The organism is Pseudomonas sp. IT-196MI5, from assembly GCF_949767415.1.
GTDB lineage: Bacteria > Pseudomonadota > Gammaproteobacteria > Pseudomonadales > Pseudomonadaceae > Aquipseudomonas.
Genome location: NZ_CATKPZ010000021.1, coordinates 1 through 44,226, shown reverse-complemented (window position 1 = coordinate 44,226; position 44,226 = coordinate 1). Strand labels below are relative to the sequence as shown.

36 protein-coding genes and 2 pseudogenes are annotated in these 44,226 nt (G+C 56.6%); 25 read left to right on the top strand and 13 right to left on the bottom strand.

Going from position 1 to position 44,226, the window contains the following annotated elements; translation table 11 throughout:
* The first annotated feature begins 222 nt into the window (after window positions 1–222).
* Window positions 223–1,335, top strand: coding sequence for a CapA family protein (locus tag ACM6IK_RS14355; protein WP_414874865.1), 1,113 nt, complete (start codon window positions 223–225; stop codon window positions 1,333–1,335).
* 166 nt (window positions 1,336–1,501) lie between these two features.
* On the opposite strand, the gene alr is transcribed toward ACM6IK_RS14355, so the two are convergent.
* Window positions 1,502–2,740 (bottom strand): alanine racemase, encoded by a 1,239-nt coding sequence (alr, locus tag ACM6IK_RS14350; RefSeq protein WP_414874864.1) that lies wholly within the window; start codon window positions 2,738–2,740, stop codon window positions 1,502–1,504.
* Window positions 2,741–2,988: 248 nt separating this feature from the next.
* Window positions 2,989–4,035 carry an ornithine cyclodeaminase gene (locus ACM6IK_RS14345; protein WP_414874863.1) on the bottom strand — a complete coding sequence of 349 codons (1,047 nt, stop codon included), beginning with the start codon at window positions 4,033–4,035 and terminating at the stop codon, window positions 2,989–2,991.
* A gap of 532 nt (window positions 4,036–4,567) precedes the next feature.
* Here ACM6IK_RS14345 and ACM6IK_RS14340 point away from each other — a divergent pair.
* The 9 genes from ACM6IK_RS14340 to ACM6IK_RS14300 all read left to right on the top strand — a co-directional run bounded on the left by ACM6IK_RS14340 (window position 4,568) and on the right by ACM6IK_RS14300 (window position 13,401).
* Entirely contained in the window at window positions 4,568–5,347 is a 780-nt protein-coding gene (locus tag ACM6IK_RS14340; RefSeq protein WP_414874862.1) for a transporter substrate-binding domain-containing protein, read from the top strand.
* Between the two features lie 59 nt (window positions 5,348–5,406).
* Window positions 5,407–6,132, top strand: coding sequence for an ABC transporter permease (locus ACM6IK_RS14335; RefSeq protein WP_414874861.1), 726 nt, complete (start codon window positions 5,407–5,409; stop codon window positions 6,130–6,132).
* Window positions 6,129–6,839, top strand: a complete 711-nt coding sequence (locus tag ACM6IK_RS14330) for an ABC transporter permease (protein ID WP_414874860.1) — start codon at window positions 6,129–6,131, stop codon at window positions 6,837–6,839. The genes ACM6IK_RS14335 and ACM6IK_RS14330 overlap by 4 nt, the downstream gene beginning before the upstream one ends.
* A 56-nt stretch (window positions 6,840–6,895) precedes the next feature.
* A complete protein-coding gene (locus ACM6IK_RS14325) occupies window positions 6,896–7,657 on the top strand; it encodes an ABC transporter ATP-binding protein (RefSeq protein WP_414874859.1) in 762 nt (253 codons plus the stop codon).
* 12 nt (window positions 7,658–7,669) lie between these two features.
* Window positions 7,670–8,149, top strand: a complete 480-nt coding sequence (locus ACM6IK_RS14320) for an Lrp/AsnC family transcriptional regulator (RefSeq protein ID WP_008026500.1) — start codon at window positions 7,670–7,672, stop codon at window positions 8,147–8,149.
* 265 nt (window positions 8,150–8,414) lie between these two features.
* A complete protein-coding gene (gene ctlX, locus ACM6IK_RS14315) occupies window positions 8,415–9,386 on the top strand; it encodes a citrulline utilization hydrolase CtlX (RefSeq protein WP_414874858.1) in 972 nt (323 codons plus the stop codon).
* 525 nt (window positions 9,387–9,911) lie between these two features.
* Window positions 9,912–12,473 carry a nitrite reductase large subunit NirB gene (gene nirB / locus ACM6IK_RS14310; protein WP_414874857.1) on the top strand — a complete coding sequence of 854 codons (2,562 nt, stop codon included), beginning with the start codon at window positions 9,912–9,914 and terminating at the stop codon, window positions 12,471–12,473.
* The gene (nirD, locus tag ACM6IK_RS14305; protein WP_414874856.1) at window positions 12,473–12,859 is read left to right on the top strand and encodes a nitrite reductase small subunit NirD; all 387 of its coding nucleotides are present in this window, start codon (window positions 12,473–12,475) and stop codon (window positions 12,857–12,859) included. The genes nirB and nirD overlap by 1 nt, the downstream gene beginning before the upstream one ends.
* Window positions 12,860–12,960: 101 nt before the next feature.
* A complete protein-coding gene (locus tag ACM6IK_RS14300) occupies window positions 12,961–13,401 on the top strand; it encodes a CBS domain-containing protein (RefSeq protein ID WP_414874855.1) in 441 nt (146 codons plus the stop codon).
* 70 nt (window positions 13,402–13,471) lie between these two features.
* On the opposite strand, the gene ACM6IK_RS14295 is transcribed toward ACM6IK_RS14300, so the two are convergent.
* The 7 genes from ACM6IK_RS14295 to ACM6IK_RS14265 all read right to left on the bottom strand — a co-directional run bounded on the left by ACM6IK_RS14295 (window position 13,472) and on the right by ACM6IK_RS14265 (window position 21,183).
* Window positions 13,472–14,095 carry a dimethylsulfonioproprionate lyase family protein gene (locus tag ACM6IK_RS14295; RefSeq protein WP_414874854.1) on the bottom strand — a complete coding sequence of 208 codons (624 nt, stop codon included), beginning with the start codon at window positions 14,093–14,095 and terminating at the stop codon, window positions 13,472–13,474.
* Between the two features lie 156 nt (window positions 14,096–14,251).
* Window positions 14,252–15,403, bottom strand: a complete 1,152-nt coding sequence (locus ACM6IK_RS14290; RefSeq protein ID WP_414874853.1) for an MFS transporter — start codon at window positions 15,401–15,403, stop codon at window positions 14,252–14,254.
* 96 nt (window positions 15,404–15,499) lie between these two features.
* Window positions 15,500–16,534, bottom strand: a complete 1,035-nt coding sequence (locus ACM6IK_RS14285; protein ID WP_414874852.1) for a GlxA family transcriptional regulator — start codon at window positions 16,532–16,534, stop codon at window positions 15,500–15,502.
* 48 nt (window positions 16,535–16,582) lie between these two features.
* Window positions 16,583–17,932, bottom strand: a complete 1,350-nt coding sequence (locus ACM6IK_RS14280; protein ID WP_414874851.1) for an MmgE/PrpD family protein — start codon at window positions 17,930–17,932, stop codon at window positions 16,583–16,585.
* An 87-nt stretch (window positions 17,933–18,019) separates the two neighbouring features.
* A complete protein-coding gene (gene proX, locus ACM6IK_RS14275; protein ID WP_218427986.1) occupies window positions 18,020–19,063 on the bottom strand; it encodes a glycine betaine/L-proline ABC transporter substrate-binding protein ProX in 1,044 nt (347 codons plus the stop codon).
* A 69-nt stretch (window positions 19,064–19,132) separates the two neighbouring features.
* The gene (gene proW / locus ACM6IK_RS14270; protein WP_218427988.1) at window positions 19,133–20,098 is read right to left on the bottom strand and encodes a glycine betaine/L-proline ABC transporter permease ProW; all 966 of its coding nucleotides are present in this window, start codon (window positions 20,096–20,098) and stop codon (window positions 19,133–19,135) included.
* A gap of 47 nt (window positions 20,099–20,145) precedes the next feature.
* Window positions 20,146–21,183: a quaternary amine ABC transporter ATP-binding protein gene (locus tag ACM6IK_RS14265; RefSeq protein WP_414874850.1), complete on the bottom strand. Its 1,038-nt coding sequence runs from the start codon at window positions 21,181–21,183 to the stop codon at window positions 20,146–20,148.
* Between the two features lie 449 nt (window positions 21,184–21,632).
* On the opposite strand from ACM6IK_RS14265, the gene ACM6IK_RS14260 reads away from it, so the two are divergent.
* Window positions 21,633–22,586, top strand: a complete 954-nt coding sequence (locus ACM6IK_RS14260; protein WP_056724831.1) for a LysR family transcriptional regulator — start codon at window positions 21,633–21,635, stop codon at window positions 22,584–22,586.
* A 114-nt stretch (window positions 22,587–22,700) separates the two neighbouring features.
* On the opposite strand, the gene ACM6IK_RS14255 is transcribed toward ACM6IK_RS14260, so the two are convergent.
* Window positions 22,701–23,936, bottom strand: a complete 1,236-nt coding sequence (locus ACM6IK_RS14255; protein ID WP_414874866.1) for an aromatic ring-hydroxylating oxygenase subunit alpha — start codon at window positions 23,934–23,936, stop codon at window positions 22,701–22,703.
* A gap of 330 nt (window positions 23,937–24,266) precedes the next feature.
* Between ACM6IK_RS14255 and ACM6IK_RS14250 the strand changes: the two are divergent.
* The 11 genes and pseudogenes from ACM6IK_RS14250 to ACM6IK_RS14200 all read left to right on the top strand — a co-directional run.
* Window positions 24,267–24,410: pseudogene (locus tag ACM6IK_RS14250) on the top strand (GntR family transcriptional regulator); the annotation flags it as partial.
* Window positions 24,407–25,318, top strand: coding sequence for a dihydrodipicolinate synthase family protein (locus ACM6IK_RS14245; RefSeq protein ID WP_414874849.1), 912 nt, complete (start codon window positions 24,407–24,409; stop codon window positions 25,316–25,318). The pseudogene ACM6IK_RS14250 and the gene ACM6IK_RS14245, both read left to right, overlap by 4 nt.
* Window positions 25,311–26,825 (top strand): aldehyde dehydrogenase, encoded by a 1,515-nt coding sequence (locus ACM6IK_RS14240; RefSeq protein ID WP_414874848.1) that lies wholly within the window; start codon window positions 25,311–25,313, stop codon window positions 26,823–26,825. Before ACM6IK_RS14245 ends, ACM6IK_RS14240 begins: the two co-directional genes overlap by 8 nt.
* A complete protein-coding gene (locus ACM6IK_RS14235) occupies window positions 26,822–28,168 on the top strand; it encodes an NAD(P)/FAD-dependent oxidoreductase (protein WP_414874847.1) in 1,347 nt (448 codons plus the stop codon). Before ACM6IK_RS14240 ends, ACM6IK_RS14235 begins: the two co-directional genes overlap by 4 nt.
* Window positions 28,169–28,234: 66 nt before the next feature.
* Window positions 28,235–29,086, top strand: a complete 852-nt coding sequence (locus tag ACM6IK_RS14230) for a glycine betaine ABC transporter substrate-binding protein (protein ID WP_414874846.1) — start codon at window positions 28,235–28,237, stop codon at window positions 29,084–29,086.
* Between the two features lie 74 nt (window positions 29,087–29,160).
* Complete coding sequence (locus ACM6IK_RS14225) at window positions 29,161–30,279, top strand: quaternary amine ABC transporter ATP-binding protein (RefSeq protein WP_414874845.1); 1,119 nt, start codon at window positions 29,161–29,163, stop codon at window positions 30,277–30,279.
* A complete protein-coding gene (locus ACM6IK_RS14220) occupies window positions 30,276–31,124 on the top strand; it encodes an ABC transporter permease (protein ID WP_414874844.1) in 849 nt (282 codons plus the stop codon). The genes ACM6IK_RS14225 and ACM6IK_RS14220 overlap by 4 nt, the downstream gene beginning before the upstream one ends.
* Complete coding sequence (locus tag ACM6IK_RS14215) at window positions 31,121–31,969, top strand: ABC transporter permease (protein WP_414874843.1); 849 nt, start codon at window positions 31,121–31,123, stop codon at window positions 31,967–31,969. Before ACM6IK_RS14220 ends, ACM6IK_RS14215 begins: the two co-directional genes overlap by 4 nt.
* A gap of 12 nt (window positions 31,970–31,981) precedes the next feature.
* On the top strand, window positions 31,982–32,980 hold the full coding sequence (locus ACM6IK_RS14210; RefSeq protein ID WP_414874842.1) for a 4-hydroxyproline epimerase: 999 nt from the start codon (window positions 31,982–31,984) through the stop codon (window positions 32,978–32,980).
* 101 nt (window positions 32,981–33,081) lie between these two features.
* A complete protein-coding gene (locus tag ACM6IK_RS14205) occupies window positions 33,082–34,095 on the top strand; it encodes a GlxA family transcriptional regulator (protein WP_414874841.1) in 1,014 nt (337 codons plus the stop codon).
* Between the two features lie 36 nt (window positions 34,096–34,131).
* A complete protein-coding gene (locus ACM6IK_RS14200; RefSeq protein ID WP_414874840.1) occupies window positions 34,132–35,064 on the top strand; it encodes a DMT family transporter in 933 nt (310 codons plus the stop codon).
* 706 nt (window positions 35,065–35,770) lie between these two features.
* Here ACM6IK_RS14200 and fdhA read toward each other — a convergent pair.
* The gene (gene fdhA / locus ACM6IK_RS14195; protein WP_414874839.1) at window positions 35,771–36,970 is read right to left on the bottom strand and encodes a formaldehyde dehydrogenase, glutathione-independent; all 1,200 of its coding nucleotides are present in this window, start codon (window positions 36,968–36,970) and stop codon (window positions 35,771–35,773) included.
* Window positions 36,971–37,424: 454 nt separating this feature from the next.
* Between fdhA and ACM6IK_RS14190 the strand changes: the two genes are divergently transcribed.
* Complete coding sequence (locus ACM6IK_RS14190; RefSeq protein WP_414874838.1) at window positions 37,425–38,210, top strand: SDR family NAD(P)-dependent oxidoreductase; 786 nt, start codon at window positions 37,425–37,427, stop codon at window positions 38,208–38,210.
* A gap of 29 nt (window positions 38,211–38,239) precedes the next feature.
* On the opposite strand, the pseudogene ACM6IK_RS14185 reads toward ACM6IK_RS14190, so the two are convergent.
* Window positions 38,240–38,629: pseudogene (locus ACM6IK_RS14185) on the bottom strand (N-methylproline demethylase); the annotation flags it as partial.
* A 349-nt stretch (window positions 38,630–38,978) separates the two neighbouring features.
* Between ACM6IK_RS14185 and ACM6IK_RS14180 the strand changes: the two are divergent.
* Window positions 38,979–39,959, top strand: a complete 981-nt coding sequence (locus tag ACM6IK_RS14180) for an isopenicillin N synthase family dioxygenase (protein ID WP_414874837.1) — start codon at window positions 38,979–38,981, stop codon at window positions 39,957–39,959.
* Between the two features lie 436 nt (window positions 39,960–40,395).
* Here ACM6IK_RS14180 and ACM6IK_RS14175 read toward each other — a convergent pair whose 3' ends face one another.
* A complete protein-coding gene (locus ACM6IK_RS14175; protein WP_414874836.1) occupies window positions 40,396–42,882 on the bottom strand; it encodes an arylsulfatase in 2,487 nt (828 codons plus the stop codon).
* A gap of 181 nt (window positions 42,883–43,063) precedes the next feature.
* On the opposite strand from ACM6IK_RS14175, the gene ACM6IK_RS14170 reads away from it, so the two are divergent.
* Window positions 43,064–44,179, top strand: coding sequence for a formylglycine-generating enzyme family protein (locus tag ACM6IK_RS14170; RefSeq protein WP_414874835.1), 1,116 nt, complete (start codon window positions 43,064–43,066; stop codon window positions 44,177–44,179).
* Window positions 44,180–44,226 lie beyond the last annotated feature (47 nt).

Below are 44,226 nucleotides of genomic sequence, written 5' to 3'. Positions count from 1 at the left end.
ACGTTCCCCTGTAGGAGCTGCCGAAGGTTCGGGCCGCGTTCGGACGATCTTTTGATCTTGCTTTTGCGATCTGGAGATTGCTGAAGATTAAGATCAAAAAGATCGCAGCCTCCGGCAGCCCCTACAGATATTTTGTTATATGTGCTCCCCGGGATTGCGTGAAGAACCAATAATAAGCCGGGGGATGGAAACATCCCCCCGACTTATATTCGGGAGGGTGCCATGGCAGCTGTTACCGATACGCTTAAGCTGTTTCTCTGCGGCGACGTCATGACTGCCCGCGGCATCGACGCAGTACTGCCGCATCCTGGCGATCCGCGGCTTTACGAAGCTTACGTCAAGAATGCCGGCGATTACGTCCGGCTGGCAGAACGAGTCAATGGCTCGATTCCCCGCCCAGTCGATTTCACCTATGTCTGGGGCGTTGCGCTGGATGAGTTCGAACTTCGCCAGCCACACGCACGCATCATCAATCTGGAAACGGCGGTGTCCCGCCACGGACGACCTGAGCCAAAAGGCATCAATTACCGCATGAGCCCGGAGAACTTCCCGCTCATCAGCGCAGCCGGCATCGACTGCTGCGTGCTGGCCAACAACCATGTGCTGGACTGGGGGGCAGCCGGCCTGGCCGATACGCTGGAAACCCTGGCGAGCAATGGTGTGTGCAGCGCCGGCGCCGGGCACAACCGGCAATCTGCCGAAGCACCGGCCGTGTTGCTGCTGCCTGGCGGGCGGCGCTTGCTGGTGTTTGGCCTCGGCGCACCCGACAGCGGCATAGCGTCGGACTGGGCCGCCACGGATAAAGGCGCGGGCGTCGCGCGGCTGGAGGATCTGTCGATGCAAAGCCTGCGCCCTGTGGCCAAACGGATTCTGGAGGGCAAACAACCGCGGGATCTGGTGGTCGCCTCCATTCATTGGGGCGGCAACTGGGGGTTCGATATCCCGCGCGAGCACGTCCAGTTCGCCCATGCCTTGATCGACGAGGCCGGAGTTGACGTGGTGCACGGGCATTCGTCGCACCACGTCAAAGGCATCGAGGTGTACCGCGAGCGCCTGATTCTCTATGGCTGCGGTGATCTTCTGAACGATTACGAAGGCATCGAGGGCTACACAGCCTTTCGCGGCGACCTGGGGCTTTTATACTTTGCCTCGCTGGACCCGGGCGGGCACCTGCAGTCGCTGGACTTGATACCCACCCGCCTGCGGCGCTTTCGCCTCTGTCGTGCCGAAGGAGATGACCGTCAATGGCTGCACGACACCCTTTCTCGCGAGTGCGCACGCTTGGGCAGCAGCATCCAGGCGACCGCGAAAAATGCCTTTGAGTTGCGTTGGTGAGCCCCTTTGGCGACTCGACACTCGATTGCTTCGGGCGGCGTTCCGACGATGGACTGAAGGACGGCGCGTTTATTCAGAAAACACGCGTTATCGTTAACGTCCATCGCGAGCAGGCTCGCTCCCACAGGGGCGCAGTGTTCAGTCTGCGCACCTTCTTTTTTTCTCCTTATCTGGACTTCAAGACTTTCGGATTGGAGTTGCCCCAGATCGTGTACAAGTCCGCCAACAATGCGCCGTTGATGGTCTCAAGCTCCGTCTGGGTAATCTCGTCATCACCTTGCTTGCCGTACAGAACGACCTCATCTCCCGCCTGTACGCCCTTGATACCGCTGACGTCAACCATCAGCGTGTTCATGGTGACCTTGCCGATCACCGGCGCACGTTGGCCGCGGATCAGCACTGAGGCTTTGTTGGAGAACGCTCTTCGATAACCGTCGGAGTAGCCGGCCGGGATGTTGGCGATCAATGAATCTTTGCTCAGGGTAAAGGTGCGGTCGTAGCTGATCGTACTGCCCGCCGGGTAGGCGTTGACTGCCGCGACCCGCGATTTGAACTGCATCACCCGTTGAAATTCGTTATGCCCACCCACTGGGTAGCCATAGAGCGCAGCCCCCGGGCGGACCATGTCCAGCCAACCTTCCGGCACCTCAAGGGTGGTGAAGGTATTGGCGCAGTGCAGGGTGATCCGGCTGCGGTCCAGTTTGGCGTGCTCGATCAGCCAGCCGGACTGCTCCTTGTACCTGGCCAGCCCCTGAAGGACATCCTCTCGTTCCTCGACCGGGAAGTGGGTCATGATTCCGACAATATTCAGGTGATCCAGCCGGGTCAGATCCACCGCCTGTTGTTGTCCCTGCGCCGTGCTCATTTCCAGACCGTTGCGGCTCATGCCCGCCGAATTCAGCGCCAGGTGAACAGGCAGCTTCACGCCCTTGCGGGTGGCCAGCTCATTGAGTTGACGTGCAACCTCCAGGTTACCGACCAGTTCTTCGATGTTGTAGCGCAGTGCATTCTCGACTTCTTCAACGGTAGCGCTGCGCAAACGCATCAGGCGTCCCTCGAAGCCTTTTTCCCGTGCGACACGCGCCTCCTCGTTGCTCGCCACGCCGATACAGGTGATGCCCATCCGGATGGCGGAAGGGATCAGCAATCCAATGCCATTTCCATAGGCGTCGGCTTTCATCACGGCACACATCTGGCTTTTACCCGCCAGCCGTTGCTGAAGTTTGGTGATGTTTGCTTCGAAGGCGGCCTGATCAATCTCCAGCCAGGTATTGGCCTGGCCTGATTGATTGTCGGCGCGGGGATGTTCAGGTGTGGGATCGAGTAAAGGGGCGGCATTGACCACCGGCATCATTGCCGTCAAAGCCAGGGCGAGCGTCAGCGTGCTGAGCATGAAACGTGGCATATCGAGTCTTCCATACTGGATGAGGAAAGGCCCCATGCTGGCGTGGATTTGGCATCAGCCAGGTCCATCAGGCATTGAGCGAACAGCCATGGAATTCTTATGCAAAGGCGTCGTTTGTTTATGTGGAACCAGACGGCTCACGCAGCAGATGGCGCTGTAAAAAAGGCTCAAACGACCGAGGGATTATTCAGGGTTGCACCTGGCAGCCGAAGGGGCCGCCAGGTGAATGCTTTGAAGTGTCGAGTCGTTTAAGCCCGAAGCCTTACATCGTCGGTTGCCGAAGGCTGCAGCAGCGAGAACAGGTTCTTGGGATCTTGCAGCTCTGGCACCAGTTGGATGTCGCTGCCAATGTCGAGCGTTCGTGCAACATCCAGCACATAGCGCAAGGCAGAGTAGTCCTCGATGGCGAAGCCGACCGAGTCGAACAAGGTGACTTCCTCGGCATGCTGGCGGCCCTGGGTCTGACCGTTGACGACTTTCCAGAATTCGATAATTGGTGAGTCGGCGGGCATCTGCTGAATTTCGCCTTCAATGCGGCTTTGCGGCTCGTACTCAACCATGACTCGCGCACGCTCGACGATGTCCCGGTGCAGTTCAGTCTTGCCGGGACAGTCGCCGCCCACTGCGTTGAGGTGCATCCCGGGCTCGATCATTTCCGGGGTTAAAATCGTTGCGTAGGCCTTGTCGGCCGTGACCGTGGTCACGATATCGGCACCGCGTACCGCTTCTGCGACGGTTCTGGCAACCGTCACCTGGATGGCGGGGTAGGCCCGCAGGTTGGCAACCAGCTTCGCCGTCGCGGCAGGATCGATGTCGTAGAGACTGATTTCAGTGATGCCCAGCAATGTATGAAAAGCCAGGGCCTGGAATTCGCTCTGTGAGCCGTTGCCAATGAGTGCCATTCGGCGACTCTCCGGTCGGGCGAGGTAGCGGGCCGCGAGTGCAGACGTGGCAGCGGTGCGAATGGCGGTCGTCAGGGTCATTTCACTCAGCAAGACAGGCTTGCCGGTATCGACGTCTCCCAGTGCACCAAAGGCCATGACCGTCAGCATGCCATTGTGGGTGTTCTTCGGATGCCCATTGACATACTTGAAGGCGTAGAGCGCTGCATCAGACACGGGCATCAGCTCGATGACGCCCTCGGGTGAGTGGTTCGCCAGGCGCGCGCATTTTTCGAAATCCGGCCAGCGCACGTAGTCTTGGCGGATGTACTCGGCCATTTCGATCAGGCAACGGGGCAAGCCTTTTTCCTGGACGAGGCGGCTCAGATCGTTGACGTCAATGTAACGGGTCATATCGGGTTCCTTTGGGCGATTTTTTTTGGTGTGCCGGTCTGGACTATTGTCGAGGCAATGCAGAGAAGGTTTCGGCCAATACCGACCCGGGATACAGCAAGAAAAGTCGAATAACAGCGAGCGCACAGCGCAATCGGCGAAGTGACAGTTACCGCAATCTCGTCATGCAGATGAAGACAGCCGCAAAGACAGGCACATGCCTGTGCCGCTTCCTTCAAGCGCAGACACAGTGACTGGCTGCGACAACAGAATCGGCTGTGAAAGCTTTTCGTTCAGCACAGGCACGCTGTTTGAGCCCGGGGTTACGACACCCGAAGCCTCCCGGCAATTGGCATTCTGGCGGTCCGTTTCAAGCGCTTGTTACTCACTGCCTGAAACGGAAAGCAATTGCGACGACTGGCAAGTTCCAGTCGAAAACAACAACAAAAACGGCTGCGGTGAAGACCGCATCGACTCTCTGCCCCTGTCAAAAAGTGTGGTCCGACGCAGGCGCCGGATCGCGATAAATTCAAATAATCCGGGACTCAAGAAGATGAACATCAAATGGCTGACTTTGCCGGCACTCGCGTTGCTGTGCTGCACCACAGGCGCCAATGCCAAGGAATGGAAGGAGCTGCGATTTGGCGTCAACCCAAGCTACCCACCCTTTGAATCCACCACGGCCGATGGTGGAGTCCAGGGCTTCGGCGTGGATCTGGGCAATGCAATATGTGCCGAGTTGAAGTTGACCTGCGTGTGGGTCAGCAATGACTTCGACGGGCTGATTCCGGGGCTCAAGGCCGGTAAGTTCGATGCCATCGAATCGTCGATGACCGTGACCGACGCGCGCAAAAAACAGATCGACTTTACCGATCGCCTGTACGCCGGACCGACCGCCATCGTCACCCGCAAGGATTCCGGACTGCTGCCGACCGCCGAATCGCTGCGCGGCAAAACCATCGGCTACATGCAGGGCACGATTCAGGAAACCTACGCCAAGGCCAAGCTGGGGCCGGGCGGGGTGAAACTGCGGGCCTATCAGAATCAGGATCAGGTCTATGCCGACCTGGTATTTGGCCGTCTCGATGCGTCGATCCAGGACAAGCTGCAAGCGCAGATGAGTTTCCTGACCTCGCCACAAGGGGCGGACTTCCAGAACAGTGAAGGCATCAGCGACCCGTTGGTACCGGCGGAAATCGCCATTGGCGTGCGCAAGGACAACGAAGAACTCAAAGGCATGCTCAATGCCGCCATCAAGGCCCTGCACGACAAGGGCATCTATGCGCAGATCCAGCAAAAACACTTCGGTGACCTGGACCTCTACAACAACTGATCCTCGCGCCCCGGTCGCTGTGTCGCAGCGACCGGGGCGCATCAAGACAGGTGACTGGCGTGAACTCCTTCCTGAATCTGATCGGGGTCGACCTTTCGGCCCTGCAAGGCTATGGCCCTTTGTTGCTGCACGGCACCTGGGTCACCCTCAAACTGTCGGCGCTCGCACTTGTGGTGAGCATGGCGCTGGGGCTGCTCGGCGCGGCGGCCAAGCTGTCGCCGCTGAAACTGTTGAATCTACCGGCGACCTTTTACACGACGCTGATCCGTGGCGTGCCCGACCTGGTGCTGATGCTGCTGATTTTCTACAGCCTGCAAGGCTGGCTCAGCGCCCTGACCGAGGCCATGGGCTGGCCGTACATGGAAATCGACCCGTTCGTGGCCGGCATCATCACCCTGGGTTTCATCTACGGTGCGTATTTCACCGAGACTTTTCGCGGGGCGATTCTGAGTGTGCCGCGCGGGCAACAGGAAGCCGCGGCGTGCTTTGGCCTGAACCGTTGGCAGCGTTTTCGGTTCGTAGTGTTCCCGCAAATGATGCGTTTCGCCTTGCCGAGCCTGGGCAACAACTGGCTGGTGCTGCTCAAGGCCACGGCGCTGGTATCGATCATCGGTTTGTCAGACCTGGTCAAAGTCGCGCAGGAGGCCGGCAAAAGCACGTTCAATATGCTTGATTTCCTGCTGCTGGCCGCAGCGCTTTATCTGCTGATCACCAGCGCTTCGAATTACGTTTTGCGCGTGCTGGAACGGCGCTACAACCAGGGTGTACGGGGGATGTCGCGATGATCGAGTTGATTGCCGAATACTGGAAGCCCTTTCTGTTCAGCGATGGCGAGACCCTCACCGGGTTGGCCATGACCCTGTGGTTACTGGTGGCGAGCATTGCCATGGGCTTTTTCCTGTCGTTGCCCCTGGCGATCTTGCGCGTCTCGCGCGTGGGCGTTTTGCGTTGGCCGGTTCAGCTGTTTACCTACGTCTTTCGCGGCACGCCGTTGTATATCCAGTTGCTGATTTGCTACAGCGGGATCTACGGCATCGCCGTGGTCCGTTCGCAGCCATTGCTCGAAGCGTTTTTCCGCGACGCCATGAATTGCACCTTGCTGGCGTTCACCCTCAATACCTGCGCCTACACCGTGGAGATCTTCGCCGGGGCGATCCGTAGCATTCCCTACGGTGAAATCGAAGCGGCACATGCCTATGGCCTCAGTGGCTGGCGCCTGTACCTGCAACTGATCCTGCCTTCGGCGCTGCGCCGCGCGCTGCCGTACTACAGCAACGAAGTGATCCTGATGCTGCATGCGACATCAGTGGCGTTTACCGCAACGATTCCGGACATCCTGAAAATTGCCCGGGACGCCAACGCCGCGACTTTCATGACGTTTCAGGCCTTCGGCATTGCCGGTCTGCTCTACCTCACGCTCTCGTTCGGGCTGGTCGGTGCGTTCCGCCTGGCGGAAAAACGCTGGCTGAGCTTCTTGGGCCCGGCCCACTGACTTCCATTCTTTATCCAGAGTGGCGCCGATAAGTGTGCCGCTCCAGGAGTATTCGCATGTACAAACTCACCGTTGAAAATCTGTATAAACGTTTTGGTGACAACGAAGTACTCAAGGGCGTCTCGTTAAACGCGAGGGCAGGGGACGTGGTGAGCATGATCGGCGCCAGCGGCTCGGGTAAAAGCACCATGCTGCGCTGCATCAACTTTCTGGAACTGGCGGACGAAGGCGCCATTGCGCTGGATGGCGAGCGAGTGCTCACCCGTCAGGGCGTCGGTGGCATGCGAGTCGCCAACCCGAAGCAGTTGCAGCGCTTGCGTACGCGATTGGCTATGGTGTTCCAGCATTTCAATCTGTGGAGTCACCTGACCGTGCTGGAGAACATCGTGCTGGCGCCGTGTCGAGTCCTGGGCATGAGCCGCAAGACCGCTGAAGAAAGCGCGCGGGCGTATCTGGACAAGGTCGGCCTGGCGCAACGGGTGGCCGATCAGTACCCGGCATTCCTGTCGGGCGGGCAGCAGCAACGGGTGGCGATTGCCCGTGCCCTGGCGGTGGAACCGGAAATCCTGTTGTTCGACGAGCCAACCTCGGCGCTCGACCCGGAACTGGTGGGTGAAGTGCTGAAGGTGATTCAGGCGCTGGCCGAAGAAGGCCGGACCATGTTGATGGTGACCCATGAAATGGGGTTTGCCCGGCAGGTCTCAAGCCAGGTGTTGTTCTTGCATCAGGGGCGGGTCGAAGAGCAAGGCGATGCTACGATACTCGACCGGCCAAACAGTGAACGTTTGCAGCAATTTCTATCGGGTCGTTTGAAGTGAGGCAAGGCGTACATGGCGGATATCCGCGATCTGTCGATCGTGCTTGATCGTATCGATCAGGCGATCATTGAAGTGTTGCGCCACGAAGGGCGCATCACCTATCAGAAGTTGTCCGAACGCGTGCACCTGACCCCCAGGCCCTGCCTGGAGCGGGTACGCAAGCTGGAACAGCTCGGGGTCATTCGCGGCTATGGCGCGATTCTCGATGAGAAGAAACTGACGCCGGGCTTGTCGCTGCTGGTGCTGGTGGCGTTGTCGAACCAGAGCGGACGCGCGGCGCAAAAGGCCTTCGAGGCCAAGGTCCGCGCCTGCCCGCAGGTGCTGGAATGTCGCCTGATCAGCGGCGCGTTCGACTACAGCCTGCGCATGCGCTGCCGTGACATGGAGCATTACCGGGTGTTGACCGAAGTCTGGTTCGACGACCCGGAATTGCACATCGACAAACTGGTCAGCCACCCGGAGCTGGCGATGGTCAAGACCACCATGGAATAAGCATCGAAGGTACAACCTGTGGGAGCGAGCCTGCTCGCGAAGGCGGAGTGTCATCCAGCATCTATGTCGACTGACACATCGCCTTCGCGAGCAGGTCGGATCGCCGCACCGTCGCTCCCACATTTGATTTATGTCGTTCACCGAATCGGCTGAAGGGGGCAAAATCTTCAGCCGTTTTCATCACCGAAAAAGCCGTTATCAACCGGGTTTTTCCCGCTTCGAAACAGACAATGGGCCTCTCTCGACCCTCATTGAGTCTGTGCCCATGCAAACCACCAATACGGTATTAATGATTCGCCCGACACGTTTCTCCTTCAATCAGGACACGGCGGCGAACAACCGTTTCCAGCGTCCGGCAACCGTAGCCGAAGACGTACAACTCAAGGCCCTTGCCGAGTTCGATGGTTATGTTGACGCGTTGCGTCGCCACGGCGTCGAGGTCCTGGTGCATAACGATCGCGAAGCGCCGCATACCCCGGACTCGATCTTCCCCAACAACTGGTGGAGCAGCCACCCGGATGGCACCCTGGTGCTGTATCCGATGCAGGGCCACAACCGGCGTCTGGAGCGGGACAAGGGTGTACTCGACGGGTTGCTGGGTGAATACCGGGTCGAGCAGGTGCTGGACCTGTCCAGCCTCGAAGAGCAGGAGGTTTTCCTGGAGGGCACCGGCAGCATGGTCCTGGATCGGCAACAGCGGATTTGCTACGCCGGGTATTCCACGCGCACCCACGCCCGGGCACTGGATCAGTTGGTCAATCATCTGGGCTATGAGCTGTGCGCGTTCAACGCGGTGGACCGCCAAGGCGTGGCGATTTATCACACCAATGTGATGATGAGTGTCGGCACCCGCGTGGCCGTGGTGTGCCTGGCGTCCGTGGCCCATCCGGATGAACGTGCGGCGCTGTGTCATCGGCTCGAAACCAGCGGCAAACAGCTCATCGACTTGAACTGGGCGCAACTGGAGTCCTTTGCCGGCAACATGCTGCAAGTGCACAACGCGGCGGGCGAGCCGCTATTGGTGATGTCGCGCACCGCCTGGCAATCCCTGGACGCCGATAAGCGTCGCTTGATCGAAACCCATACCACGCCGTTGCCGGTGAACATCGACACCATCGAGCGCATCGGTGGCGGCAGCGCGCGCTGCATGCTGGCCGAGGTGTTCCTGCCCAAGCATTCGTCCGCCCAGGAACAAGTGCGAAGATCGTCCGCCAGCGTTTCGCCGGCGCCTCGGTGACCAGGTCATTGCGTAAATGCGCGATTATTGAGTTCCAGCGAGCTGTGGAATCGAACGGTACATGCACTTTTATAAAGCGCTATGCGCAACGACGTGCACCAGTCGGATGCGCCGCAAAGCGTTTTCGCCTGCGGTAGCTCCAGCGATTCGAATGGTTGCCCTTGACCATTCACCGTCCCTGGAAATCGGCTGACACTTGCCGAAACTCGTCTGGACAGCAGTCGCCGTGACAATCCCCCCCGGCTCAAGAGTCAGTGTTTCCAGATAGTTGAAGTCTCTTTGCTGCTGACTGGCACAAAGGCTGCAAGGCTGACATCAGGTCCACCTGGAACGTATTCGTGTGGACAGCCCCCTCGGTCAACGACGATCGATTGGCCGGACAGGTCGTGGGCAGCATCGGTGGATCAGGCATAGACGTCTGGTTTCAACACCGTAAAAGAACAGGCAAAGACGCCTGGAACCGCAAGGTTTCAGGCGTTTTTTTTTGCTTTTAAAACCGTGATTGGCTCGGGCTGGGTGCTTTCTATGAATTCCAATGTTGCCACGTTGAACAAGATGCAAACGCTGATCGTGATCGGTAATGGCATGGTCGGACATCATTGTGTCGAACAGCTGATCGAGCGGGGGGCGCTTGACCATTATCGGCTGCACGTCTTCAGTGAGGAGCCGATGCGTGCCTATGACCGTGTGCATCTGTCCGAGTATTTCTCCGGTCGCGATGCCGAGTCGCTGGCGCTGTCCGATGCGTCGCTTTACCAGACGCCCGGCGTTACGCTGCATCTGGGTGTGCCGGTGTTGGAGATCGACCGCGTCCGTCGCCAGGTGGTCACCTCGCAAGGTTGCGTCACGTATGACAAATTGATCCTGGCCACCGGGTCTTATCCGTTCGTGCCGCCAATCGAAGGCGCCGAAGGTGAATCGCGCCTGGTCTATCGCACCCTGGAAGACCTCGATGCCATTCGGGCTGCGGCGGCCAATGCCCGGCGCGGCGTGGTGGTCGGCGGTGGCTTGCTGGGTCTGGAAGCCGCCAACGCCTTGAAGAGCCTGGGCCTTGAGGCCCACGTGGTGGAATTCGCGCCGCGCTTGATGCCGGTACAACTCGATGACCTCGGTGGCCAGGCGCTCAAGGCGCAGATCGAACGGTTGGGCGTCGGTGTACACCTGTCCCGCGCCACTCAATCGATCAGCGCGGGCGAGCAGTACCGCTATCGCATGAATTTTGCCAACGACGAGTTTCTCGAAACCGACCTGATCGTGTTTTCCGCCGGTATCCGCGCTCAAGACGCGCTGGCTCGTCAATGCGCGCTGCAGATCGGTCCGCGCGGTGGTGTGGTGATCGACGACACGTGCCTGAGTTGCGACCCGAACATCTACGCCATCGGTGAATGCGCTTCATGGAACGGCAGCCTGTTCGGCCTGGTCGCGCCGGGCTACCAGATGGCGCGCAGCGTCGCGGCCCGTCTGTGCAACGAAGTCACCGAGCCGTTCACCGGTGCCGACATGTCGACCAAGCTCAAGCTGCTGGGGGTGGATGTCGGCTCCATCGGCGACGCCCACGGCAATACCCCGGGTGCGCGCAGCTATCAATTCATCGACGAAACCAGCGCCAGCTATCGCCGCCTGGTGGTGGATGCAAGTGGCAAACACGTCCTCGGTGCAGTGCTGGTCGGTGACAACAGCTATTACGACACCTTGCTGCAATACATGCAGAACGCCATTGTCTTGCCGTCGGAACCGGCCAGCCTGATTCTGCCGTCCTCCGAAGGCGCGCCGACCCTGGGCCCGGGTGCGCTGCCCGAGTCGGCCACGGTGTGCTCCTGTCACAACGTCACCAAGGGCTCCATTTGTTCGGCCATCGACGGCGGCTGCACCGACCTCGGCCTGCTCAAGTCGCAGACCAAGGCCTGTACCGGCTGCGGCGGTTGTGCCGGACTGCTCAAGCAAGTGTTCGAGCATGAGCTGATTGCCCGTGGCGTCAGTGTCGATAAAAGTCTGTGTGAGCACTTCGCCTACACCCGCCAGGAGCTTTATGCGCTGGTACGGGTAGAGGGTGTGATCACCTTCGACGAACTGTTGGCCAAACATGGCCGTGGTCATACCGGTTGCGACGTCTGCAAACCGGCGGTGGGCTCGATCCTCGCCTCGTGCTGGAACCAGCCGATCATGGACGCCTCGCTGGTGCCGTTGCAGGACACCAACGATACCTTCATGGCCAACATGCAGAAAAACGGCACCTATTCGGTGGTGCCGCGCATCGCCGGGGGCGAGATTACCGCCGACAAGCTGATCGCGATTGGCGTGGTGGCGAAGAAATACGACCTCTACACCAAAATCACCGGCGGGCAGCGCATCGACCTGTTCGGCGCTCAGTTGCATCAGTTGCCGGACATCTGGGCCGAGTTGATCGAGGCCGGTTTCGAAACCGGGCATGCCTATGGCAAATCGACCCGCACGGTGAAGTCCTGCGTGGGCAGCACCTGGTGCCGTTACGGCGTACAGGACAGCGTGAAAATGGCCCTGACCCTCGAGGATCGCTACAAGGGGCTGCGTTCGCCACACAAACTCAAGTTCGCGGTTTCCGGTTGCACCCGTGAGTGCGCCGAGGCGCAGAGCAAGGACGTGGGCGTGATCGCCACCGAGAAAGGCTGGAACCTCTATGTGTGCGGTAACGGCGGCATGCGCCCACGCCACGCCGAACTGTTCGCCACCGACCTGGGTGATGAAACCCTGATTCGTTACATCGACCGCTTCCTGATGTTCTACATCCGCACCGCCGACAAGTTGCAGCGCACCTCGGTCTGGCGCGAGAGCCTGGAGGGCGGCCTGGATTACCTCAAGGACGTGATCATCAACGACAGCCTGGGGCTTGGCGCGGAACTCGAATCGCAGATGCAACTGGTGGTCAACCGCTACGAATGCGAATGGGCCAACGCCCTGAAAGACCCGGAAAAACTCAAGCGCTTCCGCACCTTCGTCAACGATCAACGCCCCGACCCGGACATCCATTTTGTCCAGGAGCGCGGTCAGCGCCGGCCGATCATGGCCTCTGAACTCCACCTTATCCCTGTCATTGAGGAGATTGCCTGATGAGCCAGTCCAATACCCAGCGAGCCGACTCTTGTTCCTCCCTGGTCAATCCCGATACCTGGCAAACGGTGTGCAGCCAGGAGGATCTGGTGAGTGACTCCGGCGTCGTCGTCTGGCTCGACGGTGCACAAGTGGCGCTGTTCTACCTGCCGGCTGCCGAAGGCAAGACCCTCTATGCCATCGATAACCATGACCCGCAATCCGGGGCGAATGTCATCGGTCGCGGGCTGGTCGGCAGCATCAAGGGCGATCTGGTGATTGCCTCGCCACTCTACAAACAGCATTTCCGCCTTGAGGACGGCAGTTGCCTGGAGTATCCGCAACAGCGCCTGCGGGTCTGGCCGGTGCGGCTGAACGCAGGCCAGGTGGAGGTCGCGGTGGCCTGAGCACATGGATTTCGCCGGGGGCTGAGCGCTCATTCAATTAAAGATGTATGCCAGGCGCCGGCGGAGTCGATGATCAATGACAAACAGTATCGGAGGCTTGTATGAAAACAGCCGCACAACTGCTGAAGCTCAAGGCCGTGCAGAACCGGCGGGTGCATAGCATCGCGCCAGACCAGACGGTGCTTGAAGCGTTGAGGATGATGGCGGAAAAAAATGTCGGTGCCCTACCGGTCATGGAGGAGGGGCAGGTGGTCGGCGTGATCAGCGAACGCGACTATGCGCGCAAGGTCGTTCTACAGGGGCGTTCTTCGGTCGGTACGCCGGTCCGGGCCATCATGAGCGCGCCCGTCGTGACAGCAGACAGTCAGCAGAGCATCGAGCGTTGCATGGCGGTCATGACCGACAGTCATCTGCGCCATCTACCGGTGGTGGAGGGCGACCAATTGATTGGCCTGTTGTCGATTGGTGATCTGGTCAAGGAAGCCATCGTCGAGCAGACCGAGTTGATCCGGCAACTGGAACACTACATTCGCGGCCATTGAAACGACCGGGGGCAGGGGGACCGAAGGCTTGTGGCTTGGATAGTCGAGCAGTCTGCTGATGGTCGGTGCATCAATCCACTGCATGGGAAAGTCCCCAAAGTGCCAGCAACGGCTTGTCGGTTGACCTCATGGAATGGACCGCCGATGGTGGGTTGAACACTACGCCGCCCGGCCCGGGATTCCACCAGCCGACATCTTTTCGGTACCAGTGACCTTCCGATAAAACGACATAAAACTCTGCCGGAGGATGCTTGTGGTACGGATAGCAAAGTTCGGGCTCCATGACCGCCAACCCCACTGTCAAAGTTGAACATTCAAGCAGTGCGCCCTTGCCGAGAATCAGCGCATGTCGGTGCTTTTCTTCAAACGCATCATCGTCCCCTTTTGAAGCGGATCGCTTTATCCAGTGACTACTGGACAACAGGGTCTCAAGAGCCGATAGCAGAATCTTGAAGTCCCGATCCGTTCGGGGAGCATCCGCCAATGCCCGCGCTACCGTGGGCGCAAGGCAAGCGGGCAGGGAAGTGCCCGAGAACGGAGGCAAGCCGATGTCCAGGCGCGCATTGCTCAAGGCGCGAACACAGATTTCTGTATCCACGCCATCAACACCACTCACTTGAGAATGCCGGGTGAGGATTCGCAGGAGTGCCTCGCGCATTACCATTCCCTGTACCAGGAGTTCTTGTTCGGACATCTGTGGGTACGACCGCATCACGTTTACCTCTTGAACATTCCTGGCAGGTCACTTTGAGCATTCAGTGATCCATCCGTCGAGCGGTCTCTTGGCTTTCTGAACGATTGACCTCGACTCGCAATGGCCAATGCTGAAATCGCGCCTGAAACGATTCGGTCAATTGCGAAGTAATCGAGCTGTCGCACTGACAAAAACCAGCAAAACAATCACGCAGCCAAGAGCGAATGACAAGGTGCTCAGATGGGCGACCGCCCCGATAAATACGGGACCGATCAGAATCCCCGCGTAGCCCATCGAGATGACAGCGGGGATGGCTACTGCCTGCGGCATACGTTGCTGGCGGCCCACGGCGGTAAAGAGCACAGGGACAATGTTTGAGCATCCAGCACCGACCAGAGCGTAGCCAATCAAGGACGCGGCCCAGCCATCGATTCCAAGCGACACGATCATGCCTGCGGCCGCGCAAAGCCCGCCAATCGCAACGACGCGTACGCCGCCCAGTTTGCTGACGATGGCGTCCCCCGTCAGGCGGCCCACCGTCATCGCAGCGGCGAAGGATGCGTAGCCCAAGCCGGCGATGCTCGGCTCTAACCCTCGGCTCGAGACAAGGAAAACCGCGCTCCAGTCGAGGATTGCGCCTTCAGTGAGGAAGACGATGAAACAGAGCACCCCTAAAAACAGCACGATACCCCTGGGCACCGCGAACAGGGGTCCACCCCGTTCAGTGCCATAAGTCAGAAAAGCAGGCGCTGCCTTGTAAAGCGCTCCCAAAACGGCGGCAACGATGCAGAGCGCAGCAATCAGTGGATCCAGCCCTAAGGTCAATAAAGCGGTCATGGCCCCGGCGCCCACGATACCTCCAACGCTGTAAAGGCCATGGAAACCGGACTGAAGTGCCTGTCCGCTGTTTTTCTCGACGATGACGGACTGGATGTTCATGGCGCAATCAAGCATGCCCATGCTGGCACCAAAGATAATGACAGTGATGACCAGACCGGGCAGCCACACCACGGTGCTCAACAGCGCAAGAACGGCACACAAGACAATCGTCGCCCAGATGACGACCGGTCGGCATCCATAGTGTGCAGTGAGGTACCCCGCGAAGGGCATGGCCACAATAGATCCACCGCCAAGGCCAAGCAGCAGCAACCCCAGGCCACCATCGTCCAGGCCGGCGCGTGCTTTGACCAAGGGAACCAGAGGCGCCCAAGCGGACATGAGCAAGCCCGCGATGAGGAAGGCAATGCGTGTAGACATCCGTTCGCTGTGGTTAGCCGTGGGTGTCAACACCGGCGATGGAGCATTCATGATTCTCGGTAATCCTTATCGATGATGCAGGCCATCGTTTACTCGGCCTGGACAGTGCGGGTTTCGTATGTTTTATGCGTGCCCGGGTTTCGAAACTCAGCGCCTGCGCTCATACGTTGCTCTATAACTGCTTGGCGCTACGCCAAAGAAGTCACGAAAGCGCATATGGAAGTTGGCGAAACTACAGAAGCCGGTCGCAATCGCGATATCGGTGATCGGCCGATTGCTCTGCAGAATAAGCTGTCGCGCTCGAGTCAAGCGCAGCTCAAGGTAGTAGCGTGTGGGCGTGGCGCCCACGAAACGGCAGAAGCGCCGCTCCAATTGTCGTCGGGAAATTTTCACGCATTCAGCCAGTTCGTCGATCGATAGTGGCTCTTCGATGTTCTTTTGCATCAGCTCTAAAGCGAGCTTCAGGGTTTGTGGCAAGGTGGGGTCAGTGTCAACGATGACAGTCGATATCCCGGAGACTTCAGCGGTTTGATCGCAACCGAGTATTTCCTCGACAGCGTGGGTCAGCGACACGCCTTGTTTAGTGGTGATGAGCTCCAGCATCATTCGTAACGAACTGCTGGCGCCGGCGCAGGTGATACGGTTTTTATCCAATACGTGAGTCCGACAAGTGACCAGGACTTTGGGGAAAACATCCTCCATCATCGCTCGCCCATCTGGATGGAAGGCACACTCGACACCGTCCATTAACTGAGCTTGCGCCAGAAAAAACGCACCATTCCACAAACCGCCCATGGTCGCGCCAAGAGAGGCGACGTTACGCAGCTTGCGCCGTAACAGCGGGTCGCTGATCAGCTTCACTCGCAGACCCCCGGCGACGATGAGAACATCGATACGATCCGGTAGTTGGGATAACTCCAGGTCCGCCGAAATTGCGATTCCCAGATCGCTCATTACCAGACGGCTCCTGATGCCGACCGTCAACACCTCAAACGCCGGTGTCTCGCTAATCAGGTTGGCGGTCACCAGCGCGTCGATAGCGCCGGTGAACGACATCATCGAGAAATTGTTCAAAAGCACGAAAGCTACACGAGTCACTGCCTGCGGCATTGATGGTTTCTGCGCCGTACAGGAGTACCCCATGTTCTTGTCTTTAAGCACGCTCTCGAATACGAATGGCATAAACCCTCTTTGACACCTTTACCAATAGCTACGAAACCGCTGCACGATCTAGACAGCGTTTTTTGGAGCAGACAGCAACAAATCAAGGAATGACTGGCAGTCATCGCTCTCAGGCAGTGCTTCAACACTGTTCTTGATCGCATTGCTGAGCGTCGATCCCAAGCTGTCGTCAGCCAGCAAATGATATTTGGCCGTGAGTTCGGCACTCGACATAGGGTTGCCGGGGTCGCCCTTGGCCGTCGCGGTTGGGCTCGTAAGACGCGTGCCGTCTTTCAGGGTAACCGTGACGCGGGAGAGAATTTCCTCAGGGAACCTGGCGGACAGGTCGGGCGCCTCATGAAGGGTTATCTTCGCGCTGATGTTCAAGATGTCCGGCGCATGAATGGAATCCCCGGTGACTTCATCAGGGCCCAGCTTTCCACGAACGATCAAGGCGGCCAGTGGAAATGCGAGCGCATACTGGGCCTCATCCGCATTCTTCGGAAAATGCCCCTGCAAGCACACAGACTCGTGGAATGTCTCGACATCGATGGTCTCGATCAACTCGGCAGCGATGACTGGATGTGCTCGCATCAAATCGGTCATGGCCGTGAGTGCCGGTTGCGCCCAGCGACATACCGGCCACGGTTTGAAATATTGCTCGTCGATCTCCCAGCGGGTTCCGACGTCCTGCCAGAAAGTGGAAATCTCCAAAGGTTCAACGGTGGCGGCTGGCGCGCCCGTGACACCGAGCTGTGCCATCAGTAATGCGTTCAGTCCGGCATACGCCCCGGCGCCGTGGGCATCACGCAACATTGTAGGAAAGCTCACCAGGCGCATCATAGGGCACCTTGGGCCAAAGTATTCCGCGATCCCCAGCGCATGCCGGAACGTCGTTTCATCAAGCTTCAGCAGGCGGGCACCGGCGCAAACGACCCCGATCCCGGAAAAGGCACCTGAGGCATGGTATTCCGGGGCAGTGGCCATCAATGCCTGACCAGCACGCAAGGCCGTCTCGTAACCGATGCACAGTGCGCTGAGGAATTCCTCGCCGCTGATGTCTTTGCCTTGACTGCGGTACGCGTCTACCAATGCAACAATGGCCGGGACTACGGTCGCACCCGCATGCCCCTTGGAGGTGAAGTGACCTTCATGTGCATCCAGGCTATCAACGCAGAAACCGCCTGCATACGCGGCGCCCAATGGATGTACGGCTCTGCCGTCGAACCAGAGGCGGCTGGACAGCTGGTTGGCAGAGTAGTGGGTGTCAGCGTAGGTTTTGAGCATCACGCTGGTTTGATTGTCGCGAGCACCGGCGGCCACACCAATGATGTCGAGCAGGCAAGTTTTAACCAATTCGCGTGTATGCAGGGGCGCGTCCTTGTAACTGAAATTCTGGACGAATGAATACAACTGCATTTCAATATTCCCGAGTGATGAACGCCGAAACGGATAAAAAAGTTGCCCGGTGAAGGGCAACCTTTTATGCAAAGTTATAAGAAGGGACTAGTTCTTTGCGGTGGCGGTATTTGCCGCGGCGCGTGCGTCTGCCAGCCAGCTGTCGTATTTCGCGCGATGGGCCGCAATCCATTCTTTGGCGTGTCGGGTAATGTCAGCTGCACTTTTTTCACCGTTGTGCATTTTCAGATTTTGCGCGCTTTCATCGTCGGTAGTGATCTGCATTTCAGACAGAAACTTCACCGCTGCCGGATTCTTCTCGGCGAATTCTTTGTTGATTACCGCTTTGACACTGTCTACCGCGAAACCAAGGTTCTTACCATTGAAGGTAGTGTTGACATCGTTTTTGCCACCGGGAAGATCCGTACGCGGCACGGTTAACCACACAACATCTTTACCTTCGACCAGAACACCGGAGATCCACTGAGGGACCCAAGTGTAATAGAGAATCGGCTTGCCTTCTTTATAACGAGCAATGGTGTCGGCCATCAGGGCAAAATAGGAGCCCTGGTTATTTGTGACGGTTTTTTCCAGGCCATAGGCTTTCATATGGTGGGCAATGATCAGCTCACAGCCCCAGCCGGGGTTGCAACCTGTCAGGTCGGCTTTACCGTCGCCATTACTATCGAACAGCTTGGCGATCTCTGGTTTTTTCAAATCATCGATAGAGGTGATGTGATGTTCGTCAGCCGTTTTCTTATCGATCATGTAGCCCTGTAGTACGCCCGGCATGATAGCGCCGGTTTTCACCATCGTCTCATCGCCGCCGGCCTTCTCGTAGAAAGATTTGTGTAGCTCCTCCCACAGATGAACCGAGAAGTCAGCGTCACCATTGGCAATTGCAATCATCATGGTGGAGTACTCGGTTTCCTTGGGCGTCTCAACGTCGTAGCCCAATTCCTTGAGGCCCGCCATTGCAATCTCTCCGCGAAATCGCTCTTCGGCAATTGACGGGAAAATCGGGGTGATCGATACCCCTTTCCCGGGCTCCTGCGCCGTGGCGGCTGATGCGAAAACAGGGGAAACCGCTAGTACTAAAAGCGCCACAGAGTGAATGAATTTCTGTTTTATTCCGAATGTTGTGAAGTTCATTATCGATTGCCTTGGCTGGATTAAAGAAGTTGGCATTTCTTTTGGTTCACGACGCACCGCTTAGCGGCGTTAACTCTCTTTGGGACTGACTTTTATTTGCGTAACAGCATTTTTTCTCTTCAGGCGATAAATGACACCCGCCGGGCCTGTCTGGTACCAGTGCTCACCTTTGGTTGCCCTGTTACTGCGTTCGCCCATTGCCTGGGTCAGTCGGTCGAGGAAAATCGCCAGCAATACCAGCCCCAATCCACCGACGGTTGCCAAGCCCATATCAAGGCGGCCAATCCCGCGAAGTACCATCATCCCCAACCCGCCAACCGAAATCATTGATGCGATCACCACCATGGAAAGTGACAACATCAATGCCTGATTCAGCCCCGCCATGATCGTCGGTGCAGCCAAAGGAAGTTGAACCCGCCTGAGCATCTGGCGTGGGGTGCATCCGAAAGCCCGGGCTGCTTCAACCTTGTCTTCCGGTACCTGGCGAATTCCCAGATTGGTGAGCCTGACCAGTGGTGCTACCGAAAAGATGATCGTGACCAGTACCCCCGGTACGTTGCCGATACCAAACAGCATCACCACGGGTACCAGATAAACAAAAGCAGGCAGTGTTTGCATTGCATCGAGCACCGGCCGCAGAAGCATCTCAAGCCGGTCACTGCGGGCACACAGGACGCCCAGCGGTATGCCAATAACTGCACAGAAAAACAGTGAAGTGAGTACCAGGGCGAGGGTGATCATGGCGTCATTCCATACGCCGATCACGCCTAAGAGGGTGAGGGTGACGAAACACAGTATTCCTATCTTTTTTCCTCCTATCTGCCAGCCGAAGAGCGTTGCAATAATAATGAATATTGACGGTGGAATAGCCAACAATCCGAACTGGATGCCATTAAGTACCTGGTCGATTGGCCATCTGATCGAGCGAAATACCTCGCGGAAATTATGAACCAGAAAATTCAGGGCAACTTCTACCCATTGGCCCAAAGGGACGTTGATGGATTGAAATGGGTCTAGAAAATTGAATTCGTTCATGTCATTACCTGAATGTCCTTGCCTGGCAAGCCAGCAAATGGAGCCTATTAGTGTCGGCTCATTGTCTGAAGCAGTAGGCTCTTGGAGATCGTGCCTTTGAACACACCCTGGCGATCCAGCACGGCAACTGGATTAACGGCATCAGCAACGATGTGAAAGACGTCCTGCAGGAGTACATCGTCGCGCAGCGTAGGCGTGGATTGATCCACGGCGTACGGATGCTCTGCACAAATCCTGGCAACATCGCCAGCCTTCAGGATCTTCGAGGCGTCGAAACCTTTGAAGAAAGCCCTGACGTAATCGTTCACCGGGTTGCAAAGCAGCTCTTGCGGGGTACCGATCTGTACTACCCGGCCACCCTCCATGATCGCAATGCGATGGCCGATGCGAATCGCCTCGTCAATGTCATGGGAGATGAAGATGATGGTGCGATGCTGTTCTGCCTGCAGGCGGATCAGTTCGCCCTGCATTTCGTGGCGAATCAACGGGTCGAGTGCCGAGAAGGCTTCGTCCATCAGCAGGATGGCGGGATCATTGGCCAGCGCTCGGGCCAGGCCTACCCGCTGCTGCATACCGCCGGACAGTTGGTGCGGATAGCTGTAGGCGTGGCCATCGAGCCCCACCTGTTTGAGTGCCTCGAGTGCACGTTTATGCCTTTCAGTTTCCTCGACACCCGAGATTTCCAGACCGAAAGCAACGTTGTCGATCACACTCATGTGGGGCATCAAGGCAAACGACTGAAACACCATGCTCATGTCTTTGCGTCGAACGCTGAGGAGATCAGCATCCGACAGACCGGTAATTTCCTGTCCGTTAAGATGGATTGTTCCGCAGGTCGGCTCGATCAATCGATTGAACAAGCGGACCATCGTCGACTTCCCGGAACCGGAAAGCCCCATGATGACGAAAATCTCTCCACGCTTTACGGAGAAACTGGCATCAAAAACGCCAACGACTTGACCGGTTTTGCTGAAAATCTCATTCTTGTCAGCACCGCGAGCCAGCATCTCCATCGCGAGCTTCGGCTGAGGGCCAAAGACTTTGTAAATGTTTTTTACCGAGAGTATCTCGTCACCAAGACTCATAACCCCTCCTGCTGCAATTACGATGTAAGACCAAGAATTCAGGTGTACGTGTCTTGATCAGTTCAGACGGTGCTTGTGGGGGCAGTCAAGCTGGGAGAAAGGTTGGGAAATAGTCATTGTGACCATCCTCTTTATTATGTGATGTTTATTATTTTTGTTTTATCGGCGCTGAATTAAGCAGTACCGTTGAGAACCAAGTTATTACCTAATAGAGTCAGCGTCTAACAACATTTATTCCAGCCAATCAATAACGTCATGTTATCAATAATTTAATTATGTCCATTTGCGACTGTGACAGCGCCAGTTGCGCAGACGACTGCGGCTGGCCCTGTCTTAGGCCCTGCGTTTGAGCTACGCTCCAGCGTAGGCTCCAGGTGGAACCCTCTCGCCGATCTCGTCCCTAACGGCCCTCCGAAGGGCCCCGAACCGGATATTCAATACTCTAGGTTATGGTTAAGCACATCGATCCAGACATGACGCTGCTGAAAATGCCGTCTCTGAAAGCAGTGAAGTCATTCGTAGCCGCCGCAAAATATCAGAGCTTTACGCGTGCGGCAGAAGCACTGTGCGTTACTCAAGCGGCAATCAGCCGTCAGATTCGGGAACTTGAGGCGTACCTTGGGGTGGATCTCTTCAAGAGAGTGGGGCGAGCAGTCGAGTTGACGGAAGCCGGAACCATCTTTTTTGATGCGGCACAGATATCTTTCGTCAACATTTCCCAAGCGGCGGAGCGCATTCGCACCAACAATGCAGGCAAGCGCACGTTGACGCTTTGCTGTTCTCCCGCGTTTTCAGCCCTCTGGCTCGCAGCGAAGCTGCCGGGTTTTTTTACCAAAAACGCAGATATCGACCTCAATCTGGTCACCACTCAAAACTTTTTGTCGATGGAGCCGGGTGTAACTCCGGACATCTTCATCACAAAAATGGCCAGGATTCAGGATGGCTACCGCAGTTATCCGTTGTTTCATGACGTCATCTACCCGGTGTGCACTCCTCGTTACAAAGAGGAGCACCCCGAGCTGTCCAGCCTGGAAGCACTGCGCGACGGGGTTTTGCTAAACCTCAGTCCCTATGGCAGATCCCAGGTAGCGGAGCACGTTGACTGGGGCGTTTGGCTGGCTTATCACGATGTCGATATCGAGAAACGTCCCCACGACAGCCCTCACGTTTTCAACGCGAACGACTACAACCTGGTCATCAGCATGGTGTTGACCCATCAGGGCGTAGCCCTCGGATGGAATCACCTGGTTGCAAACCTGATCGAAAACGGCACGCTGATTCGGCCGATCGAAGAGGAAGTGGTTCTCCATGAAAGTCAGCACTATCTGACATTTCGTGAAGACCGGATCAATGACGACGCCTGTTGCCGGCTACGCGACTGGATTCTCGCCCAGTTTTCCTGAGCTGTTTAGCAGGCAGGAGTACTGACTGAGCAGTGACTCGGGGTGCGAGGAGGGGAGAACTCTGGGTATGCCGGTGGTGATCATTCGTGGTTCTCGCCACCGGCAGTTTTGCTCTTAGCCGACAGATCTCAACGGGATCGTGTCATTGAGTTGCTCAAGCATCGTTTTGCAGTACCAGTCATCAAACTGGCACACACCGATTTCGCTGGCCACCGACAAAGGGCCCGGCTCGTAAGCAGGGGAGCTGACCCCGACCTGTGCGCCTTCCACCAAGGTGCGGTCCTGGTCATTGGTTGCAAGCCAAACCTTGGTCAGGCGATCGATGTCGTAGTCGACACCTTCCTGCGCGTCCTTCTTGACGATCCATTTTGTAGTGACCAGCGTCTCGCCCGGACCGATGGGCAGAACGCGGAAGCTCAGCGCGTGATCGCCCAGAAAGTGGTTCCAGGTTGATGGGTAGTTGAAATAAAGCAACGCACCGATGTTGGCTTCACCGGTTGTGTCCAGTCGACCGGCAACCGCAGGCTGGCCATCCATTGTGTAGCTGACGGCCCCGGAAAAAAGGGGGATGCGCGTCATGCGGAAGCGACCGTCTTCGTCCATGACCAACCGGCTGGGCAGGCCTGCCGCTTCGCAGCGATCCCAGTGCTCTTTGAGTTCGAGATCCTCGTCGCCGCCAGCGCCACCCACCGATGGGTTGTCGACGAATGAATGCATCAATTCCGGGTGAGTAAAATCGCAGTGGTAGCACTCGCGATTGTTCTCGAAAACCAGTTTCCAGTTGCCTTTCTCGATGATGTTCGACTCAAACGCGACTTTGCAGTCGTCCAGGTTATGAGGCGCAACGAAAGGCGTCAGAGATTTTCTGAATGAAGAAAAATCAGGAGCCACATCAGCGACGCACACATAGATGTAGGTTTCAACGACCTCACAATGCACGGTTTTCAACCCATGCTGAGACTTGTCGAAGTCGTCCCCCATGTTCCCGGCGAAAAGCAGTCTGCCGTCCAGCTCGAAGGTCCATTTGTGGTAAGGGCACACCAGCTTGGCGACCTTGCCGCTGGCTTGCGGGCACACCTTGGAGCCACGATGACGACAAGCGTTGTGGAATGCACGAATCTGCCCGTCTGCGCCGCGCACGATAGCGACAGGGTAATCGCCGATTTGCAGCGACAGGTACTGACCCGACTTCTCCAGCTCAAATGTGTGCCCTGCGAAGATCCAGCTTTTGTGCCAGATCTGTTCCAGATCCTGCCGGTAAACATCTGGGTCGCCATAGAGGGCACCTGGCAGCGCATGGTCAGGTTTGCGCTGCGCAATAAGATTTGAAACTGCCGATTTAGTGCTCACGGTCAACACACTCCAAAATACCAAAGGGACGACAAAAGACCATTGTTTGCATCAATCTCGATATTGGGTAACGTCATTTCGCCAATAAAATATCGCTGTTGTAAAGACTACGTCTGCCATCACACCCCAACAAGAAACTTTTACGCTTATCAATGCATAAACAAATGTTATCGATCGATAGCGTAGCTTTAAGGTGTTATTCGTAACCAGTTGAATTTAAAGGATAAATAATTTTAGACTCGGTGCGCTATATCGCTTTAAAGATGTCTGCGCGAGGAAGACACGCTATTGACCACTCTATTGCCCCATGCCAGTCTGGATTCAACAGTTAACCAAAGTGCCGTAGTTGATCTCGTGTTTGAGCATCGGGAAATGTCCCGTGAAAACATGGAGATGTTTATCGCGCCTCAAGGCATCAAGGCTGACGTACTCATTGATCTTCCACCCCACTCGCATTCGGAGCATTCATCTTGAAATTTGAAGGTATTTATACGCCGGCAGTAACTCCTTATAACGCTGATGGGGAGATTGACTGGGAGGTGTACTCGCAAGTTTTGGAGTCGCTGATTGAGGCGAAGGTGCACGGCATTGTTATCGGCGGGTCGACCGGCGAGTACTATGCGCAGACTTCGGAAGAACGCACCGAGTTGGCGGCCTACGCCAAAGATGTGATCGGCACTCGGGTGCAGCTGATCGTCAGTACCGGGGCGATTCGTACCGAAGATGCGGTTCAGTACGCCAAGGATGCCAAATCGATCAAAGCGGACGCGATTCTCGTCACGTCCCCGCCTTACGCGCTGCCAACCTCACAGGAAAACGCGATTCACGCGCTCACTATCGATCGCGCAGCGGACTTGCCGATCATGCTTTACAACTATCCGGGGCGCATGTGCGTTTCGATGGATGAAGAGTATTTCACGCGTGTCAGCCAATCGAAAAACGTCGTCGCCATCAAGGAAAGCTCCGGCGACATGGGCCAGGTGCATAGGCTGGCCCGGCAGTTCCCCAACATCGCCTTGTCCTGCGGATGGGACGACCAGGCCCTCGAGTTTTTTGCCTGGGGCGCCCGCAGTTGGGTGTGCGCAGGTTCCAACTTCCTGCCCAAGGAACACGTTGCGCTTTATGAAGCCTGCGTGATCGAAAAGAACTTCGACAAAGGCCGTCAAATCATGTCGGCAATGATGCCGCTGATGAATGCCCTGGACGGTGGCAAGTTCGTGCAGTCGATCAAGTACGGCTGCGAAGTTGCCGGATTGAAAGTCGGTAATGTGCGCCTGCCATTGCAGCCACTTGAAGCGGACGAAAAGCAGAGTTTCGCGTCGCTCATTGCTGAACTCAAACGTAACGTAGCCAACATTTCTTCGGGAGCCAGCCATGGGTGATCTTCTGAGCAAGGCCGAATATGCCGCTCTGGCCAAAGACATTTCGTTGCCATCCAAGGCGTTCATCAATGGCGCGTTCAAGCCCGCGATCTCTGGCAAAACCTTCGCCACGAACAATCCGGCAACCGGCGAGTTTTTGACTGACGTCGCCGCCTGTTCGTCCGAGGATGTCGATTTTGCGGTGAGTAATGCCAAAGAGGCCTTCGAGGATGGACGCTGGAGATCTATTTCTCCTCGGGAGCGCAAAGCGGTTCTGTTGAAGTTTGCAAACCTGCTTGAAAGCCATCAACACGAACTGGCCGTCCTCGAGAGCCTCGATAGCGGCAAACCGGTCAGTGAATGTCAGTTGGTCGACATCCCCGACACCATCCACACGATCCGCTGGCACGCAGAACTGATCGACAAGATTTACGACAACACCGCCCCGGTGGGCAGCGACGCGCTGACCATGGTGGTCCGGGAGCCGATCGGCGTGGTGGGCTGCGTATTGCCCTGGAACTTCCCGCTGCTGATGCTGGCCTGGAAAATCGGCCCGGCGCTCGCTGCGGGTTGTTCGGTCATCGTCAAACCTGCCGAACAAACCTCGCTGACCACGCTGCGCGTTGCTCAGTTGGCGTTTGAAGCGGGCGTTCCCGCTGGCGTGCTCAACATTGTCACCGGCACGGGCAAAGAGGTCGGCGAGCCCATTGGCTTGCATAACGACGTCGACATGGTGAGCTTCACCGGCTCCACCGCGACCGGCCGCCGTTTCCTGCATTACGCCGCCGATTCGAACCTGAAACGCATCGTTCTTGAGTGCGGCGGGAAAAATCCGGCCGTGGTGATGGACGATGCCCAAGACCTGGACCTCGTTGCTCAGCATGTCGTCAACGGCGCGTTCTGGAACATGGGCGAAAACTGCTCCGCGACGTCACGTCTGATCGTCCACGCCTCTGTTAAAGACGAACTGCTGGAGCGCATGGGCGCCTACATCCGCGAATGGAAAATGGGCGACCCACTCGATCCGCAGAACCGCGTGGGGTCGCTGGTCAGCCCTGAGCATTTCGCAAAAGTGAAGTCGTATCTTGAGCACGCCGCCGGAAAGCTTGAAGTGGTTTACGGTGGTGCGACCAAAGACGGTGCCTTTGTAGAGCCAACGGTGATTGACGGTGTCGGTCGAGACAACCGGCTGTTCCAGGAAGAGATCTTCGGCCCGATTCTTTCGGTCACCACCTTCCATTCAATCTCCGAAGCCATTGCGCTGGCCAATGACACGGTGTACGGCCTGGCGGCCTCGGTTTATACCGGCAGCCTGCGCCGGGCGATAAGGTTGTCACGGGAAATTCGCGCCGGCATCGTCACCGTGAACTGCTTTGGTGAGGGTGATGCCTCGACGCCATTCGGCGGCTACAAAGAGTCGGGCTTCGGTGGTCGGGACAAATCCATTTTTGCCCATGACCAGTACACCGAAATCAAAACCATCTGGATCGATGTGTCTGATCGGTCGGATGAAGAGACCGAAAAATGAGCACCCATACCATCAAGCGCCTGCCGGTAGACACCGGGGTTTCAGGTTGGGAGGCGATTTCCGCACGCACTGCGCCCGTCCGCATGCTTGATGGAAACGTGACGGCGGATTGGCTGATTATCGGTGCCGGTTTTGCCGGCCTGTCCGCCGCTCGCAGACTTTCACAGTTGCACCCGGGTGACAGCATTGTTGTGGTCGATGCTCATGAAGTCGCCAAGGGGCCGGCGGGCAGGAACTCGGGCTTCATGATCGATGTGCCGCACAGTCTGTCGTCCGGGGAATATTCCGTGGCGAGTGAGTCTGCAACGGCACTGGAAATCACCCAAAATCGTTTTGCGATTGCTTTTGCCGCTGAAGCCGCACGGGAGTACGGCATGTCTGCCGACACGTTCGACCCTTCCGGGAAGATCAACGCGGCCGCCACTGAGCGGGGATTGAAGCTGAACGTCAATTACGCTCAATCCCTTGAACGCATTGGCGAGAAGTTCGAGATGTTTGATGCCGCGCAAATGCGCGACATCACCGGGTCCACCTATTACCACGGTGGGATCTACACGCCCGGCGCCGTGTTGATTCAACCCGCGCAATACATTAGAGACCTGGCAGCAGGGCTGGAAGGGAACATCACGCTGTTCGAACGCTCTCCGATTATTGAATTGACCAAGCAGGGAAGCGGTTGGAGCGCTCGATCTCATAACGGGACGGTGCACGCACCCAAGGTCATTCTTGGAGTTAACGGCCACATTGAAGACTTTGGTCATTATCAGGGACGCCTGCTGCACGTCTTTACGTACGCCTCCATGACGGCAGCGTACAGTGACGATGCATTCAAGAAAGACGTACCGGGTAGAGCCAAGTGGGCCTTGTTGCCAGCTGATCCAATGGGAGCGACTGTTCGTAAAATCTCTACAGACGGTCTCTCGCGTATCGTCATCCGGACAAAATTCACCTATGACCCGAGTATCCAGGTCACCCCAGAGCGTGTAGCGGCGGTGGCCAAAGAACAGCGACACTCTCTGGATGCACGCTTTCCCGAATTGAAATCCACGGCGTTGGAGTTCAGCTGGGCTGGCCGTCTGTGTTTGAGCCGAAACAGCGCCGCTGCATTTGGCGAGATCGAAGAAAACCTTTATTCGGCTTGCTGCGAAAATGGGTTGGGAACGGTCAAGAGCACTCTGGCAGGTGTAATGGCGGCGGAATTGGCTTCGGGTATACGTACTGATTTTCTGGACAGTTTCAGTCTCGCGCCAGGACCCAGCAGGCTCCCCCCTCAAATAATAACGAAGCTGGGCGTCAGTTCGGTCATTCGTTGGCATGAGTTTTGGGCCGGGCGAGAAGGTTAATAAGTTAAGTCGTCGGCTTTCCTATAAAGGCCGTTTAACAAGTCACTAATAAGAACGGAACAATCCATGAAGAATATCTGGAAGGCATTCTGCGCGCTCGCGCTTGTGGGCATGATGAGTTTGCAGGCACACGCCGAAGAAAAAAACATAGTAATGGGCACCATGTCCTGGGAGGACTTGGTGCCCATTACCGGCATTACCAAGAAGGTACTTGAGAACGCTGGGTATACCGTAAAAGTCGTGGAGTTTTCCGAGTGGGGTATCGCCTACGCTGCACTCAGCAAAGGGGATATTCAGGTGTTGGCCTCCCAGATTGATTACGCCGCCGCCGATTATTGGAAAAAGAACAAGAACAAAATCGAGAAGCTGTCACCGGTCTCCTTTGGTCTTTATCAGGGCATGGCAGTACCCGATTACGTAGACATCGACTCCATCGAACAGCTGAATGCAAACGCGGACAAATTGGGGAACAGAATCATTGGCATCGAGCCAGGTTCGGGTTTGATGAGTGACGCGAACAACGTGGTCAAGGCGTACGACATCAAGCTCAAGCTGGTCGAAGGCAGTACCTCTGCAATGACGGCGGCTTTAAAGTCGGCAGTCGACCGCAAGGAATGGGTGGCGGTCACTGTCTGGGATCCTTCGTGGATGACCAAGAAGTTTGATCTCAAATTTCTGAAAGATCCAAAAGGAATCTTCCCGCCATTGCAGGGTTATTACTGGATCGGACACAAAGGCTTCGCTGAAGCCAATCCGCGTGCGCGCGAACTGATGGCCAGCGTTTATGTACCCATCACCGACATCACCGCAATGAATGCTGAAGTCAAGGATGGCAAGACCATGGACGAGGCTATCAAGGGCTGGATAGAGAGCCATACAGATCTTGTAAATCGTTGGGGGAATATCAAGAACTATTGAGTTTTGTTCGTTTGCCACTGCCGCCCTTTGACTAATTAAAAAACCAGCAAACAACTGGTTCGATGGATTGCGAAATGACGATGGCCACAATTAATACTGACGAAGTGCTGGTGGATTGCCAGTCGGTTTGGAAGATCTTCGGTAAAAATGCACCGACAGCCATGGATGCGGTTGTCCGGCAGGGTCTTTCAAAGACCCGGATCCTGCAAAACTATGGCTGTGTGGTCGGGGTTTCCGATGTCAGTCTCCAGGTTCGCCGGGGGGAAATCTTTTGCATCATGGGTTTGTCCGGCAGTGGCAAGTCCACCCTTATACGGTTGCTGAACAAGCTGATCACCCCGAGCTCGGGGAAGGTGCTGGTCAAAGGCAAGGACGTTTCATCCTTGTCGCCGGCACAACTGCGAGAGGTGAGGGCGCGTCACATCGGTATGGTCTTTCAAAGCGTTGCCTTGCTGCCTAACCGTACGGTGCTTGAGAACACCGCGTTTGGCCTGGAAGTGCAGGGTGTGGGCAAGGCTGAACGTTACAAAGTGGCCGAGCAGGCGCTGGCGAAGGTTGGATTGAGCGAGTGGACTTCACGCTATCCGAGCGAGCTGTCCGGCGGCATGCAACAACGGGTCGGACTGGCGCGTGCACTCACTGCCGACCCGGAAATAATCTTGATGGATGAGCCGTTCAGCGCGCTTGATCCGCTGATTCGCCGACAGTTGCAGGATGAGTTCCGCCAGCTGACCAAGGAGCTGGGCAAGTCCGCGGTGTTTATTACACACGACCTGGACGAGGCCATCCGCATCGGTGACCGCATTGCGATCATGAAGGATGGCGCCATCATTCAGGTTGGCACCGCCGAGGAAATCGTGCTCAACCCGGCTGACGACTACGTGGCGGAATTCGTCGCCGGCATTTCCCGACTGCATCTGGTGAAGGCTCACTCGGTCATGACGTCGGTCCAGGCCTACAAGGCTGCACACCCGACATGCGACATCTCCAGGCTGACCAAAACCTCGCTTGACGCTGATATCGATGAACTTATCGGATTGACGATGAAGTCCGAGCGTGACGCGCTCGCCGTCGTCGATAACGGCACAGTGATCGGGATCATTACCCCGCGTGATCTGCTGCGGGGCGTGCAAGGTATTCCCAATGAATTGGCGCCCGTAGCAACTGCCAATGCGATGGAGGCGTCCGCATGAGCACGCCGGATTTTTCCAGTCAGTTCGATGCATCCATTGATACGGGGTTGGAATGGCTTTCAGATAATGGCGAGTTCGTGTTCGATGCCGTCAATGCGGTGCTCAATGGCATTTACGAAGGCGTGCTGTGGTGTATCGCTTATCCAGCGCATTACGTCGTGGCGATTGTCCTGGCGTTGATTGGCTGGCGTGTGGCTGGCGTTCGCTTCGCGATTCTCTCAGGTCTGGCATTGTTGCTGTGCGACCTCATCGGGTTGTGGCCGGAGACAGTCAGTACGCTTGCACTGGTGCTCACCGCTACCGTGTTGGCACTGGCGGTCGCCATTCCGCTGGGAGTCGTCGCGGGCCTGGCGCCGGCCTTTGATCGTGTGGTTGATCCTTGTCTGGATTTGATCCAGACGATGCCGCCCTACATCTACCTGCTACCGGCCATTGCACTGCTCGGCTACGGCCCTGCCACGGCGCTGTTGGCGACTTTTATCGTCGCGCTTCCCCCTGCGCTACGACTGACCTCCCTGGGTATTCGCATGACGCCCAAGGAGTTCATCGAGTTGGGAGATGCCAGCGGCGTGACGGGTATGCAGATGTTTTTCAAGATCCGCTTACCGTTCGCCATGCCCAGCATCATGGCCGGCGTTAATCAAAGCCTGATGATGGCCTTCGGCATGGTTGTCATTGCAGGCATTGTAGGTTCGGGCGGTTTGGGCGAGGCGATTTACGGTTCCATCCGTACGTTGGATATCGCCAAGTCGATCAATGCAGCCATCGCAATCGTCATTCTGACCATGATTCTGGATCGTCTGGCGCAGAGCGCTGCACAGTCGCGGGTGGGGGCTTCTCAATGACAACGCACATTCAATTTTCTCCAGGCGATTACCTGGCGCCTGCCGTTGATTGGCTGAACACGAATTTACATGGTTTGTTCAAAGGGATCAGTCAGGTCGTTGAGGCGGTACTCGGTGCAGTGGAGGGAGCGCTGCTTGCTCCCCATCCGTATTTATTCATCGGTATTGTCGTCGTCGCGGCGTTCTTTTTTGCCAATAAGCGGGTCGCTGTTTTCGCTGCGGTGATGTTGGCTTTCTGTTTGTTCGCTGGCCTTTGGGTCGCGTCCATCCAGACGATCGCGCTCGTCAGTGTGGCCGTCCTGATCTCGGTGTCCATCGCTTTCCCGCTGGGGGTTCTGGCGGCCCGGGTGAAGCGTGTAGATGAAGCGTTGCTGCCGATTCTGAACATCATGCAAACCGTGCCGCCCTGGGTTTACCTGATCCCCGCAGTGATGCTGTTCAGTTTGGGACGGGTGCCCGCGATCATCGCAACGATTGTTTACGGCATCCCGCCGATGCTCAGATTGACGACCCTTGCCTTCAGGCAGTTGCCCAAGGATCTCCTTGAGTTGGGCCAGGCGTCCGGTGCTTCACCTAAAGACATTCTGTTCAAAATCGAACTGCCGACTGCCGCACCCACGCTGTTGGTAGGCCTGAACCAATGCATCCTCATGTCGCTGGCGATGGTGGTGCTGGCCGGTCTGGTGGGGGCGGGCGGTTTGGGGGCTGAAGTGACCCGAGGCCTTTCCAGGATGGAGATGGGCTTGGGGCTGCGAGCAGGTTTGGCCATTGTCGCTATTGCGCTGCTGCTGGATCGATTGTCACGGGGCGCGTTGCAGCGTCACTCCCCCAGCAAACTCCTTTGAAAGGGCATCAGTATGAGACGCAGCTTTTTTTGCATTGATTCGCACGCGTGTGGCAACCCGGTTCGGGTTGTAGCGGGCGGAGCACCGCTGATGCCCTCCGTATCGATGGCCGAACGTCGCGATATTTTCGTGCGTGACCACGACTGGGTACGCACCGCATTGATGTTCGAGCCTCGGGGACACGACATCATGTCTGGTGTCATTATTTATCCATCGGTACGTGATGACTGCGACTTCGGTGCGCTGTTTATCGAAGTCAGCGGCTGCCTGCCGATGTGTGGAGCGGGCACCATCGGATTATCGACCGTTGTCATTGAAGAGGGCTTGGTGACACCTCGTGAGCCGGGAAAACTGGCGATTGAAACACCGGCGGGACGGGTCGATGTCGAATACACCCTGGGCGGCGAGTTCGTTGAGTCGATTCGCTTGTTCAACGTCGCCAGCTACCTGCACAGCGCTGATGTAGTGGTGGAAGTTCCCGGCGTTGGTTCGTTTACGGTGGACATCGCCTACGGCGGGAATTTCTATGCGGTGGTCGAACCACAGGCGTGCTGGACTGGATTCGAAGGGCAGACGACGGCTGACATCGTGGGGCTGAGCCAGAAGCTGCGCACAGCGCTCTCGGCCATTTGTGACCCTGTGCATCCAGAGAACAACAGAATCAGTGGTGTTCATCACATCATCTGGTGTGACAAACCACAGAGCAGAACCGTGCATGGCCGCTGTGCAGTGTTCTACGGTGACAAAGCCATTGATCGTTCTCCCGGCGGTACCGGTACCTCGGCACGGATGGCTCAGCTCTTCGCAAAGGGGCAGCTGAACGTCGGTGATATTTACCGACTTGAAAGTCTGATCGGTACGATCTACGAAGGAAAGGTGGAGGCGTCGGTAAAGGTCGGAACCTTCGACGGCATGAATCCAAGTGTCAGTGGCTGGGCTGAGGTGACAGGTCACAACACTATTTTCGTCGATGACAAAGACCCTCTGGCCCATGGGTTCCAGCTCGCATAAACAGTTCGGTCACGGCGCCAGCGGTTGATTCTTCGCAGCGCGGATTCAACCGTGGTTTGTACAAAGGCTGCGTTCGTCAGTGTAAAGAAGCGAGGCGTAAGGTGATCGAACGACGAGATTTCAGCGGGTGTATGAAAGGTAAAAACCTGCGCTATGTGGAAGAGACTCGGAGAGAGCCGACGGCTCATGCCCGGGCAGGATTCTTACTGCTCGAGCACTTCTCGTTGCCTGCATTTACGCAAGCGCTCGATACGATTGTCACTGCCAACCTTTTGCGTCCAGCGTTGTTCTCTTCACGAACCTTCGGGTTGCAGGACGGAGAGGTTACCAGCGACCTTGGCCTGGTCATTCGACCGGATGCGCGTCTGGACATGGCAGCACTCAAAGACCTCAATTTGCTGGTCATATGCGGCGGCTATCGTACCGAACTCAAAGTCAATCACGAGCTGATCAGCATCCTTAAAACAGCATCGGAACAGGGTATCACCCTGGCCGGGCTGTGGAATGGGGCGTGGTTTTTGGGCGTGTCAGGTTTGCTTGAGGGGTATCGTTGTGCGATTCATCCCGAACACCGACCTGCGCTCGCAGAAATTTCAAAAGTCACGCATGTCACCAGTGAAGCATTTGTCATGGATCGAGACCGGCTCACGGCTTCGAGTCCGGCGGGTGCTTTTCATATGGCTCTGGAGTGGATCAAAGGGCTGCATGGCAAGGCGCTGGTCGAGGGCATCGAAGACATTCTGTCTTTCGAAGAGTCGCGGTATCGGCGTATCAAACCGACACAGAACATCTCGTTGAGCGCCCCCCTCAAAGAGGTGGTCAAACTGATGGACGCCAACCTGGAAGAACCGTTGCAAATGGACCAACTGGCGGTCTATGGCGGACGTTCGCGTCGACAAATAGAGCGCTTGTTCAAAGAGCAACTGGGTACCACGCCGCAACGGTATTACCTGGAATTGCGCATTACCGAAGCACGGAGATTACTTCAGCACACAGAGCTGTCTCAGGTTGATGTGCTGGTCGCATGCGGCTTTGTTTCACCGAGCCATTTCAGCAAATGCTACAGCTCGTATTTTGGTTACCGGCCTTCGAGAGAAACACGGCTGGTGAAGTAAAAAACGGGCTGTCGCAATAATTTTAAGGAGGAGGGCATGACCGAGTTGCGATTGAAGAGCGATCAAACAAAAAACACGGCGTACTTAACGACGCCCACCGTTGCCGCTGGACCTGCTGGTGTCGCAAGGCCCCAACTCGGGATTTTTCTATGCCTGCTTTCAATGCTTATCTTTGCGAGCCAGGACGGAATAACCAAGGTGCTTGTCAAAGACTTCCCGGTTGCCCAGTTGGTCATGGTGCGTTATTGGGTGTTTGTCGTTTTTGCCCTCGGATACGCCGCCTACCAAGGCAGGGTCAAGGAACAGTTTCGGAGCAAGCATCCTTGGCTCCAGATCATTCGAGCGCTGTTAGCCGTGGGTGAAATAGTACTGTTCGGAGTCGGGCTGCGTTATTTAGGCCTGGCTGAAATGCACGCTCTCTATGCGGTATTCCCTCTGATGACTCTGGCATTGGCGGGGGGGCTGCTGGGAGAGTTTGTCGGGCTACGACGCTGGATCGCGGCTGCCATAGGGTTCACCGGGACACTGATCATCCTGCGACCAGGCGCGGGCGTCTTTGAACTCGCAGCGCTGATTCCCCTGCTGTCTGCTCTGGGCTTTGCAGTGTTCAATGTACTGACGCGCCGAATTAGCCAGCACGATTCCTTTGCGACGAACATGCTTTTTATGGCAAGTGTGGGTGCCCTGACGATCACATTTGTGGGGCTGCCGGCATGGGTTTCTCCGACTCCGGTCCAGGGCCTCTTGATGGGGATCCTGTCATTGACGGGAGTAGTCGCTCAGATTCTCCTCATTCAAGCACTGAAATACGCGACCGCTTCTACCCTGCAGCCTTTCAACTATGCGCTTCTGGTCTTTGCCACTTTGATTGGTGTGATCGTCTTTGCCGAGCGCCCTGATACCTGGGTGGTTGTCGGCGCAGCGTTGGTGATTATCGGGGGGCTGTATGCGATTAAAGCGAAGGTGTGAACGTACTTGAGTGTATGAAGTAATCAATGGGTGGCTGGTTTCCTGGATGATCACGGCCCTAAAAAGGTACTTCACGGAATGCCGGGGAACACCGATACCTGTAGAAGCTGCGGTGCGGCGATCCGACTTGCCAGCGATGGCGACCTTACGGCCGAGCATTTTCTTCCTGGTGTACATATCCATTGTTGCGGTAACGGCCACTATTGGTTCCGCCCTTACGGCGGGTCACTTGGAAAAACGGAACGCCGCCCGGCCTGTAGGAGCAGCCGGTCGACGCTCGATTGCTCGCGATGGAGGTCAACGATGAAGCGGGGAGCCTGACACCCCGCGGTGCTCTCAGGTTTTTCGCGAGCAAGCTCGCTCCTACAGGGCCCGCCGCGATCGGCCATCCATGGCCGTACGCGGCTAACCCGGCATCCATGCCGGGTTGCCCACTGCGCAGAACCTGCGCTCGGCCTCACGAGGGGGCGTGCACCGCAACAGCACCGCGAGGCACGCGCTCCCCTGTGAGCTGCCGCAGGCTGCGATCTTTTGATCTTGCTTTTGCGATCTGGAGATTGCTGAAGATTAAGATCAAAAAGATCGTCCGAACGCGGCCCGAACCTTCGGCAGCTCCTACAGATATTTCGCTATATGTGTTCCCCGGGATTGCGTGAAAAACCAAAAAAAAGGGCAGCTCAAAGCTGCCCTTTTCCCAACCTGCTCCTTAGGCCGCGCTAAACAGCTTGTGCGGATCCATGACGAATTTCTTCGGCACCCCGGCATCGAACTCGTGGTAACCGCGCGGCGCGTCGTCCAGGCTGATCACCTGCACGCCGACGACCTCGGCAATGTTGATCCGGTCCCACATGATCGCCTGCATCAGCTGACGGTTGTACTTCATCGTCGGGGTCTGGCCGGTGTGGAAGCTGTGGGACTTGGCCCAGCCGAGGCCGAAACGGATGTTCAGGCTGCCATGCTTGGCGGCTTTGTTGACCGCGCCCGGGTCTTCGGTGACATACAGACCGGGGATACCGATACTGCCGGCGACCCGCACCACGCCCATCAGCGCGTTGAGCACGTCGGCCGGGGCCTCGTGCTGCGCGCCGTCATGGCCGTGGCCGCGGGCTTCGAAGCCGACCGCATCGACCGCACAATCGACTTCCGGCTCACCGAGCAGGTTGGCGATTTGCTCGTGCAGCGGAGTGTCCTGGGTCAGGTCGGCGATCTCGAAGCCCTGGGCCTTGGCATGCGCCAGACGTAGCGGATTGACGTCACCGACGATCACCACCGCCGCACCCAGCAGACGGGCGGAGGCGGCAGCAGCCAGTCCGACCGAACCGGCACCGGCGATGTACACCGTGCTGCCAGGGCCAACGCCAGCGGTCACGGCGCCGTGGTAGCCGGTCGGCAGGATATCGGAGAGGCAGGTCAGGTCGCGGATTTTCTCCATGGCCTTGTCGCGGTCGGGCAGCTTCAGCAGGTTGAAGTCGGCATACGGCACCAGCACGTATTCGGCCTGGCCGCCAACCCAGTCGCCCATGTCCACATAGCCATAGGCACCGCCGGGGCGTGCCGGGTTGACCGTCAGGCAGACGCCGGTGTGCTGTTCCTTGCAACTGCGACAACGGCCGCAGGCAACGTTGAACGGCACCGAGACCAGGTCACCGATCTGCACGTTTTCCACGTCACGGCCCCTCTCGATCACCTCGCCGGTGATCTCATGGCCAAGCACCAGCCCGACCTGGGCCGTGGTCCGGCCACGCACCATATGCTGGTCGGAGCCGCAGATATTGGTCGAAACCACGCGCAAGATCACGCCATGGTCAATGCGCTTGCCGCGCGGGTCTTCCATTTTCGGATAGGGGATGGTCTGCACCTCGACCTTGCCTGCGCCGAGATACACGACACCACGATTACCAGACATGCTTTCACCTCGCTTTTGTTGTTGTGAGAACACGGCCCTTGTACTGCGAAGGGGCGCGCGGCCTTACAGTGCGGCGGTATATGTCTTGCGTTTGCGCGTGATGCAGAATGGGTTGGAAGTCACCTTCCAACACGCGTAATTAGCAGTCATCGCATCAATCCTACGCCTGGTATAAGCACTCTGCGAGGGCATTCAGCACCCAATCATCACCTGTTTGCAGCCATGCTCCGAACAATCGCCATCGTAGGTTCCGATGCTTGCTGGAGGTATGCATCCCTGCGTACCTGATGCGTCTATGATTCAGCCTGGATCTTCTATGAGGACGCAGTACCTACCAACAGGATCAGCGCCTGTATCGCCAGATATCTGGATGTGAGTTGTATGTTGAGTATCTCTTTCCCCTCAGTTTTCCATGGACTCAGGGGCTAACCCCCGGACGATAGGAGCACGCGCGATGATTGCGCACTGGAGTGGTCAGGTAGCGCTTGTCAGTGGTGCCGGTAGTGAGCGAGGCATTGGCCTTGCGATTGCGATTGCGAAGCGTCTGGGCAACCTGGGTGTGAGGTTGATCGTCACAGGCAGCAGCGCTCGCATCCATGATCGGGTGGAGGAGTTACGTGCCGCAGGATTTGAAGCGCAAGGTCGTGAGGCGGACTTGAGTAAAGAGGATCAAGTCCTTGAACTTGCCACTTGGGCCGAATCGGTATGGGGGCGAATCGATATTCTGGTGAACAATGCCGGCATGGCCGCCCAAGGTCATCCGGAGCCTTTTGCCGATCTGGCGGACATGAGTGTCGAGAGCTGGAATCTTTCAATCGCTCGAAATCTGACAACCGCCTTTCTGCTGACCCGTGGAGTTTTGCCGGGGATGCGCAACAGACACTACGGCCGTATCGTCAACGTCAGTTCCACGACTGGCACTCGGGCAGGTAATCCAGGAGAGGCGGCTTATGCTGCGGCCAAAGCCGGAATGGTGGGTATGAACATGAGCCTGGCCCTTGAGGTTGCGCGCTATGGAATCACTGTGAACTCGGTCGCGCCTGGCTGGATCGCCACAGGGTCAAGCACTCCAGAGGAAGAGAATGCAGCGAAGTATGTTCCGGTTGGCAGGGCGGGTCGCCCGGAAGAAGTGGCTGCTGCCGTTACGTTCCTGGCCTCACCTGAGTCCAGTTACATTACCGGGGAGTTGCTGGTGATCGATGGTGGCAATTGCCTGATAGAGAACAAAGCACTCAAGTAATCCAGCCCGGCAGAGCCGGTACCGACCACCGACGCCTCGCGGCGGTGTGACGGCGACACCACCGGCAACCAATCGGCCTTGTCCCAGCGGGTACGGCGGCCCAGGTGGGTCAACTGGATCATCACTGCCGCGCCATGTTCGTGGCATTCATCGGTCAGGTCCTTCAAGCATCCGACCACTTCGTCCTTGTAGGCCAGCACATTGTTGAACACCGGCGGGCTGTCTCGGGATACCGCCGCGGAACCGGCAGTCATGGTCAGGGCGACACCGGCTTTGGCGCGCTCCACGTGGTAGGCGCGATAGAGATCCTTGGGCATGCCGTCCACAGGATAGGCCGATACATGGGAGGTGGTCATGATCCGGTTTCTGAGGGTCAGATTCTTGATTTTACAGGGTTGCAGCAAGGGATCGCTGGACATCATGGTGCGCTCCAAAGTGGGCTTCATCAGGCTCGGTGACTTAAAATCAGGACAAATGTACATCTGTGTCAACGAATGATGACATAGATGTACATTTTGCTTGCGTGTCCAAAAAACCAGGATTAAGATCCGTCAAAACCAAGACTGATTCGGCTCGTCAGCGCCTGTCGTCCATCGCATTGAGCGGTCAGTGCCCGCGGCGTGATGAAAGTGCGCGCAGCGGCAAACCGCACGCGTTGAGGTGGACGTGAAAGATGATGGTTCAGGTGTGATTCAGTGGGATTGAAGAGGGCACAGTCGTGCTTTCTTGATCTTCTGCCTAATTGATATTTCGGAAAGGAGAGCATAGGTGACAGAGTTATTGGATATTCGTCTGGCTAGCAAACAAACAGCTTTCACTGAAATTCCAGTCATAGATATATCGCCGCTCATAAACGGCGAAAATCCGCTGAAGGTGGCAAGCCAAATAGGTGATGCATGCGAAAAAGTGGGGTTTTTTTATATAAAAAACCATGGCATTGACCAGCAATTAATAGACGAGATGTATGCGCTTACCAAACGTTTTTTCAAACTTCCTTATGAGGAGAAGAACAAACTTAATGTCGTGAATTCCGGGCTCACGCTACGTGGTTATATACCGATGTACGCGGAAAACGTCGACCCTGCCAATACCCGCGATTTCAAAGAGTGTTTTGATTGCGGAGCGCATTACGATGAGGTTTCTCCATTTTTTGGTCCTAATCAAATGCCGTCTGTACTGCCGCAATTTGAGAAGGTTGCCGAAGATTACCATTCCTCTATATTGGCGCTAGCGCGAACACTCATTGGCGGGATCGCGCTGAGCTTGGGTTTACCACAAGATTACTTTGAACGTCTTCAGCGCAAGCCCATCACGATTCAGCGAATTTTGCGTTATCCGCCCCAGATCGGAAGGATCTCGCAAGAGGAGATCGGTATTGGGGCACACACGGACTATGGTTTCTTGACGGTCCTGTCCCAAGATGCAGTTGGCGGTTTGCAAGTCAGGAACCGTGCAGGAGAGTGGGTTACCGCCCCACCAGTTGAAGGCACTTTTATCGTCAACATTGGTGACCTGGTTCAAACCCTGACCAACGATCGCTACACCTCGACAATGCATCGCGTCATAAATACTAGTGGTCTAGAGCGTTATTCAATACCTTTCTTTATTGATTTGGATTTCGATGCGGTTGTTGAACCAGTGCCAACCTGCGTGAGTGAGGCTCTACCCGCGAAGTATGAAGCTTACACTTGTGGTGAACACAAATTTAAGCGTTTCGTTGATAGCTATGCGCATCTGCAAGACAAATAGGCGTTTCAATGTGCATCCTATACATGGTCGACCCCGCCGATGCGCAGAAATGGCGAGATTGCCTGGCAACGCTCGCCTCCAAACTAGAGTTCCGCCAATGGCCTGATATCGGTAACCCGGCAGAGGTGCACGTGCGGGGCGAGAAGTTGGTTTTTGGATGAGTTGCTGTTGCGAATGCGTTGCCGATGCGAGCTGTTCGCGTCTAGCTGACCTCCAAAAACGACTGCTTTTAGTTGCTAATGGTCCCTCTTGAGTGCCTGCATCTGGCTGCTTTTTGGCCGAATATTGCCTGTTGTGAAGGTTTGTAATCGACCCGGACGCTCAGGAAAGTAGAACAGTTTTCTGTTTAGGCGCAATCAATCCGGTGGTTGCATTAAGGAGGCTGTCGCTGGTAAATCGCGGATCGTCTCGTGCGAGTTGACCCGCTAGTTTTTTCCTAGTCTTTGTTGCCGACCTTATTTTGGGCTGCCTCCTTTTGGGTGACATTCAACTGCGATGGTTCGAGCTTGACGGTGAGTTTGTGCAGCGAGCCGTTGAACGTGAACGGCACCTGATAGTCCTTGTCATCGACGGGAGTACCCGTGTCGGAACCGACATCGAAACTTTCATCCACTCCAAATATAAATGGAACGCTGTTGGGGATCGTGTGGCTAGCCAGTTGCTTGCCATCTACCGAGAGCAGGCCAGTACCGCCTTTTCCGAATCCCGGTCCGGCGTATTTAAACTCAAAGCTGATGCTGTGCTTTCCAGGAGTGAGTGTCTCGGACCCTTCCCAACGGAATCGTGCAACGCCTTCAAGGTTGTAGTTGAAAACCGGCTTGCCTTTCAGGATGTAGAGGGCGTAACCGCCAAAGCGGCCGCCGTCGGTCACGAGCAGACCCTCGCCGCCATTTTCCGGAACCGTGACATCAGCGGTAATGACGTAGGACTTGTTCAACAGGTTGGGCTCGTTGCCTGAAAGAATGCCGGTCACTGGCGACAAATAATCGAACTCGGTGCGTCCGGCCACGATGCTCGGCCTTTGCGCGATGACGCGCGTAAAGCCGGAAGCGTCGAGCGGCAACACTTGATACTTATTCGCTTCCACCCAGAACAGATCCTGTAGTTCCTTGAGTTTTGCCGGGTTGGAGGCGGCGATATCGTCGTTCTGCGTCCAGTCCTTGCTAATGTTGTACAGCTCCCATTTGACGCCATTGACGATGTCCTTGGGTGGTTGAGCGGTGAGGTCCCAAGGTGCGCGGTAGGGCGTCGTCGATGCCATCCAGCCCTCGTGATAAAGCGCGCGTAATCCAAACATCTCGAAATACTGTGTGGTGCGGGTAGAGGGCTTCTCGGAATTCTGCTTGTCGAAGAGGTAAACCAAGCTCGTGCCTTCGATAGGTTTTTGCGCAATGCCGTCTACTTGGAGCGGTGCATCAATGCCGGTGGCTTCAAGGATCGTCGGCTCGATATCAATGACGTGGTGGAACTGGTTACGGATGCCGCCGGCATCCTTGATCCGGTTCGGCCAGGAAATGGCCATACCCTGACGGGTGCCGCCAAAGTGCGATGCAATTTGCTTGGTCCACTTGAAGGGGGTATCCATGGCCCAGGTCCAGCCCACTGCCATGTGCGGATAGGTCTGGTCCGAACCCCAAGCGTCTAGATACTTCATCTGGTCGGCGACCGGCACGTCGATTCCGTTGAAGGTGGTCATTTCGTTCGATGTGCCGTTAGGGGTGCCTTCTGCGCTACTGCCATTGTCGCCACTGATGTAGATAACCAGCGTGTTGTCGAGCTTGCCCATGTCATCAATCGCCTGGATCACCCGGCCGATTTCATGGTCGGTGTACGCGAGATAGGCCGCGTAGACTTCCATTTGGTGGGTATACAATTTTTTCTCGTCTGCCGACAGTTCGTCCCATTTCTTCAGAGAGTCCGGCCACGCCGTGAGCTTGGCTTCCTGCGGGATAACGCCGAGGCGCTTCTGATTGGCGAAAATCTGGTCGCGCGCGGCATTCCAACCCATGTCAAATTTGCCCTTGAATTTGTCAATCCATTCGGGCGTCGGGTGATGCGGCGCGTGAGCGCCGCCAGGGGCATAGTAAAGAAAGAACGGCTTTTTCGGATCGAGCGCGTTCAGTTCATTGACATAGGCGACGGCATCATCCGCCATCGCGGTGATAAGGTTCCAACCTGGTTTACCGACGTAAGGATGGATTGGCGTGGTGTTGCGCATCAGGTTGCCCGGTTGCCATTGGCTGGTTTCGCCACCCATGAAACCGAAAAAATAGTCAAAGCCCATACCAGTGGGCCATTGATCAAACGGACCGGCCTGACTGATCTGGAATGACGGCGTGTTGTGGTTTTTGCCAAACCACGACGTTGCATAGCCGTTGTCTTTGAGGATTTTGCCAATGGTTACCTTGTCTTTGGTGATGACGCTGTTGTAACCGGGGTATCCGGTTGAAATTTCCGAGATGACACCGAAGCCGACGGAATGGTGATTGCGCCCGGTAATCAAAGCGGCGCGCGTCGGGGAGCACAATGCCGTTGAATTGAATTGCGTGAAACGCAACCCGGCTGCCGCGACGCGATCCATGGCCGGCGTCGGGATGATACCGCCGAACGTGCTGGACGCGCCGAAGCCGACATCGTCGGTGATGATCAACAACACATTGGGCGCGTCTTTGGGGGGGACGACGGTCGGCGACCAGTAGGGCGTGGAGTTCGCGGCGTCCAGGTTGATGACACCGCCGAAAGCCGCTGGAGGATTAGGGAGATATCTCCCATCGATGGTCGTGGTCGCGCTGGGTGAGCCGGGCGTGCCGTTGACTTCCTGTATCGCTGCATGCGCGCAAGAGAGCGTAAACATGGCAAAAGCCAGCCCCGCACCGAGCCTCTGGTGTAGCCATATTGATTGAGTCCAGTACGTATTGGTCATGGCCTGCTCCTGTAACCACCCCGTAACCCCAAGTGCCGAGTGTAGACCGTATTTCTCTCTCGCCAGTCCATCTCATCGTTAGCTTGAGTGGCCGTTGACTTTGGAATAATGGTGTCTATACCTGACCTTGATTCCCGGAAGGTTCAGCAATGGCCGCAGATTGAGATCAAGAGGAGCACAAATGCTAATCAGGAAACGGCGTGTTGGTATCGCCATTGTCTGCGTCGGGATCGTGTCGGCTTGTCTGGCGTTTGTGGTGTATCAGCACATTCGCGGTCCTGCGCCTTTGACGCTGGGTGATGGAAAAAATGGCCCCCTGGAAATGGTCTGGCTTCCTGCCGGCGAATTTTTGATGGGGAGTGATCATAAGCAGGCTCGTCCAAACGAGAGGCCGGCGCACAAGGTTCGACTCGATGGGTATTGGGTCGACCGCTATGACGTCACCAACGCCGATTTCGCCCGTTTCATTGCTGAAACTCATTACGTCACCACCGCCGAACGCAAACCCAAGTGGGAAGATCTGAAAGTTCAGCTACCGCCCGGGACTCCTGAGCCGGATGACCGCGACATGGTGCCTGGCGCATTGGTTTTTGTCGGCACAGAGAGGCCCGTGAGACTCGATGATTTCAGCCAGTGGTGGGTATTTGTCCCGGGGGCTGACTGGCGCCACCCACTGGGGCCGGACAGTACAATCCAGGGCAAAGAAACCCATCCTGTTGTTCAGGTTTCACGTGAAGATGTGCAGGCCTACGCAGCATGGGCGCACAAGCGCCTGCTGACCGAGGCTGAATGGGAATACGCCGCAAGAGGCGGACTCGAACAAGCCAATTATGCGTGGGGGAATGACTTCTCGCCCGGTGGGGAAAAGATGGCTAACACCTGGGATGAGATACAGCCGTTTCCCGTGACCGGAGCCAGTAATAAATTCAAAATTGGCACCAAGCCAGTAGGCAGTTACCGAGCTAACGCCTACGGGCTCTACGATATGTCTGGGAATGTTTGGCAATGGGTCGCCGATTGGTATCGTGCTGACGCGTTTATAGTCGGGCTCAAGCATCAACCGGCGGGTGAAGCTGCAGTAAATCCGATGGGGCCTTCCGACAGCTATGACCTCGAACTTGGAGTGACGGCCAATGCACCACAGCGTGTAATCCGAGGTGGATCTTTTCTTTGTAGTGACAGCTACTGCACGAGTTTTCGAACCAGTGCCAGGCAGGGCACAGATCCTATGACTTCCCTGTCTCATCTAGGCTTTCGCTTGGCGATGAGTAATGACCAATGGGAAAAAAACCGTTGAATACAACATACACGCGAGCCATGCGTGAAAACACGAACGACCGCTTC

What these genes read in the sequence shown, in the direction of transcription:
- ACM6IK_RS14225 (WP_414874845.1), top strand. Translation starts at nt 29,161, where the DNA reads ATGACGATGGCCACAATTAATACTGACGAAGTGCTGGTGGATTGCCAG.
- ACM6IK_RS14325 (WP_414874859.1), top strand. Translation starts at nt 6,896, where the DNA reads ATGTACAAACTCACCGTTGAAAATCTGTATAAACGTTTTGGTGACAAC.
- nirD (WP_414874856.1), top strand. Translation starts at nt 12,473, where the DNA reads ATGAGCCAGTCCAATACCCAGCGAGCCGACTCTTGTTCCTCCCTGGTC.
- ACM6IK_RS14235 (WP_414874847.1), top strand. Translation starts at nt 26,822, where the DNA reads ATGAGCACCCATACCATCAAGCGCCTGCCGGTAGACACCGGGGTTTCA.
- ACM6IK_RS14340 (WP_414874862.1), top strand. Translation starts at nt 4,568, where the DNA reads ATGAACATCAAATGGCTGACTTTGCCGGCACTCGCGTTGCTGTGCTGC.
- nirB (WP_414874857.1), top strand. Translation starts at nt 9,912, where the DNA reads ATGAATTCCAATGTTGCCACGTTGAACAAGATGCAAACGCTGATCGTG.
- ACM6IK_RS14300 (WP_414874855.1), top strand. Translation starts at nt 12,961, where the DNA reads ATGAAAACAGCCGCACAACTGCTGAAGCTCAAGGCCGTGCAGAACCGG.
- ACM6IK_RS14220 (WP_414874844.1), top strand. Translation starts at nt 30,276, where the DNA reads ATGAGCACGCCGGATTTTTCCAGTCAGTTCGATGCATCCATTGATACG.
- ACM6IK_RS14240 (WP_414874848.1), top strand. Translation starts at nt 25,311, where the DNA reads ATGGGTGATCTTCTGAGCAAGGCCGAATATGCCGCTCTGGCCAAAGAC.
- ACM6IK_RS14260 (WP_056724831.1), top strand. Translation starts at nt 21,633, where the DNA reads ATGGTTAAGCACATCGATCCAGACATGACGCTGCTGAAAATGCCGTCT.
- ACM6IK_RS14175 (WP_414874836.1), bottom strand. Translation starts at nt 42,882, where the DNA reads ATGACCAATACGTACTGGACTCAATCAATATGGCTACACCAGAGGCTC.
- ACM6IK_RS14265 (WP_414874850.1), bottom strand. Translation starts at nt 21,183, where the DNA reads ATGAGTCTTGGTGACGAGATACTCTCGGTAAAAAACATTTACAAAGTC.
- ACM6IK_RS14355 (WP_414874865.1), top strand. Translation starts at nt 223, where the DNA reads ATGGCAGCTGTTACCGATACGCTTAAGCTGTTTCTCTGCGGCGACGTC.
- ACM6IK_RS14285 (WP_414874852.1), bottom strand. Translation starts at nt 16,534, where the DNA reads ATGCCATTCGTATTCGAGAGCGTGCTTAAAGACAAGAACATGGGGTAC.
- ACM6IK_RS14170 (WP_414874835.1), top strand. Translation starts at nt 43,064, where the DNA reads ATGCTAATCAGGAAACGGCGTGTTGGTATCGCCATTGTCTGCGTCGGG.
- ACM6IK_RS14190 (WP_414874838.1), top strand. Translation starts at nt 37,425, where the DNA reads ATGATTGCGCACTGGAGTGGTCAGGTAGCGCTTGTCAGTGGTGCCGGT.
- ACM6IK_RS14215 (WP_414874843.1), top strand. Translation starts at nt 31,121, where the DNA reads ATGACAACGCACATTCAATTTTCTCCAGGCGATTACCTGGCGCCTGCC.
- ctlX (WP_414874858.1), top strand. Translation starts at nt 8,415, where the DNA reads ATGCAAACCACCAATACGGTATTAATGATTCGCCCGACACGTTTCTCC.
- ACM6IK_RS14290 (WP_414874853.1), bottom strand. Translation starts at nt 15,403, where the DNA reads ATGAATGCTCCATCGCCGGTGTTGACACCCACGGCTAACCACAGCGAA.
- ACM6IK_RS14210 (WP_414874842.1), top strand. Translation starts at nt 31,982, where the DNA reads ATGAGACGCAGCTTTTTTTGCATTGATTCGCACGCGTGTGGCAACCCG.
- ACM6IK_RS14345 (WP_414874863.1), bottom strand. Translation starts at nt 4,035, where the DNA reads ATGACCCGTTACATTGACGTCAACGATCTGAGCCGCCTCGTCCAGGAA.
- ACM6IK_RS14230 (WP_414874846.1), top strand. Translation starts at nt 28,235, where the DNA reads ATGAAGAATATCTGGAAGGCATTCTGCGCGCTCGCGCTTGTGGGCATG.
- alr (WP_414874864.1), bottom strand. Translation starts at nt 2,740, where the DNA reads ATGCCACGTTTCATGCTCAGCACGCTGACGCTCGCCCTGGCTTTGACG.
- proW (WP_218427988.1), bottom strand. Translation starts at nt 20,098, where the DNA reads ATGAACGAATTCAATTTTCTAGACCCATTTCAATCCATCAACGTCCCT.
- proX (WP_218427986.1), bottom strand. Translation starts at nt 19,063, where the DNA reads ATGAACTTCACAACATTCGGAATAAAACAGAAATTCATTCACTCTGTG.
- ACM6IK_RS14200 (WP_414874840.1), top strand. Translation starts at nt 34,132, where the DNA reads ATGACCGAGTTGCGATTGAAGAGCGATCAAACAAAAAACACGGCGTAC.
- fdhA (WP_414874839.1), bottom strand. Translation starts at nt 36,970, where the DNA reads ATGTCTGGTAATCGTGGTGTCGTGTATCTCGGCGCAGGCAAGGTCGAG.
- ACM6IK_RS14295 (WP_414874854.1), bottom strand. Translation starts at nt 14,095, where the DNA reads ATGTCCGAACAAGAACTCCTGGTACAGGGAATGGTAATGCGCGAGGCA.
- ACM6IK_RS14280 (WP_414874851.1), bottom strand. Translation starts at nt 17,932, where the DNA reads ATGCAGTTGTATTCATTCGTCCAGAATTTCAGTTACAAGGACGCGCCC.
- ACM6IK_RS14330 (WP_414874860.1), top strand. Translation starts at nt 6,129, where the DNA reads ATGATCGAGTTGATTGCCGAATACTGGAAGCCCTTTCTGTTCAGCGAT.
- ACM6IK_RS14320 (WP_008026500.1), top strand. Translation starts at nt 7,670, where the DNA reads ATGGCGGATATCCGCGATCTGTCGATCGTGCTTGATCGTATCGATCAG.